The following is a 56,881-nucleotide window of genomic DNA, read 5'->3' on the forward strand; positions in this document are numbered from 1 at the left end:
TTCATGGCATCCGCATCGAAAGACAGGCTCTTGCCTGCTGCCGCCGCCCTGCTCGCCTCCAGCATACGGTGGACTTCGCGCACCACATCGGGGCGCGTATCGGACAATTGCTTGCTGACCACCACCATGTGGTTGATCGGTGCCACGCCATGCCTGGCCAGCCAGGCTTTCTCTGCAGCAGCCACGTCTGGGAACAACTGCGCCACCCGTGGATCGTCGCTCTTCTCGCCGAGCACGGCGTCCAGTTCACCGTCGAACAACATCTGCATGATCGCCTTGCCGGCAGGCGCCTTGGTGGTGCTGTCGACATATTCGGCGACATGCGGATCCTCGAAGGTGATCCATTCAATCGCGTCGAGATTGACGCCGTAGTCATTGGCGAGCATACCGCGCAGCCACGCGCCCGTCGTCGTCGTAAACGATCGAATGCCGACGCGCTTGCCTTCAAGATCCTTAGGTCCGGCAACACCAGCCCCGGGGCTGGTGACCGCAAAGCCAAATTGATGCCGCGCCATCATCACATCAGGCAGCAGCACCATCGGCTTGTCATAGCTCCTGGCCATCAGATAGGTGACGATAGCCATTTCAGCGACGTCGAAAGCGCCGTCGCGCACCATGGGCTTGAAGCCCTTGTTGGTGGGCTTGTAGTCCGCGAAGTCCAGTTCGACGAGATCAGAGATGATCGCGCCGGATTTCAGCGCGGCCGTATGCGGGTGATCGCCGAGCAGAATACGGAGCCGCATGCCAGCCTCCTCCTCGTTCAGGCCTGATCGGGATCGTCGACGTAAATCAGGCCCGCTTTGGCGAGCGGCTCCCGCATATTGTACATGTCGAGGCCAAGAATGCCGGAAGCCAGCTTCTGCCGCTTGGCGTCTTCTTCCGCGAAACGCTTCTCGCCTTTCACCGCAACCTCAGCAGCATCTTTGCGCGGGATCACCACAACGCCGTCTTCGTCGGCGACGATGACGTCACCCGGCATCACCTGCGCGCCGGCGCAGACCACCGGCACGTTCACCGCACCGAGCGTCGCCTTGACCGTCCCCTTCGCCGAGATCGCGCGTGACCAGACCGGAAAGCCCATCTCGCGCAGGGTTTTGATGTCGCGGCAGCCGGCATCGATGACAAGACCGACGCCGCCGCGCGCTTTCAGCGAGGTCGCGAGCAGATCGCCGAACATGCCGTCGGTATTGTCCGTTGTGCAGGCCACCACCAGCATGTCGCCGGGTTTGCACTGCTCTATTGCCACATGCAGCATCCAGTTGTCACCGGGCTGCGCCAGCACCGTCACCGCGGTGCCGACGGCCTCTGCGCCGGACCACACCGGCCGCATATAGGTCTTCATCAGGCCGAAGCGGCCATAGGCCTCGTGCACCGTGGAGACGCCGAGCGCGCCGAGCCGCTGCACGACGTCGGCATCCGCGCGTTGAATATTCCTGACGACGACGGGTTTCATGCCAGTGTCTCCACGGTCATCGGGAACAGGCGCTGATAGGCCTCGCCATAGGTCATGGCCGCGCCGGTGTTGCGGCCACCCTGCATACCGCGCTGCAAGGCGACGCGCTCGTAATAGGCCCAGAGGTGCTTTTGCGCAGCGAGAATTTCGAACGTCTTGCGCTTGATGTCCCAGACCTCATCGATGTTGAGGATCACCTGCGGCTTGAAATTGCACATCTCCGGCTGATGCGGCTCGAACAGGAACACCGGTGGCGCGGAGTAGCTGTATTCCGCCTCAGGCTTATGCCCCATCGCCTGCGCGATGATGCGGGCCTCCTGCGCTGCAGCGGTCGCTGCGGGATGATCGACATTGTAGGGATCTTCGAGCGAATGCGTCAGCACGAAGCTTGGATTGAGCTCCCGATAGATATCGATCAGCCGCTCCTTGTGTGCTTCGGTCAGATGCAACGGATAGTCGCCGGCATCGAAAAATTCGATCTCGGCGCCGAGCGACGCCGCCGCACGCTCCGCTTCGTCTTTCCGTCCCGCCTTGACCTTGTCGAGCGTCATGCCCGCCTGCTTCCAGGCGAATTGCGACTCACCGCGTTCGCCGTAAGCGAGGCAGACGATCTTGACGCGGTAGCCCTTCTTGGCATGCAGCGCGATGGCGCCGCCGGCGCGCCAGACGAAATCGCCGGGATGGGCGGAGACCACGAGGCCGGTCTTGGCTTTGGACATGGTATTTTTCCTGTCGCTTAGGTGTCGAATTCGAAGAGCCGCGCGGGATTGTCGACGAGGATCTTCTGCTGGATCACCGGATCGGGCGCGAAGAGCGGGATCAGATCAACGAGATCACCGTCATTGGGCATCGCCTTGACGTTGGGATGCGGCCAATCGGTGCCCCAGATCACGCGATCCGGCGCGGTCTCGCAGATTGTCTTCGCGAATGGCACCGCGTCGGTGAATGGCGGCCCCATCGAGGTGACGCGCTCGCAGCCGGAGACCTTTACCCAGCATTTCTCGTCGCGCTTCATCAGGTCGATCAGGGTGCGGAACGGCGGCTGCTCCAGGCCATCGGCGGCCTTGACGCGCCCCATATGATCGATGGTGTAGATCACCGGCAGCTTTGCCAGCAGGTCGGCATAATCAGGCAGATCGACCGCATCGAAATGCAGGTCGACATGCCAGTTCATCGGCGCGATCATATCGATGATGCGGTGAAACACCTTCATATCCGGCGTGCCGCCGAGATGCCGTACGAAGTTGAAGCGGCAACCGCGGAAGCCGCCTTCATGCAGTTCGCGCAAGCCCTTCTCCGTGATCGTGCCATCGATATTGGCCACCGCGCGGTAACGCCCGCCGCTCACCGCAATCGCATCGAGCGCCACGCGGTTGTCCGTGCCGTGCACGCTGGCATTGACGATGACGGCGCGGCCGATGCCGAGCTTCTTGTGCAGCGCCTGGAAGTCTTCTAGCGGCGCGTCCGGCGGAATGTAGGAACCGACATAGGGATATTTGGCGCCGGGCCCGAAAATATGCGTATGCGCATCACAGGCCAGCGGCGGCAGCTTGAACTTCGGCACCTTGGTGTGCGGATCGGGACCGGGAACGGTGGGTTTCGTCATTGTTTTGGAATTCCTGCCTTGTCGATCACGGCGGTCCACTTCGCGATATCGTCAACCAGGCGGGCCTTCAGTTCCTCGGGCGAACTGGCTTTTGCCTCAATGCCAAGATCGAGCAGCTTCTGCTTCACATCGGGCATCGCCAATACTTCGCGCAGGCCCGCATTCAACCGCGCAATCGCTTCGGGCGGCGTACCTGACGGTGCGAATAGCGCATTCCATGACACGACGTCATAACCCTTCACGCCACCCTCGATCATCGTCGGCACGTCCTTCAGGATCACCGAACGGGATTCGCCCGTGGTCCCGACGGGACGCATCTTGCCATCTTGCAGCGCGGATTTCATCCCGACATAATTGTCGATCATCACATCGATGTCTTCGCGCAGCAGCCCGACAATGACTTCCGGCGTTCCGCGATAGGGCACGATCTGGAAGTTGATCCCGGCCGTGGATTTGAGCAATTCGGCCGACAGGTTCTGGGTACTGCCGACACTGATGGTGCCGACATTCAATTTGCCCGGATTGTCGCGCGCGAACTTGATGACGTCGGCCAGCGTCTTGTGTTGCGAATTCGTATTCGTGCCGACGATGAAATCGAAGAAGCCGATGCTGGAGATCGGCGCAAAGTTCTTTACGGGATCGAATGGCAGGCTCTTGAACAGCGGTACGCTGACGGCGGTGCCGTTGCTGAGCAGCGCCAGCGTATAGCCATCCGGCTGCGACGACAGCACTGCGCGCGCCGCAACGACGCCGCCGGCGCCCGGCATGTTCTCGATCACGAGACGCTGGCCGAGATTGTCGCCGAGTTTTTCGGCCACGATCCGGATGGTGATGTCGGCAACACCGCCGGCCGCGAACGGCACGATCACGCGAATGGGCTTGGTCGGATAGCCGGACTGGGCCTGCGCCATAGGTACCGCGTTGGTGAGGAATATCGCACCGAGCGCCAAATGCGCGGCGCTCAGCAGATGCTTGAGCCTGGTCGGGAAGCGGAGCGTCATGATGGATTGAAGACGCCTGATGCGTCCACCCTTGCCGTTTTTATGTCGGTACCCGTGGCCGTCACGTCATCGCGACAGGGCTATGGACCGTTCTGCTCCCGCAGTAGCCAATTCCAATATATGAAACAAATGAGAAATCTGGGATAATCGTGCAGTCTCCTGCATATATCCTGCCGGGCGGATTATCCCGCAGCCTGGAAGTATTTCCGGGTCAGGTCGATCAGCGCCTGCGCCGGCTTGCTCACGGGCTGTCCGCGCTTGACGATGATGCCGACCGTGCGGCTGACGCTGGGATTACGCAGTGGCACAGCGACCAGTCCGGCAGTTCCCTGCGTCGCCACCGCGATGCTAGGCACCACGGCGATGCCGAGCTTCTCGAACACCATGCCCACCGCCGTCTGCAGATGCTGCACCTCGTAGCGCCAGTTCAGCTTATCGCGGCGATGGCCGAGCGCGTCGTCGATCAGGGCCCTATTGCCGGCCTGCGGACTGATGCGGATCAGCGGCATATCCTCGAGATGCGACCAGGCTACGAACTTGCGCTGCGCAAAGGCATGGTCCTTGGTGCACAACAGGACGAAGCGCTCCTTGATCAGCGGGGTCACAGCCAGATCCCATATATTGGTCGCCGTGATCGTGATGCCGAACTCCGCCTGGCCGGACTGCACCAAAGTGGCGATCTCGCTGGCTGAGTTATCGTGGATCTTGATCGAAATCCCCGGATGCACCGCATTGAACTGCTTCAGCACCCGCGGCAGATGATAGGCGGCGATGGTCGGCAGGCAGCCGAGCGCGATGCGCTCCTGCCGCTTGCGCCCCCGTGCCCGCAGCAAATCGATGGAGTCGGAGAGTTCCCCGATCATCCGCCGCGCGGTCGGCAGCAGTTCCAGCCCGGCCGGGGTCAGTGCCACCTGCCGCGTGGTGCGGGCCAGCAGCTGAAAGCCGAGATCCTCTTCCAGTTTCTTGATCCGGTGGCTCAGCGCCGTCTGCGACAGATTGAGGTGCGCGGCGGCGCGCGAAAAGCTGCCCCGCTCCGCGATGCTCAGAAACGCCTGCAGGCCGGGAAAATCGATGCGCATGAGAGGTCCGTGCACGGCCGAAGGCGACCGCGCTGAGATAACGCGGCGACGACGACCCATGCAAGGTCAGGACGCCAGCCCATGCCGACCTCGCGGGCTGGTTAAAACCGCGTAAAGCCAGATCGCCAGCCACGCGCGACAAGGTATCCAGTGCCGGAGTTTCCGCGTCCCAGTGCGGAGCTAATTCCGCAATGCAAGTTTGACGAGCAGAGCCCACCGATAGCCCGTGGACGCGCCTTAACAATTTGTCCAGTCCCTGACCTGCATAGTCGGCCCAACCGGGGCGTGAGACGCGAATTCATCAATGACCAGTTTAAACGCAGCGGCGTCGTTCGGGCGCATTATCTCAGTACGCGGCTCGCTGGCCCGGGTCGGCTTGCTCGCCGTGAACCCGATGACCCCCTCGGAGATGCGCGGCACCGTCGGCCGCTTCGTCAGCATCCGTTGCGCCTCCTCGACCATCATTGCCATGATCACGGAAGTGTCCGCTGAGAACATGCATGCATCGGACATGTATATCGCGAGCGCCTCGGTCGATCTGCTCGGCGAGATCATGGGGCACGGAGACAAGGCCAAATTCCAGCGCGGCGTCACCAACTATCCCACCATCGACGACATCGTCGATCTGATCAGCAATCACGATCTGCGCACGGTCTATGCGCCGTCCGGCTCCGAGCAGATCAACGTGGGCACGCTGCAGCAAGACAAGTCGGTCGCCGCTTATGTCGACGTCGAGGAAATGCTGAGCAAGCACTTCGCGGTGCTCGGCTCCACCGGTGTCGGTAAATCCACCGGCGTGTCGCTGCTGCTCAATGAAATCCTGAAGTCGCGCCCGCATCTGCGCATCTTCCTGCTCGACGTGCATAACGAATATGGCCGCTGCTTCGGCGACAAGTCGCTGGTACTGAACCCGCGCAATCTGAAACTGCCGTTCTGGCTGTTCAACTTCGAGGAAATCGTCGACGTGCTGTTCGCCGGCCGCCCCGGCGTACCCGAAGAGCTCGAAATCCTCTCGGAAGTCATCCCGATCGCCAAGGGCGTCTACACGCAATACCAGAACGCCGACCGCATTGGCCTCAAGCGCATCGACCCGAAGACCATCGGCTACACCGTCGATACGCCGGTGCCTTATCGCCTGGTCGATTTGATCTCGCTGATTGACGAGCGCATGGGCAAGCTCGAGAACCGCTCGTCGCGCATCCAGTATCACAAGCTGATCTCGCGCATCGAAGCGGTGAAGAACGATCCGCGCTACGCCTTCATGTTCGACAACGCCAATGTCGGCGGCGACACCATGGCGGAAGTGATCAGCCATCTGTTCCGCCTGCCCGCCAACGGCAAGCCGATGACCATCATGCAGCTCGCCGGCTTCCCCGCGGAAGTCGTCGATAGCGTGGTGTCGGTGCTGTGCCGGATGGCATTCGATTTCGGCCTGTGGAGCGACGGCGCCTCGCCGCTGCTGTTCGTCTGCGAGGAAGCGCATCGCTACGCCTCCGCCGACCGCAATATCGGCTTTGGCCCGACCCGCAAGGCAGTGTCGCGCATCGCCAAGGAAGGCCGCAAATATGGCGTCTATCTCGGCCTCGTGACGCAGCGTCCTGCAGAACTCGACGCCACCATCATTTCCCAGTGCAACACACTGTTCGCCATGCGCCTCGCCAACGAGCGCGACCAGGCGCTGCTGCGCTCCGCGGTGTCGGATGCTGCCGCCAACCTGCTCTCCTTCGTGCCGTCACTCGGCACGCGCGAAGTGCTCGCCTTCGGTGAAGGCGTCGCATTGCCGACCCGCCTGCGTTTCAAGGAAGTGCCGCCGCACCAGCTGCCGCGCTCGGAAGCCACCATCGCGACAGTGCCCTCGGTCGCCGCCGGTCACGACATGCAGTTCGTCAGCGCGGTGCTGGAACGCTGGCGCGGCGCCACATCGCATCGCGAGGTACCGAACGATCCCGGCTTCATCGAGCGGCCCCTGGCGACGCCGAGCCGCAGCGTCGAAGCCCCAATGCTGCAACCTTCGCTCGGCCTCGATCCGGATCGCTTCTCGCTGCTCAAGAAGCCGCTGCGCTAATAGCATCAGCATGCATTGCCGCAAGCGCTTTGCGGTGACGGCGTGATCGCCTATGGTCTCGTGAAACAGAAACGTTCACGGGAATGCCAGATGACCCAGCCGATTGCGCAACGCTTTCCGACACCCGCCCTCGACAAGCTGCCCGAGGACATCCGCACGCGCATTATGGGCGTGCAGGAAAAGTCCGGCTTCGTGCCAAACGTGTTCCTGTCGCTGGCCTATCGCCCCGACGAATTCCGCGCGTTCTTCGCCTATCACGACGCGCTGATGGAAAAGGACAGCGGGTTGACCAAGGCCGAGCGTGAGATGATCGTGGTCGCGACATCAGCCGCCAACCAGTGCCATTATTGCGTCATCGCGCATGGTGCGATCCTGCGCATTCGCGCCAAGAACCCGATCATCGCCGACCAGATCGCCGTCAACTACCGCAAGGCCGACATCACGCCGAAGCAGCGTGCGATGCTGGATTTCGCCATGAAAGTGAGCCGGTCCGCCGAGACCATCGGCGAGCAGGATTTTGCCGAGGTCTCCGGCCACGGCTTCAGCGACGACGATATCTGGGACATCACCGCGATCTCGGCCTTCTTCGCGCTGTCGAACCGGATGGCCAATGTCACCAACATGAAGCCGAATGACGAATTCTATATGATGGGCCGGCTGCCAAAGTAACGGCACGGGGTTTAGAAGGATCTCGCATTGCTCGACTGGTCGGACATCATCCTACGTCTCGGCATCGCCGCCCTGGTTGGCGGAGCCATCGGCCTCAACCGCGATCTGCACGGCAAGCCCGTCGGCGTACGCACGCTGGGGCTCGTCAGCCTGGCCACCGCGATGATCGTGGTGCTGGCCGATCCGCTCGGCAAAGGCGGCTTCACGGATGCCGGGAGCCGGGTCATTCAGGGCATACTCACCGGCGTCGGCTTTCTCGGTGCCGGCGTGATCTTTCATGCCGAGCGGCATTTCCGTGTCCGCGGCCTGACCAGCGCCGCCTGCGTCTGGCTGACCGCCTGTGTCGGCATCATGTGCGGCGCCGGCCATTGGCGCATCGTCACCGTCTCGGTGGTGATCGCCTTCCTCGTGCTGCTGCTCGGCGGAAGGATCGAACGCGCCCTGCATCGCGTGCTCGGCGGCAAAGGCGATCCCGCGTCGGTTCCGATGGATGCGCCTCAGTCGTCGGACGCCGGTCCGCACCAGCCCGGCAAATAGATCGCATCCTTGCTTTTGGCGATCGCCAGCGCTTTCTCCAATGCCTTGGCGAAATCTGCATCGATCTCCTTGGTGGAGAGCCGGCTGCGAAACAGGTCCGCCCAGAGGAATTCGCTGAACGGCGTGGTGTCTTTGGCATAGCCGCCGGCGCGGCGAATTTCGCCGGCCAGGCTGCGGAACGGATCGTCCTTCAGGCCCGTCACCGATTTCGGAATGTCCTTGAAGTGCCGTCGCTCGCCCTTGGCGTCATAGGGATAGGCCCAGCGGCGGTGATCGAGCACGCCCCAGAAGGCTTTCATATCGACCATCGTGAGATCCGCGATCACGGTGACGAGCACATCCTTCACGCCTTCGTCATGCAACGCACGTGCGAGATGATGGTGATCGACCACGTAGTGGCGCTGGTCGGGCCCGAGCACCACGGGGATCATGTGCTGGCCGAGCAGTTCGGCCTGTTTGCGCTTGGACTTATGCGCGCGCCAGCGTTTGCGCTTCTCCTTCACCTCGCGCATGCCCACCGTCATCTGCGTTGGCCGCAGCGACAGGATCGGGACCGGATGCAGCAACGGTTCGCGTGTGTTCGGCATGTGGCCTCCCATATCTAATGTCTGTCCGGAACGAACTATGGCATGGCCGCTACGCCGATGCGGATCAGTTCCACGTCATCTCTGACGATCGCCGCATCCGTGCCATGCGGACTTTATCTGCGCGAAGCGGCCGCCTCGTGTTAGACTGCGACATTGCATGCGCAGACCCACGACCATGAAGACCCAGCAGCCGATTATCAGAGAAGATGACGAGCACCGCGTGCTTCGCTTCGTGCCCCGCACCTCGGCTACGCTGCCACACCATCCCACCGCTCCTGCCGACCAACCCCGCCGCCGCCAAACGACCGGCGCCAGCGACCTGTCCCGCTATCAACAGGCACAGGACGACCCCGACGACTTCCGCCACCGGATGCTGGCCAATAGCGCAGCCTTCGGCTTTACGGTGATCCTGGTGGGTGTCGGGATCTGGCTCGCGGTCAGCATCGCGGATCTCCGCAAAACCCAGGATTGCGTGTTGATGGGCCGCCGCGACTGCGCCCATATTGTTGCGCCGCACGGCTGAGGCGCGCCAAACCCTCTTTCCACAGCCCACAGGGGCTGGTGAGCAGGCGCTCAACTGCATTGAACTGCCGCCCCCGCTCCGATATACGGGCAATCGACTCTATACGGCGGACCGGGACTGCCCCGGGGCGAAGCCCTGTCTTTGCGCGCGCCGATCGAAAATTATCTTCAATATATCAAAGGCTTAGTAATGTCCTCCACATTCGATCAGGTCGCCACAATCATCGCCGAGACTTGCGACATTCCCCGCGACACGATCACGCCGGAAAGCCACGCCATCGACGATCTGGGGATCGACAGCCTCGACTTCCTGGATATCGCTTTCGCGATCGACAAGGCGTTCGGGATCAAGCTGCCGCTCGAAAAGTGGACCCAGGAGGTCAACGACGGCAAGGCGACCACCGAGCAGTATTTCGTCCTGAAGAACCTCAGCGCGCGCATCGACGAATTGGTCGCGGCCAAGGGCGCGTAACGCCCCGCCATGAACCTCGAATATTTTCACCTGATCGACCGCATCACCGACCTCAATGTCGGCGAACGGACGATTACGGTCGAAGCCAACGTACCCGAGACCAGCACCATCTTCGAGGGCCACTTCCCGGGCTACCCGCTGATGCCCGGCGTGCTGCTGATCGAGTCGATGGCGCAGACTTCGGGCTGGCTGCTGATCGCGCTGATGAAGTTCAAGCGTATGCCCTTCCTCGCCGCGGTGAAGGAAGCCAAGATGCGCACCTTCATTACGCCCGGCACGAAGCTGGACATCAACGCCAGCGTGCTGCACGAAGGCGACGGCTTCTACATGACCACTGTCAAGATCAAGGTCGACGGCAAGCTGACCTGCAACGCGCAGCTCACCTTCAAGACCGTCCCGTTCCCCCATCCGGATCTGCGCGGTCACATGGACATCGTGGCCGAGCGCATCGGATTTCCCCTACAGGCGATCACCAATGGCTGAAACCCGACCGATGACATCCGAGCCGGTGGAAGCGTGGATCACCGGCATTGGCCTCGCCACGTCATTGGGCGAAGGCCCTGACGCACACTGGGATGCGCTCAACAACAAGCGCATCAATGTCGATGAAACCGGCTTCGCTCCGAACATCGTCCACCCCCTCGCGCCGGTCTCTTACGACGCGCAGATCCCCAAGAAGGGCGATCAGCGTCAGATGGAAGCCTGGCAGCGGATCGGCACCTACGCCGCCGGCCTCGCGCTGGATTCGGCTGGCGTCAAAGGCAACAAGGACATCCTGTCGAGGATGGACATGATCGTTGCCGCCGGTGGCGGTGAGCGCGACCTGGCTGTCGATTCGGGTATCCTGAATTCGGACGGCTACGGCGCTGCGACACCGGGCCTGCTCAACGAAAAACTGCTCAACGACCTCAGGCCGACTCTGTTTCTGGCGCAGCTCTCCAACCTGCTCGCCGGCAATATCGCCATCGTGCACGGCGTCACCGGTTCGTCCCGCACCTTCATGGGCGAGGAAGCGGCTGGCGTGGACGCCGCGCGCATCGCACTGGCCCGCATCGCTGACGGCCAGAGCGACATCGCACTGATCGGCGCCGCACATAATGGTGAGCGCAAGGACCTGCTGCTGCTGTACGAATTCGACGACTTCAACCTGAAGAACAAGTTCGAAACCGTCTGGGCGCGCGAGAAGAATTCCGGCTTTGCGCTCGGCTCGGCCGGCGCATTCCTCGTCATCGAATCCAGAGCGCATGCAGAAGCGCGCGGTGCCAAGCCTCTCGCACGTCTCAAGAGCGTGGTCGCCGATCATGCCCGTCGCAAGACTCCCGGCGAAGTCACCGCTTCGCTGCAGGGGTTGTGGTCGAAGCTCGGCGCGAAGAGCGACGCTGCGATCATCACCGGCGCGACCGGCGCGGAACCCGTGACATCGGAAGAGCGCGCCTTCCTGAAGGATCATGCGGATGTCGCCATCCGCGGCACCGGCACTCTCTTCGGTCATACGCTCGAAACCCAATTCCCGCTTGGCCTCGGCCTTGCGGCGTTGGCGATCTCGCGCGGCGCAATGTTTCCGCCGAACGATTCAACCGGCCTCGAGATTGAAAAGTCCGGCAAGCCCACCCAGATTGTGGTGATCGGCGCTGGCCACTGGCGCGGCGAAGGCATGGCGCTGGTTGAAGCCATCTAGAACCCATCTGGGCTCTAGATTTTTCTTATGTTTGAGCAAGATCTTATCCGAAAACCAGCATCCACTTTTCGGGATCATGCTCAAGTTAAGCGGTCGACGCGGCCGACGGAGAGAGCATGACTGCAACGCGCGATAAATTCGGCCGACCGATCGTTGTCGTCACGGGCATGGGTGTTGCGACATCGCTCGGCGCCGGCAAGGAAGACAACTGGGCCAAGCTCACCGCTGGCGAGTCCGGCATTCGCACCATCACGCGTTTTCCCACCGACGGCATGAAGACGACGATGGCAGGCACGATCGATTTCGTGCCGGTCGAGCCGTTTTCCTCCACCGACCTCTCCGAGAAGCTCGGCGAGCTCGTCACCGAGGAAGCCATCGCGCAGGCCAATATCGGCAGCAAGGGCGACTTCCCGGGCCCGCTGTTCCTCGCGGTTGCGCCTGTCGAAGTCGAGTGGCCGCAGCGCCAGGTGTTGGCCAAGGCCGCCGGCGCCAATAGCGATATCAATTACGACACACTGCTGCGCGTCGCCGGCGGCGGCAAGTTCGTCCAGTATCACCGCCGCTTCCTGTTCGGCTCGGTTGCCGACCATCTCGCGGACACGTTCGGCACCAAGGGCTCGCCGATCTCGCTGTCCACCGCGTGTGCCTCCGGCGCCACTGCGATCCAGCTCGGCGTCGAAGCGATCCGCCGCGGCGAAGCCGATGCGGCGCTGTGCGTGGCCACCGACGGCTCGGTGAACCCGGAAGCGCTGATCCGTTTCTCGCTGCTATCGGCACTCTCGACCCACAACGACCCGCCACAGAAAGCTGTCCGTCCCTTCGCCAAGAACCGCGATGGGTTCGTGATGGCCGAAGGCGCCGGTGCGCTGGTCCTGGAAAGCCTGGAAGCCGCCACCGCGCGCGGCGCCAAGATCCTCGGCATTGTCGCCGGTTGCGGCGAACTCGCGGACTCGTTCCACCGCACCCGTTCCAGCCCGGACGGCAAGCCGATCATCGGCTGCGTGAACAACGCACTGGTGGATGCCGGTCTGACGTCGGACCAGATCGACTACATCAACGCCCACGGCACCGGCACGCCGGAAAACGACAAGATGGAGTATCTCGGCATTTCCAGCGTATTCGGTGAGCGCGCCAAGGAAATTCCGGTCTCGTCGAACAAGTCCATGGTCGGCCACACGCTCTCCGCCGCCGGCGCAGTCGAGGCGGTGTTCTCGCTGCTCACCCTGGAACACCAGCGGATCCCGCCGACGATCAATTACGATGTTCCCGATCCAGCCATTCCGTTCGACGTGGTTCCCAATACCGCCCGCGATGCACGCGTGACGGCCGTGATGTCGAATTCCTTCGGCTTTGGCGGCCAGAATGCCTCGCTGATCCTCACCGGCGAGCCCGTTTAAGGCTCCCCGGCCCCGATGGCCGCCCCTCGCCGGTTGACGTCATGACGTGAACCGGCGATACGCAGGCCATCCGAAATCAACCTTTCTTGCCGGAGACGCGGTTCATGCGTGCGCTCAATCTTGTTGCCGATCGTGAGCTCGTCGTCGTTGACGTGCCGCCGCCCCCGCCGCCTGGTGCCGGCGAAGTGCAGATTCGCGTCAAGGCTGTCGCCCTGAACCATATCGACGTCTGGGGCTTCCGCGGCATGGCCTTCGCCAAGCGCAAGCTGCCGCTGTCGATCGGCGCCGAAGCCTCGGGCGAAATCGCTGCCGTCGGCGAAGGCGTCACCCATGTGAAGCCCGGCCAGAAGGTTGTGATGTATGGCGCACTCACCTGCGGGCACTGCAAGGCCTGCCAGGAAGGCCGTGACAATTTCTGCGAGAACGTCGGCGGGCTCTATGGCTTCCACATCGACGGCTTTTCGCGCGAACTGATGAACATGCCGGCACGTCTGGTGATCCCCGTCCCCGACGGCATCAGCTTCCGCGACGCGGCCTGCGCCCCGATCGCCTTCTCGACCGTGCAGCACATGCTGTTCGACAATGCCAAGCTGCAGCCCGGCGAGACCATTCTGGTCCATGCCGGCGGCTCCGGCATCGGTACCGTCGCCATCATGATGGCGAAGAAGATCGGCTGCACCGTGATCACCACCGTGGGCGACGATTCCAAGATCGAGGGCGTGAAGGCCCTCGGTGCGGATCACGTCATCAACTATCGCAAGGATCGCTTCGAGGGCGAGACGCGCAAGATCACCAAGAAGAAGGGCGTCGATGTCGTGTTCGAACACGTCGGCGCCGACACTTTCAACGGCTCGCTGCTGGTGATGAAGCGCGGTGGCCGTCTGGTCACCTGCGGTTCGACCTCGGGCCCGACCACGACAATCAACCTGATGCAGCTGTTCCAACAGCAATACCGCATCTTCGGATCGTTCGGCGCCACCATGAAGAACATTGCCGAGAGCCTCGACAAGATGGCCGACGGCATGCTGCCGGTGATCGATACCGAAGTGCCGATCAGCGACGTCGAGACCGCGCTGAAGCGGATGGAAACCCGCCAGGTGTTCGGCAAGATCATCGTTCACTTCTGATGCTCCGCCTGCTGCTTCGCACCAAGGCCCGCATTCGCGATGCCCTGAAGCCTGCAGGCGACGCCGCTGTCGGTGCGCTGACGATCGGCATCCTGCGCACCACGCGCTATTTCGATCCGGTCAAGACCGCCAATCGGTTCGGCAAGATCACCCAGCGCATCGGCCCGCTGTTTCGCGAAGACAAGATCGGCCGCGCCAATCTCACCGCCGCCTTCCCTGAGAAATCACCGGAAGAAATCGAGAAGATCCTCGCGGGTGTCTGGGACAATATGGGGCGCATCGGTGCGGAATTCGCCCATCTCGACAAGATCTGGGACTATGACCCCGCCAATCCGACCAAGCCGAGCAATGTCGAATTCTCCGCGCGCACCGGCGAGATTTTCGATCAGTTGCGCGACGACGGCAAACCGGCACTGATTTTCGCCAGCCATCTCGGCAATTGGGAAATTCCTGCGCTCGCCGCCGTGGCCCACGGCCTCGACGCCGCCGTGCTCTATCGCCGGCCGAACAGCGCCGCCGCAGACCGCGCCATTCATCAGACGCGCGCGATCAACATGGGCAATCTCATCCCGGCCAGCCATGACGCGCCGCTCAAGCTCGCGCACGCGCTGAACGAGGGCAAGCACGTCGCCATGCTGGTGGATCAATGGTTCACCAACGGCGTCCCGGTGGATTTCTTCGGCCGCAAGACCAATGCCAATCCGATGCTGGCGCGGCTGTTGCGTCAGGTCGATTGCCCGATCCACGGTGTTCGTATCATCCGTCTGCCCGATCATCGGTTCCGCATCGAAGTCTCCGAAGAGGTGAAGCCGGTGCGCGATCCCAATGGCAAGGTCGACGTTCAGGGCACTATGCAGGCGGTGACATCCGTGCTGGAAGGCTGGATCCGGGAATATCCCGAGCAGTGGCTGTGGCTGCATCGGCGCTGGCGATAACGCTCAGCGTCCCGTCTTCACCTTCGTCCATAAGCGGTTGATCACGCGCTGTGTGGCCGGATCGCGCGCCGTAATGACGAACAGCTTCTGCAACATCGCCTCATCCGGATAGATCGTCTTGTCGTTCAGGATCTTCGGATCGATCAGCTTCTGGCTGGCGAGATTGCCATTGGCATAACCGAGAAAATCCGAGTTCTTCGCTGCGACGTCCGGTCGGTAGAGGTAGTTGATCAGCTCATAGGCTTCATTGACGTTCTTGGCATCGGCCGGAATCGCCAGATTGTCGAAGAACATCTGCGCGCCCTCCTTCGGCACCGCATAGCCGATCTCGACGCCGTTCTTGGCTTCCTCGGCGCGCGCACGCGCCTGAATGATGTCACCGGACCAGCCGACCACGAGGCAGATCTCGCCGGTTGCCAGTGCGCTCAGATATTCGGAGGAGTGAAACTTGCGGACATTGCCTCTGATCTTGCCGACGAGATCGGCCGCCTTTTCGAGGTCTGGCTGTTTGGTCGAATTCGGATCGAGGCCCAGCGCATTCAGCGCCGCCGGCAGAATGTCGTCGGCGGAATCCAGCATATGGACGCCGCAATCCTTGAACTTCGCAAGATTCTCCGGCTTGAAGACGATATCCCAGCTATCGATTTTTGCGTCGGGCCCGAGGATTTTCGCGACCTGCTTGACGTTGTAGCCGATGCCCGTGGTGCCCCACATGTAGTTCGCGGCAAACTGATTGCCGGGATCGTAGATCGCGAGACGCTTGGTCACCTCCGGCCAGGCATTGGCGAGGTTCGGCAGCTTCGCCTTGTCGAGCTTCTGGAACACCTTTGCGGTGATCTGGCGCTGCAGGAAATACGCGGTTGGCACCACAACGTCGTAACCGGACTTGCCGGCCAGCAGCCGCGTCTCCAGCGTCTCGTTGGCATCGAAGGTGTCATAGACGACCTTGATGCCGGTCTCCCTGGTGAAGGCCTCCAGCACACCGGGCGCCATGTAGTTCGACCAGTTGTAGAAGTTGACGACGCGCTCTTGCTTCTGGTCTTGCGCCTGCAAGGGCATGGACCACAGCAGCGCCACTCCGACGACCCACGCAATCCCCTGCTTGCCCATGCGTATCAAACTCCTAGCGGCGATGAACCGCGTTGGACAGTCGTTCCAGCGCGGTATCGAGCGTCGCGTCATTCTTGGCGAAACAGAAACGCACCACCGACGTCACCTTGTCCTGCTCATAGAAGGCCGACACCGGAATCGCCGCGACCTTGTAGTCGTAGACAAGCCGTCGGCAGAATTCCTCGTCGGTCTCGTTCAGCCCCAGCGGCGACAGATCGACGGTGAGGAAGTACGTGCCCTGCGACTTGATGACGGGAAAGCCGATGCTCTCCAGACCGGCGGCCAAACGATCGCGGCTACGCGCGAGATCGGCACGCATGGTCTTGAAGTACTCGTCGGACTTGCCGAGGCCATAAGCGACAGCAACCTGCAGGTTGGGTGCGGTCGTGAAGGTCAGGAACTGATGCACCTTGGCGCAGACGCGGAGCAGATGCGGCGCGGCGCAAACGAAGCCGATCTTCCAGCCGGTCAGCGAGAAGATCTTGCCGGCGGAGCCGACCTTGATGGTACGATCGCGCATGCCGGGAATGGTGATCAGCGGGATATGCTCGTGACCATCGAAGGTCACATGTTCCCAGACTTCGTCGCAGATCGCGATCGTATCGAATTCCTGACAGAACTTCGCCAGCAGTTCGAGATCCTCGCGCGGCGACACCACCGCAGCCGGGTTGAGCGGGCTATTGAACAGCACGGCCTTGGTCTTGTGATTGAAGACCGCGCGGAGATCTTCTTCCGTGAGACGCCAATGCGGCGGCTTGAGGCTGACCAGACGCGGAATGCCGCCGGCCTGCCGGATGATCGGCAAATAAGAATCGTAGACCGGCTGGAAGCACACGACTTCGTCGCCGGGCTCGACCACCGCAAGGATCGACGAGGTCAATGCCTCGGTACCGCCAGAGGTCACCATCACCTCCGTCATCGGATCGAGCGAGAGCTTGTGCCAATGCTGGTAATGCGTGGCGATCGCCTGACGCAGCTCCGGGATGCCCATCATCGACGGATACTGGTTATAGCCGTTCAGCACCGCATCGGCGGCGGCCTGACGGATATCGTCGGGACCGGGATGATCGGGAAAGCCCTGCCCGAGATTGATGGCGTTATGGTCGCGCGCAAGCTGCGACATCGCCTCGAACACCGTGACGGGCAGCTCAGAGAAGATCTTGTTCATCGAGCGATCAGCCAACCTTTGTCGGCAGGCCTGCGGCCTTCCATCCAAGGATTCCACCGGCGAGGTGCTTGTCATAGGCAAGGCCATCGGCCTGTGCGGCCAGCGACGCCGTCACCGAGCGCTTGCCGGAGCGACATGCGAAGACGATCTGCTTGCCCGCAGGATCGGGCAGATCGGCGCTATCGAAGCCCGAGAGCGGCACCACGACGGCATCCGGATAGGCCTCGACCGCGACCTCGTTGGGTTCGCGCACGTCAACCAGCAAATACTTGCCTTCAGTGATCCCCTTGGACACTTCCTCGGGCGTCAAATCGTGAACGGTATGAGCTTCGCCTGCCACCACAACCTCCTGCCGCCCCGGTGTCCGGAGCGAATGCGAAGGGGCGGAAACGCCCCTGTTTTCGGGCGCCAACGTCGCCTCTCGCGAGGCGAAAATCAAGCGTTGGAAGAGCTTATTGTCGGGCCTGATCCTGCCCGAAAGCCGCAAGCCCGCTTTTCGGGATCAGGCCTAGATAGTCACCTGCGTGCCCACCTCGACCACCCTCCCCGTGGGGATCTGGAAATAGTCGGTCGCGTCATTGGCAGTGCGACTGAGCGCGATGAACAGATGGTCCTGCCAGCGCGGCATGCCGGAATGCACCGCAGGCTTCAGCGCCCTGCGCGAGAGAAAGAACGAGGTCGACATGATGTCGAATTGCCAGCCGATCTTGCGCGCAATCGCGAGGGATTTCGGCACATTCGGCGATTCCATGAAGCCGAAGCGCAGCGTCACTTTCGAAAAGGTCGCGCTGATCTCTTCCATGCGCACCCGCTCACTGGGATCGGTGCGCGGCGTTGGTGCGGTTTCGATGGTGAGAATAACGTTCTTCTCGTGAAGCACTTTGTAGTGTTTCAGACTATGCATCAGCGCCGTCGGCGCACTCTGCGGATCGCTGGTGAGAAATACCGCCGTGCCGGCCACGCGCTGCGGCGGACGTTTCTCCAGCATGGCCACAAGATCGGCCAGCGGAAACTCCAGCTTGCGCGACTTCTCGAACAGCAGGCGGCTGCCGCGCCGCCACGTATACATCATGAGAATGATCACGCCGCCCATCACCAGCGGCACCCAGCCGCCGTCGAAAACCTTCAAGAGGTTCGCGGTGAGGAACGTGATGTCGATCACCAGAAACGGCACGATCAGCGCCGCAGCCGCGATCGGCGACCACTTCCAGCCGCGCCAGATCACCACAAAGCCCATCATCGCAGTGACGACCATGGTGCCGGTGACCGAGATGCCATAGGCCGAGGCCAGCGAGCTCGATGACTTGAACAGCACGACAAGCACGATCACTGCGATGAACAGCAGCATATTGACGCGCGGAATGTAGATCTGGCCGGAATGCGACTCCGATGTGTGCCGGATTTCGAAGCGCGGCAGCAGGCCAAGCTGGATCGCCTGCTGCGTCAGCGAATAGGCGCCGGTGATCACGGCCTGACTCGCAATCACGGTGGCAGTCGCCGCGAGGATCACCATGGGGATCAGCGCCCAGTCGGGAAACATCAGATAGAACGGATTTTCGAGCGCGGTGGGATCATGCATCACCAGCGCAGCCTGGCCGAAATAGTTGATGGCCAGCGACGGCAGCACGAGAAACAGCCAGGCCAGCTGGATCGGCTTTTTGCCGAAATGGCCGAGATCGGCATAGAGCGCTTCGGCGCCGGTCACGGCGAGAAACACTGCGCCCAACGTCACGAAGGCGATGATGCCGTGATGGAACATGAAGTAGATCGCATGCACGGGATTGAGTGCCGCGAGCACTTCAGGATGCTTCACGATCTGCGGAATGGCCGCTACCGCGATCACGATGAACCATAGGCACATGATCGGTCCGAAGAACGTCGCGACCTTCGCAGTGCCACGCGATTGCACGGCGAAAAGCGCCACAAGGATCACGATGGTGAGCGGTACAACATAGGGATCGAAGGCGGTGGTGACTAGCTTGACGCCCTCGATGGCCGAGAGCACGGACAGCGCCGGCGTGATCACCGCGTCGCCATAGAACAACGCCGCGGCGATGATGCCGAGCATCACCACCACCGGCCCGCTCGATCCGATCGCGCGCTGGGCCAGCGCCATCAGGGCCAGCGGGCCACCCTCGCCGTTATTGTCGGCGCGCAGCAGCAGCACGACATATTTGAGCGTCACGACGATGATCAGGGCCCACAGGATCAGCGAGAGGACGCCCAGGATTGCTTCATTGTCGATGCCGGGCGCCTTGTGGCCCCCGGCCGCGACCAGCGCCTCACGGAGCGCGTAAAGCGGGCTAGTGCCGATGTCGCCATAGACGACACCGATACTGCCCATGACGAGCGAGCCGAAGCTGGCCGTCGAGTGCCCATGGGTAGGGTCCGCCGGGGATGCCGCGGCGGGAGATGCGCTATCGATGGTCATGGAAACGGCCTCGAAGACTTCTGAATCGCAGGTCTCTGAACAGCGGGGCAGCGAGGCCGTTCCCGGCCCCGATGATCACACTCGTTATAGCGCAAATCGGGGAACCGGACATGACAAAAGATGCTTAGATCGTCACCTGAGTACCGACCTCCACCACGCGTCCGGTGGGGATCTGGAAATAGTCGGTGGCGTCGTTCGCCGAACGGCTGAGCGCGATGAACAGATGGTCCTGCCACAACGGCATGCCGGATTGCGCCGACGGCTTCAGCGAGCGCCGCGACACGAAGAACGACGTCGCCATGATGTCGAATTGCCAGCCGAGCTTGCGCGCGACGACGAGCGCCTTGGGCACGTTCGGCGATTCCATGAAGCCGAAGCGCAGCTTTACCATCGAGAATTTGTCGCTGATATTCTCCATGCGAACGCGTTCGGCCAGATCGACCTTCGGCGTTTGCGCAGTCTCGATGGTCAGGATCACATTGTGTTCGTGCAGAACCTTGTTGTGCTTCAGATTATGCAACAGCGCCGTCGGCACGAATTCGGGATCGCTGGTGAGAAACACCGCGGTGCCCTTCACGATATGCGGGGGGCGCTTTTCCAGGCTCTTGATGAGATCACGCAGCGGCACTTCGATACGGCGCGTCTTGGTGATCAGGATCGCCGCGCCGCGGCGCCAGGTCCAGATCATGCCGGCCATCAGCACGCCGAACAGCAGCGGCACCCAGGCGCCTTCCAGCAGTTTCAGGAGATTGGCACTGAGGAAGGCCAGATCGACGAACACCAGTGGCGCGATGATCGCAGCGGCAGTCGCGGCCTTCCAGTTCCATAGCTTCCAGATCACCACGAAGCCCATGATGCCATCGGCGACCATGGTGGTGGAGACGGCGATGCCATAGGCCGAGGCCAGACCGCTCGACGATTTGAACAGCAGCACCAGCAGCAGTACGCCGATCAGCAGCAGACGATTGACCCGAGGCAAATAGATCTGGCCGGCATGGGTCTCGGAGGTGAAGCGCACTTCGAAGCGCGGCAGCAGCCCAAGCTGCACCGCCTGACGCACCAATGAATAGGCGCCGGTAATCACTGCCTGGCTCGCGATCACGGTGGCGGCCGTCGCCAGCGCGATCAACGGCAACAGCATCGATTCTGGTGCCATCCGATAGAACGGATTTTCGATCGCGGCCGGGTTCGACAGCACGAGCGCGCCCTGCCCGAAATAATTGATCATCAACGCCGGCAGCACGAAGAAGAACCAGCCGTATTGAATTGGTCTGCGACCGAAATGGCCAAGATCGGCATAGAGCGCCTCGCCGCCGGTCACGGCGAGGAAGACTGCGCCCAGGGTCACCAGACCGATGGTCCCGTGGGTCAGCATGAACTGCACGGCATAGTACGGATTGATCGCCTTCAGCACCGTCGGATCATCGAAGATATGCGAGGCGCCCATTAGCGCGAGCGCCGTGAACCAGATGATCATCACCGGACCGAAGGCGGAGGCCACCTTGGCGGTGCCAATCCGCTGCACCGAGAACAGCACGACGAGAATCGCGACCGTGACCGGCACGACATAAGGTTCGAGCGCAGGTGCCTTGAGCTTGAGGCCTTCCACCGCCGAGAGCACCGAGATCGCCGGGGTGATCATGGAATCGCCGATGAACATCGAGGCGCCGATCACGCCCAGTACCATCAGCGGCAAGCTCCGCCGACCCAGGGCACGCTGGCCGAGCGCCATCAGCGACAGTGTTCCACCCTCGCCATTGTTGTCGGCGCGCAGCAGGAACAGCACGTATTTCGCTGTCACGACGATGAACAGCGCCCACAGGATCAGCGAGAGCACGCCGAGCACGATGACGGGCGTGACCGGGGCGCCATGAGATGCGCCGTGTACCGCCTCGCGGAATGCGTAAAGCGGCGACGTTCCGATGTCGCCGAACACGACGCCGATACTGCCGACCGTGAGCGACCAGAAGCCGGTATGAACCGGAACTTCGATCGGTCCCTCGCCTGTTGTTTCCGTAACGGCCATTCTGCTCGTAACGCCTCTGGACAATCCGGACCCGGCTATGGCGCGCCGGGCAATGCCAGTCAACCGGGACACTAGCCTATCCTGCCGCAGATCGCTTATCGGGAGCGCAGCAAAAATCGGCATTGCCCAGCAAAAAAAGAGGCTGGAGCAGTAAAAAAGGAATTGACTGTTTTACGGCTTGAGGTTTGGCGGCAGCGGCGGGTCTTCCCGCATCAGCGTAATGGTCACCCGCCGGTTGGCGGCCATGGTCGGATCATCGGGGAATAGCGGCTGGCTGTCTGCCTTGCCTGACACCGAGAAGATATGGGACGACGGCAGGCCTTCCCGTTCGAGAATCTGCCGAACCACATTGGCGCGATCGGCCGACAGATCGAATGCGTCGTATTCGCTGCGCGCCGGCACGAAGCCCGCGGCGGTGTGACCGACGATCGCCACGCGCAGCGGCGTTGCCTTCAGCGGCCCGGCGAGTTTCTGCAGCAGCAGACGGGTGCGCTCATAAGGAACCTTGGATCCATCAGCAAACATCGAGCGGCCGTTCTGATCGATGATTTCCAGATTGAGGCCCTGCTTGGTCTCCTCGAACATGATGTTCTTGGAGATCTCGTTGATCTCCGGCATGTCCTGCAGCGCCTGCCGCAGTGACGCCGAAGCGAGCGCGAATTCGCGGTCCATCTTCAGCTTGGCGCCCGCGGGACGGCCGCCCTTCTCGCTCGGACTGGTGATGTTCGACGCATCGTCCGGCGACACATGGTCCTTGTTCTTCGTCTGACCGCGCGTCGGCAGACCATCGGATTCGATCACACCTGAATAACGCGCATCGGATTGCACGCCGAAGGCTTCGCGAACCGAGCCGGCAACGATCTTGAGTTTGGCGCCATCAGGGCTGGAGAATGCCACCAGCATGACGAAGTAGCTGAGCAGCAGCGCCATCAGGTCGGCGAAGGTCACGAACCAGCCATGGCCGCCGTGTGCTTCTCCGCGTTTTTTCTTCGCCATCGGACGTGCTCCGAGCCTGCCTCCAGTGTGTTACGCTGGGACCGGCTCACTTTCGTCATGGCGGTGCTTCTCGGGCAGATAGGCCAGCAGCATTTCGCGGACCAGCGCCGGGCTCTTCGAGTCGCGGATCATCAGGATGCCGTCGATGATGAGTGTGCGGTTGGTTTCCTCATCGAGCACCTTGACGTGCAGCTTGTCGGCAATGGGCAGACAGATCAAGTTGCCGACGATCGCACCGTACAATGTGGCGAGTAGCGCGACAGCCATGAAGGGGCCGAGCTTGGACGGATCGGACATGTTCGAGAACATCTGCACCATGCCGAGCAGCGTGCCGATCATGCCGAAGGCCGGCGCGCAATCGCCGATGGCGCGGTAGATCTTCGAGCCTTCGTCGAGATGCATGAGGAAATTGTCGCGGTCGCGCTCGAGATTGTCGCGGATGAATTCGAGATCGTAGCCGTCGGCAACGAAGCGGATTCCCTTGGCAAGGAATGCGTCATCAGTTTCGACTTTTTCCAGTCCAACCGGGCCCTGCTTTCTCGCGATTTCCGCGATGCGGGCGAGTTCGTCAACGAGATCACGAGCGTTCAGACGGCTCAGCGTGAATGCAAATTTGGCGCCGAGCGGAATGCCATGAAGGATGGACGAGAGCGGAAAGCGGATCAGAGTCGCAGCAAACGAACCGCCGAAAATGATGATGACGGCGTGGATGTCGTAGAACATCCCGAAGCTGCCGCCCATGAGGACCAGGGTACACAGCACAATGATGCCAGCGACAAAACCGACGAGTGTTGTGATATCCATGTCAACTCCGACGCTATACACGTATCGAACGACGCCCGTCCTGGACGGCGGCACGCCTCGAGATCAGGCCGCGCGAAGGTACCTTAGCGATACTGCGATTAAGGACGCGTTACCGCTTCACGGTTCATTAACGACAGATTAATGACGTGCGAGCACGCGTGGAACGATACGGAAAGTTCGTTTAGCAGACAGATTGAGGGCGACTGTGCTGCGTTAAACAGCGCGCTGGACGACCACGAAGGTACGTGACCCCGGCGCGTGGGTCGGGTCATCGAGAAACTCGATCGGCTTGAGGCCGGCGGCCACGCAGAAGTCGGCGATCGTATTCTTCGGCAACGGCTTTGCACCGCGCCACGACGTATCCGCCGTCAGCGGATCCTTGCCGAGCATCATTTTCAGGCGCTGGATGACAGACGTCGGGACGAACTTGGCGATATGCCAGAGGATCGTCGGATATTCGTGCGCCGTTCGGAAGTGAATGAGTCCAAGCGCGGATGGACGCAGGATGCGGGCAACCTCGACCAGATTGGCCTTCACGACGTCATGCGACGGCATGTGCTGAAAGACCTCATATGACCACACGAAATCCGCAGTTTCGGACGCTAAGGGAAACACGACGCCATTGCCGGCGACGAAGTCGAGATTGCTGAACGCCGCTGCCGCCGCCTTCGCTTTTTCCACCATGACGTCGGACACATCGATGCCAACAGCCCTGGTGAAACGCCGGCCAAGCGCCTGCGTGAAACGTCCGACACCGCAGCCGATATCGACCGCCGTCTTGCCGACGGGATCAACTGCATATTTTGCAAGAACAGGGTCGATCAGCAGCGTCGCGCGTTCGCGTCCGAGTGCGAAGAATTTTTCGGGATCGTGATCCCACAGCTCGGTCTCGACGTAAAAGAACGGGTCACGATTTGCACGCTCATTCCAGGCTTTCTTCATATCCTTGGTCTGAGGCAATACCGTCTCCAATGTCCGTTTTAACGGCGGAACCGGCAGTTAGCCCGAAGCCCTCCGGCCGCGCAAGCAACCGGAGCTGGTTCGGGTTGATCGGCATCTAACCTTTATCGTTAGTCTTAATAGCCCCGAATTTCAGTGTATTTCCGACGAGCGCGCCATCGCCTCTTTCAGCTTCTCAAGCGTGAATGACGGGCTGCGCGCGATATCGAGAATGGGTGTCTCCCGCCGCCCGCACAGCTCTGCCGCTTCCGGCAGTTTCGCGGCGACATCGAGCGGGATCACAACCGCGCCGTGCTGATCGGCATGGATCAGATCGTCCGAACGGACACTCATGCCGGCAACGCGTATTTCATTGCCGAACTCGCTCACATGCACATGCGCATGCGACGGACCGATCGTGCCGGCGAGCGCCTGGAAGTCCGGTGCCCATTGCGGGATATCGCGGATAGAGCCATCGGTGACCACACCGAGGCAACCGAGCGCCCTGTGGACGGCGCTGTTCACCTCGCCCCAGAACGCGCCATAGCCCGCGTCGGGCCCGTCGATATCCTGGATCACGCTGATGCGCGGACCGATGCCCGTACCGACATACTCGTAGTAAGCGAGCCGCCGCGCCTTCTGCTCCGCGGCAGGCAGGCCGGACGCCATGGTCGCACGAATGGTCGCGGTGCGCGCATAGCCAACGATGGGCGGCAGATTGGGAAACGGACAAACCAGCGGACGCGTGGTGTAGCCGATCAGCCGGCGATCGGGGGCGACGATCTCCATCGCATTGCAGATGGTCGGCGTGTCGTAGCGGCCCAGTGCTTCCAGAACGGATGCGGGCAGCGGACCGGTCGCGGAATTCGTCACGGCGTTTCTCCTGTGGGTGATTATCGCATCCCGTCTTCGCGGGACGTCGTCGTCGCTGAGTGACTCCGGATATAGCCGACTTCACTGCATGCCCAAAACGAAATGCAGCCGCTTTCGTCCTCGAAAACGGCTGCAGGAATTGTTCGCGAGATGGACAATCAGTTCAGGCGTGCGGGCCGATCATCCGGTGCGATCTCAGGTGCACCCGGCGTATAGGGCGTCGATGCATCGGGCGCTGCCGGATCGACAGGGACCACCGACTGCGCGGCCAGCGCGCGTTCCTGCTCACGATACGATTTCCAGCCCAGCGGCAGGCTCAGCAGATACATGATCGAGAGCGCCGACAGGATGTGCCAAGGGTAGCCGATCAGCAGCGCGATGAAGAGCACCACGCCGACGAACACCGGCAGCACCAGCTCACGCGGCACCCGCATGTTCACGGCCTTGCCGGAGAACACCGGCAACCGCGACACCATCAGGAAGCCAACAAGCAGCGTGTAGAGGGTCGTCAGGATGGCCGGCGGCATCGGCATGCCCAGGAAGCCCAGATAGATTGGCAGCATCACGGTGAGCGCGCCCAGCGGCGCCGGCATGCCCGTGAAAAAGTTCGCGGCAAAGGCCGGCTTGTCCGGATCGTCCATGGTGGCGTTGAAACGCGCCAGCCGCAGACTGCCGGCGATGGCGAACACCATCGCGGCGATCCAGCCGGCATTGCTGAGATCGTGGAGCTGCCAGAAATACAGGATCAGGCCAGGCGCCACACCGAAATTGACGAAGTCAGCCAGGCTGTCGAGTTCGGCGCCGAATTTGGACTGGCCCTTGATCATGCGGGCGACACGGCCGTCAACGCCATCCAGCACGGCGGCGAACACGATGGCCGCCACAGCAAGTTCCATCCGCCCCTCGGTGGACAGGCGGATCGCCGTCAGGCCGGCGCAGATCGCCAGCAGCGTGATCATGTTCGGCACCAGCATCCGGATCGGAATGGTCCGGAACCGGCGGCGGCGCGTCTCGGGAGACTGGTCAGGAGGCATTTGCATGGCGTGATCCTACCAAATCCCACCCTGCTCCGCCATTGTGGCGTCCTGCCGCCGAAAGCGGCAGGAAATCGGGGTTAATCACCCCCGCGGCTATCACCCCTGGGTTATCACCCGGGTTAATCAACGCGGTATGTGCGGCCGCCGTCACCGATCCGGAAATCGGCCAGCACGGTCTCACCAGCAATCGCGGTCTGCCCCACGGCCACCAACGCCTTGCTGCCTTCCGGCAGGTAGATATCCAGCCGGGAGCCGAAGCGAATGAGGCCAAAGCGCTCGCCAGCGCTCAGGGTCTGGCCCTCGCGCACGAAGGACACGATCCGGCGCGCCACAAGCCCGGCGATCTGCACCACGCCGATCCGGCCGCCGGGGGTCGAAATCACCAGCGAATTGCGCTCGTTGTCCTCGCTGGCCTTGTCCAGCTCGGCATTGATGAACTTGCCCGGCCGATAGGCAATGCGCTCGATCCGGCCAGCCACTGGGCTGCGGTTCACGTGGACGTTGAAGACGCTCATGAACACGGAAATGCGCAGCAGCGGCTGATCGCCGAGGCCGAGTTCAGCCGGTGGCAGCACCGGCTGCACCATCGATACTTTCCCGTCGGCGGGCGACACCACGACACCCTCGCGGGTCGGGGTCACGCGCACCGGATCGCGGAAGAACAGCGCACACCAGACTGTCAGGACCGTGCCGATCCAGCCCAGCGGCGTCCAAATCCAGAACAGCACCAGGCTCGCCAGCGCAAAGGCGCCAATGAACGGATAGCCTTCCTTGTGGATCGGCGGGATCTGGCCACGGATGGAATTTGCGATGGACATGGGTGCTTAAAACCTGGGTTCGGGCAGAATCTGGCCCTGCTTTAGCAGAGATTATTCCGCTGCGTCAGGCGTCATCAGCCGGTCGTCATCGACCGGCGGCGGGGTGCGATTGGGGGCGATGGCATCGTCGCCGATCTGGGCGAGCCGCTCACGGGCCTCCTGGGCCTCGCGCTGCCGGTTCCACATGCTGGCATAGAGACCGCCGGCGGCCAGCAACTGGCCATGGGTGCCGCGCTCGGCGATCCGGCCCTGGTCGAGCACGATGATCTCGTCGGCGCCGACAATGGTGGACAGCCGATGCGCAATCACCAGCGAGGTGCGGCCCTGCGAGACCTTCTCCAGCGCGTCCTGGATTTCCTGCTCGGTATGGCTATCGAGCGCCGACGTCGCTTCGTCGAGCAACAGGATCGGCGGCGCCTTCAGTACGGTCCGTGCAATGGCCACGCGCTGTTTCTCGCCGCCGGAGAGTTTCAGGCCGCGCTCGCCCACTTCGGTCTCATAGCCCTTCGGCGACATCCGGATGAACGGGTCGATCTGCGCCATCCTGGCGGCCTCCTCGACCTCTTCGTCCGTCGCGTCCCAGCGGCCATAGCGAATGTTGTAGCGGATGGTGTCGTTGAACAGCACGGTGTCCTGAGGGACCATGCCGATCGACTGGCGCAGCGAGGCCTGCGTGACATTGCGAATGTTCTGGCCGTCGATGGAGATCGTGCCACCGGACACGTCATACAGCCGGAACAGCAGCCGCGAGATCGTCGACTTGCCGGCGCCCGATGGGCCGACGATGGCGACGGTCTTGCCGGCCGGCACCTCGAAGGAGAGCCCCTTCAGGATCGGCCGCTCAGGGTCATAGGCGAAACGTACATCGTCGAAGCGCACGGCACCTGACGTCACCAGCAGCGGCTTTGCTCCTGGAATATCCTTCACTTCCGGATTGCGGTTCAGGACACCGAACATCTTCTCGATGTCGATGATCGCCTGCTTGATCTCGCGATACACCATGCCCATGAAATTCAGCGGCTGGTAGAGCTGGATCATCATGGCGTTGATCATGACGAAATCGCCCACCGTGTGGGTGCCGTTGCGCACGCCGACCGCACACATCAACATCGTCGATGTCAGACCGAGCGTGAAAATGATCGCCTGCCCGGTATTGAGCACCGCCAGCGACGTATAGGTCTTGACACTGGCGCGCTCGAAACGCTCGACGGTCTTGTCATAGCGTTCGGCCTCGCGCGTTTCGGCGCTGAAATATTTGACCGTCTCATAGTTGAGCAGCGAGTCGATCGCCTTGGTATTCGCCTCGGTATCGGACTCGTTCATGTTGCGGCGGATGGCGATGCGCCACTCGGTCGCCAGATACGTATAGTACATGTAGACGACCACGGTGATCGCCACGACCAGCACATAGCGCCAGTCGAACTGCCACAGCAGCACCCCCATCACCAGCAACAGCTCGACGATGGTCGGCACCAGTTGCAGGATCACCATGCGCACGATGACTTCGATGCCTGCGCGGCCGCGTTCGAGCACACGCGTCAGGCCACCGGTCTTGCGCTCCAGATGAAAGCGCAGCGACAGTTCGTGCATATGGACGAAAGTGAGATAGGCCAGCTTGCGCACCGCATGCATCGCCACCTTGGCAAAGATGCCGTCGCGCCATTGCGTGAAGATCGCCATCAGCACGCGGATCGCGCCGTAGCTGACGGTCATGGCGACCGGCGATGCGATCAGCCACAGGGTCCAGTTCGAGGACTGGACCGGAGCCGTATCGGCACCGGTCAGCGCATCGATCGCCCATTTGAAGGTGAACGGCACTGTCAGGGTGGCCGCCTTGGCGACCAGTAGCAGCAGCATCGACCAGACGACGCGCATCTTCAGGTCGTCGCGGTCGCCCGGCCAGATATAGGGCCACAAATGGGCGAGCGTTCCGAACAGCGTGCCGCGTTCGATATGGGCCGGGTTAGGAACTGTCTCGTCGTTCAGCGCGTGATCGGAATCAGACATGCACGGCGCCTGGAACGAACGGAGCTGCGGCCCGGGGCCGGCTCAAAATGGAGGTCGATTTCATTAGAATGCATATAGGCGCTTTGCCGGAACGTCGCACCCTCGCGGAGCATTCTTTTCCCTGCGGAGAGGTGTCCCGGGCAGGAATTTCCCGTATCGCGTTCATTCCGTGTCTTGACGCTGTTATCCCGCAGTGCCACATGGAATCTATGAGCACAATTAAAACGATCTGCGTCTATTGCGGCTCCGGCCCCGGTACCAATCCCAGTTTCGTCGAATCAGCGGTCGCGCTCGGCAAGATCATGGCCGAGCAAGGCATTGGCCTGGTCTATGGCGGCGGCTCCATCGGCCTGATGGGCGCGGTAGCCAAGTCCGTGCTGGACAATGGCGGACGGGTCACCGGCATCATCCCGGAATTCCTGACCAAGCGCGAAAACGCGCTGACTGCCGCCCAGGAACTGATCGTCACCCACGACATGCATGAGCGCAAACGGCTGATGTTCGAGCGGTCGGACGCCTTCGTCGCCCTGCCCGGCGGAATCGGCACGTTGGAAGAGCTGGTCGAACAACTCACCTGGCAGCAGCTCGGCCGCCACAGCAAGCCGATCCTGATGGCCAATATCGATAACTTCTGGGAGCCGCTGCTCGAGCTGCTCAAACACATGCGCTCGACCGCCTTCATCCGGCCGACACTGCCGCTGGACGTGCTGACGGCCGACCGTGCCGAAGACATCCTGCCTCGGCTCCGCACCGCTGCGGCGCTGGCTTCCGACGAAGCCAAGAAGCTGGCTCCGGACGTCGCGACGCGGCTCTGAGACCTGCTACGACGTGGTGGCGTCGTCCTTCGGGAACGTCACCACCTCGATGCGATTACCATCGGCATCGGCGATGAAAGTCGCATAGTAGCGCACGCGATCATGCGGCCGCAGCGAGGGCACGCTTTCCGAGACGCCGCCAGCGGCCATGGCTGCCGCATAAAACGCATCAACCTCATCCATCGTCCTCGCACGCAGACAAAGATGCACACCGCTATCAAGCGGTAGCGGCGCCATGCCTGCACGCAGATTGAGCCAGACTTCCGGATAGGTCTTGCCGAACCCGACCATTGCCGGACGTGTCACCAGTCGGGTCATGCCAAGCGGCGCGAAGCTGCGCTCGTAGAATGCTACGGCCCGTTCGAGATTGCTGACCGCGATGGAGATGTGATCGATCATCGGTCTTCCTCCCCCGCCTTCGTCATTCGATTTACGACGCCCCGGATTCACCCAGCGTCTTCTGCATCGTGGTGTTGGCAAGCCACTCGTCATTCAGCGGCACGCTGTTGCGCTGTGTCGGGATATATCCGCGTTTCTTGAAGAAGGGCTCGGCGGTGTCGCTGGCATCGACGGTCAGCAGCTTGGCGCCGCGTGCACCTGCCAGCTTCTCGATCGCATCGATCAGCAGCGATGCCACACCCTGGAGGGCCGCATTCGGATGCACGTAAAGCAGATCGATGTGATTGGCGCCTTTCAGCGATGCAAAGCCGACCGGAACGCCGTCCAGCGTCGCAATCAGTGTGAGTTGCGACGCCAGCCGCTTGCCGAAGGCCACTTCGTCATCGACCGTAGCGGCCCAGGCTTCCTGCTGCGCTTCGCTGTAGTCGTCGCCCGTCAATTCCTCGATGCTGGCCACGAAGATCGCAGCCGCAATTGCGGTGTCATCCGGCAGGAACGGTCGCAATGCCGGTTTCGCCTCGCCCATCGCGCTCACCAGAAATCCACCAGCTTCAGCGCCAGCGCGATGGCGCCGATGATCAATGCCCACTTGAGGGCGATGTAATATTTCCAGTGCTTTGGAAACGGTGTGTCGGGTCGGCTCATCGCGCGATCTCCCAGGTGGTGCCTTCCTTCGAGTCCTTGATGACGACGCCCATGGCGGCAAGTTCGTCGCGAATACGATCCGACTCCTTGAAGTCCTTGCGGGCCCGCGCGGCTGTGCGATCCGCAATCAAACCATCGACCTTTGCTGCATCGATCCCGCTGGCCTGTTGTTTGCGTCCATTCCATGCAGCAGCCGTTTCCGACAGGAAACCGAGCGCACGCAACGACGCTGCAAACTGGCTGCGATCGCCGTCATTGCCTGCGGCCGCACTGTTGCGAAGACCGTGCAGCGCTGCAACAGCCAGCGACGTGTTCAGATCGTCGAACATCGGCTCCATCACCTTGTCGGAGACGTCGCCACCTGTTGCATCCGCCGCGACCCAATACCAGTCATCGAGCGTCTTGGCGCTCTCTTCCAAACCCTTCACGGTCCAGTCGATCGGCGAGCGATAATGAGTCTTCAGCATGTTCAGGCGCAACACTTCGCCTGGCCAGTCATTCAGCAATTCCCGGATAGTGAAGAAATTGCCGAGGCTCTTCGACATCTTCTCGCCTTCAACCTGCAGGAAGCCGTTATGCATCCAGTAATTCGCCATCGCATGCGTACCGTGCGCGCAGCGCGACTGGGCGATTTCGTTTTCATGATGCGGGAAGATCAGGTCGAGGCCGCCGCCATGAATGTCGAAGATCGTGCCGAGATAGGCCTCCGCCATCGCCGAGCACTCGATGTGCCAGCCCGGACGGCCCCTGCCCCACGGGCTATCCCAGCCGGGCTCTTCCGCGGATGACTGCTTCCACAGCACGAAGTCGGTCGGATGCTTCTTGTGCGCATCGACGGCGACGCGCGCGCCGGCCTGCTGGTCTTCCAGTTTGCGGCCGGAGAGTGCGCCATAGTCGGCCATCGACTGGGTGTCGAACAGCACTTCGCCCGCAGCCTCATAGGCGTGGCCGCGCGCGATCAATTCCTTGATCAGCGTAACCATATCGGTCTTGCCGTCGGGCCGCGGTAGCACAAAGTCCGTCGCCCGCGGCTGCACCGTCGGCGACAAGCATCCCAGCGCCACGACATCGGCCTGAAACTGGTTGGCAGTGGTCTCGGTGACCCGGCGGATCGCCTCGTTCAAGGGCAGCCCGGGGAAATCGCGCAACGCGCGATCGTTGATCTTGTCGTCGACGTCGGTGATGTTGCGGACATAGGTGACTTTGTCGACTCCGTAGACGTGTCGCAGCAGCCGGTACAGCACGTCGAACACGATGACCGGGCGCGCATTGCCGATATGGGCGAAGTCGTAGACCGTCGGCCCGCAGACATACATCCGGACATTGTCGGCATCGATCGGCGTGAAGACGCGCTTCTCGCGGGTCAGAGTGTCGTAAAGGCGCAGTTCCATGGATGTCCGTCCCTAGCGGCCGGGCGTCCTCTCATCCCTCTTGAGATTGATCTCGTGTGAGAAAAGACGGCCTCAGCCAGCGAATCGCTAGCTCTTAATCTCGCGGCAAATGCCACAAATGGCGAGAGAACCGTTCATCGGGGCACCATGGGGCAACCCCAGGTGGCCCGTCAAGGGTGTGGAACTATGCCGCAAAGGGCTGATTTCGGCCTCAATCCATCGCTACCCCGCCCATGGTTAATGATTGTTAATCTTTGGGGCGTATCGAATGAGGGCGAATTTCCTCATTCATTCGGTGAGTTATGAAATCCATTTCAGTCGTTCTGACGGCGGCATTTGTTCTGGCCGCTTCCTCGGCCTTTGCCGATTCCCGCGTCTTCATCATCGCCAACCAGTCTGACGGTTACGGTATCGACCAGTGCCTCGCCCGCGGCGAGAAGTGCGGCGCGCATGCCGCCCTGTCCTATTGCAAATCACGCGCCTTCGACCAGGCGGTGGCCTATCGCCGCGTCGATCCCGATGAAGTGACCGGCTCGGTCCCGACGTCAGGCAGCGCCTGCCATCACGGCAAATGCGACGAATTCGTTGCGATTACCTGCCAGCGCTGACATCCCGCGGCCTGCGACTTTCTCGCGTCGCGCTTGCGGCCACAGTGAGGCCCCGGAAACGACGTGACCCTGCCGCGAGAAGCAGCTATGGAAAGCCGCGTTCGCCGCCGCATTTTCATCGCGCGCGTCTGGCAACGTCGGCGAGAGGTTGGCGGCGGTATCGACGCGCGATGCCGCACCACTCCGCTTGTTTCTGTCTCGCTCGCTTCTGACTCGCGCATTGGCCGGATATGTCTGACACTGTGACTGCTTCCCTTTCTCGCTGGGTTTTTGTTGGTGCCGCACTGGTTGGTGCGCTGTCGCTGGGCACTCCTGCATCGGCGCAGAACGGACCGCCACCGGCCTATCCTGCGCAGCAGGTCTATCCGCCAAGCCAGGCGCAGCAGCAGGGTTCTGCCAATCCGATGTGCGGGCGCCTCGAGGCGCAGCTTGCGACCATCGATCGCGGCAACGGCCTCGATCCCGCGCGCGCCGAACAACTTCGCCGCTATGAGGACGCCGCGGCCAAACAGCAAAGCGAGCTCGACCGCGTCTCGGCGCAGGCCAAGCGGATGGGCTGCGACAGTTCCGGCTTCTTCTCGCTGTTCAATGGCCAGTCGCAGCAGTGCGGCCCGGTCAATAACCAGATCCAGCAGATGCGCGGCAATCTGGATCAGATCACCAGCAATCTCGAACGTCTGCGCGTCGGCACGCCTGGCAGCTCGGACCGTGATACCCAGCGCCGCTCGGTGCTGCTGGCCCTCGCGCAGAACAATTGCGGCCCGCAATACGCCGCCGCTGCACAGCGCGCGGCGCCGCAGAACTCAGGCCCCGGCGGTTTCCTGAGCAACCTGTTCGGCAACAACGAGCCAAGCCCCGGCGCGCCGCCGCTGGATGGCAATATGTCGCCCGTTCCGTCCGGCACCTATCGCACCGTCTGCGTGCGCACCTGCGATGGCTTCTATTTCCCGATCTCGTTCGCGACGATCCCGGCGCGTTTCGGCGATGACGAGCGAACCTGCAAGAATCTCTGCCCGGCCTCCGACGCCAACCTGTTCACCTATCGTAACCCCGGCGAGGACATGAACTCAGCCGTCTCGGTGTCGGGTCAGCCCTATTCGTCGTCGCCGAACGCTTTCAAGTATCGCACCGAGTTCAATCCGTCGTGCTCCTGCAAGGCGCAGGGCCAGACCTGGTCCGAGGCGTTGAAGAATGTCGACGACAAATCGGCAGCGGAGAACGGCGACATCATCGTCACCGAGGAGCGTGCCAAGCGGATGTCACAGCCGCAGGCCAAGGGCACACCCGCCGCATTGAAGAAGGGCGCGGCGACCGATGCGCCGGCAGCGGCAGCTCCTGCGCAACCGGCGGCGCCGTCCACACCGGGCCAGATCCGGACCGTCGGCCCGCAATTCCTGCCGAACAACGCGCCGCGTTAAGCCTCGTCTCCTCGCCCGGCCAGGCAGAGCGACGACGGCCCAGCCCTAGCATCCAGCTTCGGACAACCTCCGAACGGTAGGCTCACGCCAAACCGCGAGGGTGTTCGGATGGTCTCGACTTATCTCAACTATAATATCGTCTCCCGTAATCTCACCCAATCGCTGACGCGGGTCTCGCAACAGGCCACCGTCTCGCGGGATACGGCCTATTACAAGGAGAACATCGGCAAGGTGAAAACCGTCGATGATCTCCTGAATGACTATCGGCTCTATACCTATGCAACGACGGCCTATGGTCTGGAGGACATGGCCTATGCCAAGGCCTTCCTGCGCAAGGTGCTGGAAAGCGATCTCTCCGACGCCAACAGTTTTGCCAACAAGCTGAGCGACAAACGCTACCGGGATTTCGCCGCGGCCTTCCCCTTCGGGACCACCAGCAGCGGCACCAACGCTGCCCAGTCCGAGAACCAGACCGACGACATGATCGGTCTGTACACGGCCGTAGCGAAGCGCGGGGTCGATGCTATCGACGCGAACAAGAACTACTACAATCTCGCGATCGGAAAAATCACCAACGTCAATGACCTGCTCGCCGACGACAAGCTGCGCGATTATGTTTTCTCGGCCTTCGGCATCGACAAGAATCGCTGGTCCCACGACACGATCAGCAAGGTGCTGAGCAGCGACCCGTCCGATCCGAACAGCTATGTCAATTCCGTTTGGGTGTCGCAGAAGGACGACATCAATGCGAATATCACCAAGGCCCAGGCAGCGATGCTCGATGCCGCCGGCAAGATCGACACATACATGGCGGCATTGAAACAGCCGGGCGCCGATATGGCCGATCTGCGCCGGAAGATCGATCTGGAGCGCACGCGCGGATCGATGAATGAGGTCAGTATCCTCAGCTATAAGGATGCACTCAAGACGATCGACAGCTATGTGGCGCTTGCCGGCGCTTTCGAGTTCTCGCCCGACGGCACATTGCCCACCGGAACGTCTGCCCAGACAGCCGCGCAGCTGAGCGACACCCATACCAAATATGTCAACAGCCAGGGCGCGGCCTATCTCGCAGCGGATGAAAATTACGCGGCATCGCTGATCAAGCAGTATCGCGCGGGCATCGCCAATGTGACTACGGTCGATGCCTTTCTCAAGACGCCAAACGTCTATAATTTTGCTCTGAAAGCATTTGGCCTTGATCCCGAAGAGGTGTCGCCGACAATCATCAAAAACGTGCTCAAAAGCGATCCGGACGATCCGAAGAGCTACGTGAACAAGCTGCACGACGAGCGATACGTTCAGCTCGCTCGGGCATTCAATTTCGACAGCAGCGGAAATATCACGACGCCTGTGGTGGCGCAGGACGCGGCGGAAGTCACCCTGGTGATGAAGGACTACATCATCGCCAAGACCCGTTTCACGAGCGACAAGGAACAGACCGAGCTGCGCAAGGCGGCCGACAAGGACGCGGTCTATTATCAGAACAACATCGCCAATATCGAGAGCATCAAGGACCTGCTTGCCGACCGCAAGCTGATCGATATCGTGCTCGTCGCGAAGGGTCTCGAGCCCGACAAGGTGAGCACCGCCGACCTGCGCCAGATGTTCGACTCTGACCTCGATAACCCCAAGAGCTTCGTCAACACGCAAACCGATCCGCGCTTTGCCGAGATCGTGGCGTCGTTCAATTTCGACGACGACGGGGCGATTGCGCGGCTACCGAAATTCGGGCCGCAGACCCGTGACCAGTTCATGGAAACCCAACGCAAATATCTGCAGCAGACGCTGGAGACGCAGCAGGGCGAAAGCAATCCCGGCGTGCGGCTCGCGCTCTACTTCGAGCGCAAGGCGCCGAGCATCACGTCGGCCTACGACCTGCTTGCAGACAAGGCGCTGGCGGAGGTATTCCGCACCATCTTCAGCCTGCCGGACGAGGTCGGCGCCATGGATATCGATCAGCAGGCCAAGGTGGTGGAGAAACACCTCGATCTGAAGGACCTCGCCGATCCCGCCAAGCTGGCCAAACTGCTGAACCGTTTCTCGGCGCTGTATGACATCAAGAACGACACCAGCACCGCATCCTCATCCGTCGTTACCCTGTTTCAGCGCGGTGGCCTTTGAGCCAATCGACCTTTTGCGGCGGTGGCCAAAACGGCGCGGTGACATGATCACGCGCTGATACGCGACGAGTTTGTAAGGCGTCATTCGCCCTACAGTTTCACTCAAACGCTTCGCTAGTACCCTTGCCGGGCCGAGTCACCAAGTCCTCATCGGGCTTCGGCAACGGATTGGCCAAATCGCGAAACTTGTTGGTGATCGGATAGCGGCGATCCCTGCCAAAGTTCTTCCGCGTCACTTTCACGCCCGGTGCCGCCTGCCGGCGCTTGTATTCGGCGATATTGAGCAGCCGATCGATGCGCGTCACAACGTCTTTCTCGTAACCGGCCGCGACAATCTCCGACAGCGGCTCTTCGCGTTCGACGAGGCGTTCGAGAATACCATCGAGAATATCGTAGGGGGGTAGCGAGTCTTGGTCGGTCTGGTTTTCGCGCAATTCGGCCGTGGGCGGACGGATAATGATGTTGTTGGGGATCACTTCGCCATCGGGACCGAGCGCGCCTTCGGGCTTCCATGAATTGCGCAAGGTCGAGATACGGAACACCTGGGTCTTGTAGAGATCCTTGATCGGATTGAATCCGCCATTCATGTCGCCATAGAGCGTGGCATAGCCGACCGACATTTCCGACTTGTTACCTGTCGTGACGACCATCGCGCCGGTCTTGTTGGAGACGGCCATCAACAGCGTACCACGGGTGCGCGCCTGCAGGTTCTCTTCGGTGATGTCGCGCGCGAGACCCTTGAAGGTATCGGCAAGGATCTTCTCGAAGCCGTTGACCGCATCGGCGATGGGCAGGATCTCGTAACGGAAAGCCAGCGCCTTCGCGAGCTTGTCGGCATCGTCGAGCGACACCTGCGCGGTGTAGCGGAATGGCAGCATGATGCCGCGCACGCGGTCGGCGCCGAGCGCATCCACGGCGATCGCGGCGCAAAGCGCAGAGTCGATACCGCCGGAGATGCCCATCAGCACGCCGGGGAAGCCGTTCTTGTTGACGTAATCGCGCAAGCCAAGCACACAGGCGGCGTAGTCGCCCTCGTCGCCTTCCGGTACCGGTGCGATTGGTCCGTCGCAGCGCCAGTGGCCGTCGATCTTCTCGAATGTCAGCGTTGTGATGCTCTCGGTGAAGGACGGCAAGTGTGCCCCCAGCGAGCGGTCGGCATTGAGCACAAAGCTCGCGCCGTCGAACACCAGTTCGTCCTGACCGCCGACCTGATTAAGGTAGATCATCGGCAGATGGCTCTCGGTAACGCGGGCGACCTGCACCGACAAGCGCAGATCCGTCTTGCCGCGGGCATATGGCGAACCGTTCGGCACGATCAGGATTTCGGCGCCGGTCTCGGTCAGCGTCTCGACCACGTCTTCGTAGTCGGCGGACTCTTCCATCCAGGTGTCTTCGCAGATCGGCACGCCGACGCGCAGGCCGCGGATGGTGACGGGTCCCGAGACCGAGCCGCGCGCGAAGACGCGCTTCTCGTCGAACACGCCGTAATTCGGCAGATTGACCTTGAAACGGATCGCGCTGATGCGGCCGTCGTCGAGCAGCGCGCAGGCATTGTAGAGCTTGCCGCCATCGACCCAGGGCGAGCCGATCAACACAGCCGGACCCCCGTCCGCGGTCTCGCGCGCCAGCTCCTCGATGGCCGCACGGCAGGCCGCCTGAAATGCCGGTTTCAGCACCAGATCCTCCGGTGGGTAGCCGGCGATGAACAATTCAGGAAACACGATCAGCGTCGCGCCGTCGGCTTTGGCCTGCGCCCGCGCAGCGCGCGCCTTGGCGGCATTGCCGGTGATGTCACCGACGATGGGATTGAGCTGGGCGAGTGTGACGGTGAAGCGCGTCAATTCTGTCATGGAAACATCCAAGCCTACCGGCTCACCCTTCGCAACTGCAGGATTAGAAGATGCCTATGCGCTCACCGAGCGCATACAGCCAGGTCATGCCGGCGATCACAAGTGCAACGCCGACGGCCGCCGATCCCATGTCCTTCACACGCCCGATCTGCGGATCGTGTTCGGTGGTGAGCCGGTCGGCCAGTTTCTCGATGGCAGTGTTGAGCAGTTCGACGGTGAGCAGCAGCAAAACCACCGCCACCAACTCGAGCCGACGCGCTGCGGTGGTGCCGATGAGAAACGACAAAGGCACCGCGAGGAGCAGTGCAAACAGCTCCTCGCGAATGGCCTGCTCCGATCGCGTCGCGAAGGTCAGGCCATTCCAGGTGTTGATGCAGGCCCGCCAGAGGCGCGACAAGTTTAGAGACCCGATGCCACCGGCAGCGGCTCCGCCCTGTCGACGCGGGACGTCTTCAGCAGTTCGGCGATCAGGAACGCCATGTCGATGGACTGCTCGGCATTCAGACGGGGATCGCAGACCGTGTGGTAGCGGTCGTTGAGGTCCTCATCCGAAATGGCGCGCGCGCCACCGGTGCATTCCGTCACGTTCTGGCCGGTCATCTCCAGATGCACGCCGCCCGGATGAGTGCCTTCGGCGGCATGGATCTGGAAGAACGACTTCACCTCGGACAGGATGCGATCGAATGGACGGGTCTTGTAACCCGAGTTCGACGTGATGGTGTTGCCGTGCATCGGATCGCACGACCATACCACCGAGCGCCCTTCCTTCTGCACCGCGCGGATGAAGCCCGGCAGATGCTCCCCAACCTTCTCGTGGCCGAAGCGGTTGATCAGCGTCAAACGGCCGGGCTCATTGTCCGGATTGAGGACGTCGATCAGCTTCAGCAGTTCATCCGGCTTCAGCGACGGGCCGCACTTCAGGCCGATCGGATTCTTGATGCCACGGAAGTATTCGACATGGGCATGATCGAGCTGACGAGTGCGGTCGCCGATCCAGATCATGTGGCCGGAGGTCGCGTACCAGTCGCCCGTCGTGGAATCGACGCGCGTGAAGGCCTGCTCATAGCCGAGCAACAGTGCTTCGTGGCTGGTGTAGAAATCCGTCGACCGCAGTTCCGGGTGGCTTTCCAGATTGAGGCCGCAGGCGCGCATGAAGTTCAGCGCGTCCGAGATGCGGTCAGCCAGTTCCTTGTAACGGCGCGACTGCTGCGAATCCTTCAGGAAGCCGAGCATCCACTGGTGCACGCTGCCGAGGTTGGCGAAGCCGCCGGTCGCGAAAGCGCGCAGCAGATTCAGCGTCGCCGCCGACTGGCGATAGGCCATCAGCTGGCGCTGCGGATCGGGCACGCGGGATTCTGGCGTGAAGGCGATGTCATTGATGATATCACCGCGATAGCTCGGCAGTTCGACGCCGTTGAGCTTCTCCATCGGCGAGGACCGCGGCTTGGCGAACTGGCCGGCGATACGGCCGATCTTCACCACGGGCAGCGCGCCGGCATAGGTCAGCACCACCGACATCTGCAGGAAGGCGCGGAAGAAATCGCGGATATTGTTGGCGCCGTGCTCGGCAAAGCTCTCGGCGCAATCGCCGCCCTGCAGCAGGAAGGCCTCGCCGGCAGCCACGCGGGCGAGCGACTTCTTCAGATTGCGGGCTTCGCCTGCAAAAACCAGCGGCGGAAACGTGGCAAGCTGCGCCTCGACATCGCCAAGGGCCTTGAGATCCGGGTATTCCGGCATTTGCAGCACGGGCTTGCCGCGCCAGCTATCGGGCGTCCACCGCTCGGACATCACTTCTCTCCTGAAAACCGCGCTTTATGGCTGCGGAGGCCGCGTTATACACAGCGTAGATGGGGATCGCCAGTTCGAAATCCACATTGCGCCCCAAGCCCTTGCAGCCAAAGCCGAATTCGCATTTGCTAGGCCCGGGTAAGGAACATATGGGACACCATGGGAGAAACTGCGGTGTCGGAGGCTGCACTGGACGACGCTTTTGCCGATGACATCACCTTCCAGGCGACCGACGGCTATTCGTTGGGCGCGACGCTGTACCTGCCCCGCGGTGCCCGCACCCACGCGGTTCTGATCAATTCCGCAACCGCCGTTCCCCGCAAGATCTACAGAGGCTTCGCCAGCTACCTCGCGAGCCGCGGCTGCGCCGTGCTGACCTATGACTACCGCGGCACCGGGGATTCGCGGCCCAAGGCCGATCCCCTGTCCGGCCGGTCGAACGCGCTGGTGGGCTTCAAGGCGTCCATGACCGACTGGGCTGCGCTCGATGTTACCGCCGCGGTGACCTGGATGCGCGAGCGCTACAAGGCAATGCCACTTGCCTTTGTCGGGCATTCCTTCGGCGGTCAGGCGCTCGGCCTGATCCCCAACAATTCCGAGGTGTCGCGCGCCCTGCTCGTCGCGGCACAGGCCGGCACCTGGCGACTGATGACGCCGCCTGAGGGCTACCGCATCTATGCGCTGATGAAATTCGTCGGCGCGCCGCTGGCGCGCATCATCGGCTATGCGCCCGGCAGGATAGGCCTCGGCTACGATCTGCCACGCGACGTGTTTCTGGAATGGGCGGGCTGGGTCACCAGCGATCGCTACTTCTTCGACGACAGCAAGCTCAGGGCGCTAGTGAACTTTCCGCGCTACCGCGGCGAGATGCGGGCCCTGAGCTTCTCGGACGATCCGTGGGCGACACGCGCCGCCGTCGAAATGCTCTGTGCCGGCTTCACGTCGATCAAGCCGGAAATCGACAGTATCCGCCCCATCGAGGCCGGCTCGAAAAAGGTCGGCCATTTCGGCTTCTTCCGGCCGGAGCACCGTGACACGCTGTGGCGCGGCGCCGCCGAATGGATCCAGATGGAAGATTAGGGGCACATCATTGAAGCCGCAGATCATCGATCCGCCCTCATCCTGAGGAGCGGTCGTCTTCGACCGCGTCTCGAAGGATGGCCACAAACACCGATACGTTGCATCTCATGGTTCGAGACGCGCGCAAGGGCGCGCTCCTCGCCATGAGGGCTGGTGTTACTCCGCGGCTTCGCGCACGTAGCGTGCGGTGGGCGTGCGCATCGTCACCAGCTCCTCGGCCGCACTCGGATGCACGGCCACGGTGGCGTCGAAATCGGCCTTGGTCACCTTCAGCTTCACGCAGATGCCCAGCACCTGGATGAGTTCGGCCGCCTCCGGTCCGACGATATGGGCGCCGACCACAATATCCGTCGCGCCGTCGACCACCAGCTTCATCAGCACGCGGCTTTCGCTGCCCGAAATCGTCGATTTGATCGACCGGAAATTGGTCTTGTAGATATCGACGTGGCTGAAGGTGGCGCGCGCCTCTTCTTCGCTCATGCCGACGGTGCCGACCTCCGGCTGGGTGAACACGGCGGTCGGGATATTGCTGTGATCGACCTTCACGGTCTTCTTGCCGAACACCGTATCGGCAAAGGCGTGGCCTTCGCGAATCGCCACCGGCGTCAGGTTGATGCGGTTGGTGACGTCACCGATCGCGTAGATATGCGGCACATTGGTCTGCGAGAACTCGTTGACGATGATGCCGCCATGGGCGGGCTTGAGTGCAACGCCAGCCTTCTCGAGACCGAGATTGGCGGTGTTCGGATTGCGCCCGATCGCGAACAACACCTGATCGGATGCGATGCTTGCGCCACTGGACAGATGCGTCGTGAATTCGTGCCGGTGTTTCTCGACCTTGGTCACCGTGCAGCCGGTCAGGATGGTGATGCCATCCTTTTCCATCTCGCTGCGGACATGGGCGCGCACGTCTTCATCGAAGCCGCGCAGGATGTTGTCGCCGCGATAGATCACCGTCACGTCGGAGCCCAATCCTGCAAAGATGCAGGCAAATTCCAGCGCGATATAGCCGCCGCCCTGGATCACGATGCGCCTCGGCAGTTCGGGCAGATGAAACACCTCGTTGGAGGAGATCACATGCTCGATGCCGGGAATCGCCGGCCCATGATTGGGCGCGCCGCCGGTCGCAATCAAGATATGCTTGGCGTTCACCGTCTCGCCGGTGCCGAGGCGCAGCGTGTGCGGATCCTCGAACACTGCGCGGGTCTTGACGGTCGTCGCGCCGGTCTTCTCCACATTGGACTGATAGATGCCCTCGAGCCGGGCGATCTCCTTGTCCTTGTTGGCGATGAAGGTCGACCAGTCGAACGTCGCCGTCGGGATGGTCCAACCGAAACCGGCGGCATCGTCGATCTCGCGCTGGACATGCGAGGCATAGACCATCAGCTTCTTCGGCACGCAGCCGCGGATCACGCAGGTGCCGCCGAAGCGATATTCCTCGGCCACCATGACCTTCGCGCCGTAGCCGGCCGCGATACGGGCGGCGCGCACGCCGCCAGAACCACCACCAATGACAAACAGATCGACGTCGACGTCAGCCATGATCGCTCCGAACTGGGGGCTGAGACCCGGGATGACGGGCCTCAGCTTACGCCCTTAGATTTCCTTGCCGCGCTTGCGCATTTCAGCGCGGAACAGGCCGTTGACCTGCTCCGAAAACTGCTGCGCCCACTGCTGCATATAGGTCATGCTGGCGGAAATCGACTGGGGCTCCTGCACCAGAAGTTTCTGGCCGAGCGGCGACTTGTAGAAAGTCGCAAGGTCCTTCAACTCCGCCTCGGTGAAGTCGCTGGCATAGATCTTCGCCATCTGCTCGGTGATCTCCTTGTCGCGCCCGGCCATCGTCTGCGCGATGGTGATGGCGACCTCATTGAGATCCTTCTGATAGTTCAGATTGCTCTGCAGCAGCGAATCCTTGACGCGCTGAACCATGTTCGGCACGGCATTGGCATACATCGCGCTGGCGTTCTTCATCGCCAGAATTTCCTTGGCGTAACCGATCGCAGCTGGCGATGCCGGCTTGATCGGACGAGCCTGTCCTTCCGGAGACGCCTGCTGCGCGGAGACCGGCAGCGCGATCACTGCAACGCTGAGCGCCAGACCGGCGGACAGCAGCATGTGCGAGAGCTTCTTCATTCCAATTCTCCTTGATTGCGCCGTTACGGACGCTCGAAAACGCGAATTCCCTGCGATCCTGCCAGCATGGCGGTGCTTGCCAGACCGATAAACAGACCGTGCTCGACCACGCCCGGAATGGCGCCGAGCAGCCCGGCCAAGCGGGGCGCATCGGTGATGGTCCCGAGCCGGGCGTCGATGATCCAGTGGCCGCCATCGGTGACGAAAGCATGGCCGTCCTTGCCGCTGCGAATGGTCATTTCGCCGTGCAACCCGCACTTGGCGAACACATCGGCAATCGCGCGGCGCGTGGCCGACAGGCCGAACGGGATCACTTCCACAGGCAGCGGGAAGCGGCCGAGGGTCGGCACCCATTTGGAATCGTCGGCGATGACAATCATGCGGTCGGACGCCGCCGCCACGATCTTCTCGCGCAGCAATGCGCCGCCGCCGCCCTTGATGAGATTCAGCGCCGGATCGACTTCGTCGGCACCGTCGACCGTGAGATCGAGCCGATCGACCTCGTCGAGTGTGGTCAGCGGCACGCCGCAACACTGCGCATCGGCCCGCGTGGCCTCAGACGTCGGAACGCCAATAACCTTGAGACCGCCCGCCACGCGTTCACCGAGCAGTTCGACGAAGTGCTTCGCTGTCGATCCCGTGCCGAGTCCGAGCTTCATGCCATCACGCACATGTTCGAGCGCCTTGGCGGCAGCCTGTCGTTTCAGCTCGTCCATATTCATCGGCGCAGCGGTCCTTGCGGTTCACAATCGGTCCCGCGGACGGGATGCGCCGCATATCTAGCGACGTTTGGGGGCAAGGAACAGGGCGAAGGGCGTGCTTTCCCTGGGAATGCAGGCCTGCATTCCCAGGGGGATGCTGGGCTACGTCCGCCCCCCTTGCGGGATCGGCCGCGGACCGGTAGCGATCCGCTCATGACCCAAGCTCCCCTCGTCGTTTTCGACCTCGACGGTACCCTCGTCGATACCGCCCCTGATCTCATCAGCGCGCTGAATCATGTGCTTCATCAGGAGGGGTTGGCCCCCGTCCCGCTGGAATCCGCACGGAAAATGATCGGCCAGGGCGCCCGGCGCCTGATCGAACGCGGGCTCGAGCTTGAGGGGCGGGAAATGACCCCGGACGAGGTCACACGCCTGACCGAGGATTTCATCGCTTATTACGCGGAGCATATCGCGGACGAGTCGCGCCCCTTCGAGGGCCTGATTGCGGCGCTCGACGAAATGGCGGGGCGTGGCTACCGCTTCGCGGTTTGCACCAACAAGCTGGAATGGCTGTCGAAGCTGCTGCTCGACAAGCTGGAGCTGACCAACCGATTTGCGGCGATCTGCGGCGCCGACACCTTCGGCGTCGCGAAGCCCGATCCCGTCATCCTGCAGCAGACGGTAGCGCGTGCCGGCGGCGTGATGTCGTCCGTTGTCATGGTCGGCGATGCCGGCCCCGATGTCGGTGTAGCGCGGCGGGCCAATGTCCCGGTAATCGGCGTTACATTCGGCTATACCGATGTCCCGATTATCGAGCTCAAGCCCGACATCGTGATCGACCATTTCCGCGATCTACCGGCGACTGTCGACCGCCTGTTGCCCCGCCGCCCCGCCTAGCCTGTTCAGATAATTGAGTTTCTCAGGTTGTTCGGCGACTTCGTTAACCATCAATTAACTATAAGCGGCCTGCGTGTTGCGTCATATGTGCGACGCTCCTATGGTTGCCGGGGGATGGCGGCTAGCCGCAAAACGTGACGGATATACCCATGCGTAGAGTAATAGTTTTGGCAGCGGCAGGCCTGAGCCTGGCCGGTTGCACGTCGTTCTCCATGGACGCATTCAAGTCGGCACCGGAACCGGTTACCGTGCAGTTCGACTCGGTTCCGCCCGGCGCAGAGGTGGTCACGTCCATTGGCCCGAGCTGCAAGACCCCGTGCTCGCTGCCTCTGGCGACGGAAACCGGGTTCAGCGCAACCTTTACCCTCGCAAAATTCCAGCCGATGACAGTTCCGGTGACCATCACCCGCGTTCCCGGGGATTTCACTTCGCCGGCACGGACCACAGTCGATCCGAGCCCGGTCGTCGCCGAGTTGCAGCCTGCGACGCCGCCGCGCCGCGCCCGCAAGGCTGCCAAGCGTGCAGCAGCGCCTGCCGCGGCCCCGGCGGCCGCCGCATCTGCGGCGGGCTCGCCGTTCCCCGCCCCCCGCTGATCCACCAAACATATACGTTGGCGTGATTGTGCCAGCTGCAACCCGTGACTAGATTGAACGTGCGGCGTTTTTCGCCGCGCGAGCAATTCATGTTTTGCAGTCAGGCATCTGAATGACCGTCTCCGAGTTGAGCCCCGCCCTGGCCTCCTCTGCCATGACCGACCCGTTCGGCCGGCGGATCAACTATTTGCGTGTCTCGGTGACCGACCGCTGCGATCTGCGCTGCTTCTACTGCATGTCGGAAGACATGACGTTCCTGCCCAAGGCCGACCTGCTGACACTGGAAGAACTCGATCGGCTCTGCTCCGCATTCATCGCCAAGGGCGTGACCAAGCTGCGGCTCACTGGCGGCGAACCGCTGGTCCGGCGCAACGTCATGGGCCTCGTGCGTTCACTGTCGCGCCACCTCAAGACCGGCGCGCTGAAAGAGCTGACGCTGACCACCAACGGCTCGCTGCTGTCCAAATATGCCGCTGAACTGGCCGATTGCGGCGTGAAGCGCATCAACGTCTCGATGGACACGCTCGATCCCGTAAAATTCCGCACCATCACACGCTGGGGCGATCTATCCAAGGTGCTGGCCGGCATCGACGCCGCGCAGGCAGCGGGCTTGGCCGTGAAGATCAATACCGTTGCCTTGAAGAACATGAATGAAGACGAGATCCCCTCATTGATCGAATGGGCCCACGGCCGCGATATGGCGCTGACGCTGATCGAAGTGATGCCGATGGGCGATATCGGCGAAGGCCGCATCGACCAGTATGTGCCGCTGTCTATGCTGCGCGCACGCCTGGCCAGTCAGTTCACGATGACCGATCTGACCGACGATACCGGCGGTCCTGCCCGCTATGTTCGCGTTGCTGAAACTGGCGGCAAGATCGGCTTCATCACGCCGATGACCCATAATTTCTGCGAGTCGTGCAATCGCGTGCGCATCACCTGCACCGGAACGATCCATACCTGCTTGGGCCACGAGGATGCCTCCGACCTCCGCAAGCCGCTGCGCGCTTCCGCCGACAACGACCTCCTGAACGCCACGATCGACCGCGCCATCGGCCTGAAGCCAAAGGGGCACGATTTCATCATCGATCGCCGCCACAACCGGCCGAGCGTCAGCCGGCATATGAGCGTGACCGGGGGGTAACCCACCGGCGGTGCTCCGTCCTTCCCCCTCGACCAATGGCCTGCGACAAACCGTCAATTTCCGATTGACGATTGCATGACGCGCTGAAATGGTGCCGCCGAATTCTTTCGCCCAGCGGAAAAAGCTGCGCTTTCTCAGTGAGAAAGACGTGATGAGCGGACAGCGGGGCGACTTTCGGGGGGAACTGTGGACGTACTCAAATTCACACGTGCGATCGATGCACTGAGCGATGTGTTCGGCTTCATCGCCAAGTGGCTCGTGCTGCTCGCCTGCCTCGTCAGCGCGGGCAATGCCACGATCCGTTATCTCTTCAACTATTCGTCGAACGGCTGGCTCGAAATCCAGTGGTACATGTTCGCGGGCATCGTGTTCTTCGGCGCGGCGCAGACACTGCGCCTCAATGAGCATGTGCGCGTCGATCTGCTCTATTCGGCCGTCTCCGATCGCGCGCGGCTGTGGATCGACATCATCGGCCTCTGCATCTTCCTGCTGCCGGCGATGACATACCTCACTTACATGACGTTCCCGTTTTTCCTGAATTCCTGGAATTCGCAGGAAGTCTCCAGCAATGCGGGCGGCCTGATCCTGTGGCCGGTGAAGCTTGTGCTGCCGCTCGGCTTTGGTCTGCTGCTACTGCAGGGTGTGGCCGAACTCGCCAAGCGCATCGCCGCGCTCGCCGGCGTCGTCAAGATCGACACCCATTACGAAGCGCCGCTGCAATAGCGGCGTTCGCTTTTTCAGCCTCTCGCATTTCGACCAATCCGTTCGATAGAACCAGTTCGATAGTCAGGACCATCGATGTTTTCCTACGGCGTGTTCCCCCCGCTGATGTTCGGCACCATGATCTGCTTCATGGTGTTCGGCTTCCCGGTCGCCTTTTCGCTGGCCGCCGTCGGCCTGTTCTTCGGCATTCTCGGCATCTTCACCGGTCATTTCGATCCGTCCTTCCTGCAGGCGCTGCCGTTCCGCTTCTACGGCACGATCTCGAACGACCTGCTGCTGTCGATCCCGTTCTTCACTTTCATGGGCGCGATCCTCGAGCGCTGCGGCCTTGCTGAAGATCTGCTCGAAGGCACCGGCCAGCTGTTCGGCAAGATCCCCGGCGGCCTCGCTTATGCGGTGATCCTCGTCGGCGCCGTGCTCGGCGCCATCACCGGCACCGTTGCTGCTTCGGTCATCGCCATGGGCGTGATCTCGCTGCCGATCATGATGCGCTACGGCTACGACATGAAGCTCGCCACCGGCGTCATCGCCGCATCGGGCACCATCACGCAGCTCATCCCTCCGTCGCTGGTGCTGATCGTACTCGCCGACCAGCTCGGCCGTTCGGTCGGCGACATGTATCTCGGCGCCATCGGCCCTTCGATCATCCAGGTCGTGATCTTCATTCTCTACATCGTCGTATTGTCGATCCTGAAGCCGAGCGCGATGCCGCCGATCCCGGAACATGCGCGCGAGCCCATGAACTGGAAGCTCATCAGCCGTGTGCTGTGGGGCATGATCCCCTCGATCGTGCTGATCTTCCTCGTGCTCGGCACCATTGGCCTCGGCCTCGCGACGCCCACCGAAGCCGGCGCCATGGGCGCGGTCGGCGCGATGGTGCTCGCCGCACTGCATCGCCGCCTGACCTGGCCGCTGATCGACCAGGCGATGACATCGACCATGCGCCTGACCTCGATGGTGGTGTTCATCCTGATCGGCTCGACCTGCTTCAGCCTCGTCTTCCAGGGCATGGATGGCGCGCGCTGGATCGAGCATCTGCTCACCGGCCTGCCCGGCGGCGCGATCGGCTTCCTGATCTTCGTGAACATCTTCGTGTTCTTTCTGGCGTTCTTCCTCGACTTCTTCGAGATCGCCTTCATCATCATCCCGTTGCTGGCGCCGGTCGCGGCCAAGCTCGGCATCGATCTCGTCTGGTTCGGCGTGCTGCTCTGCGTGAACATGCAGACGTCATTCATGCATCCGCCGTTCGGCTTCGCACTGTTCTATCTGCGCGGCATTGCACCGCCCGAAGTGAAGAGCCGCGATATCTATCTCGGCGCACTGCCATGGGTCGGGATGCAGATCATCCTGGTGATCATCGTGATCTACTGGCCCGGTCTCGTGACCTACTGGATCGACAACACGGCTGTGGATACGTCCAACGTGAAGATCGAGATTCCGCAGATCGAGATGCCGGCGATGCCGGACTTCGGACCAGCAAAATAGCGGATAACGTTACTATCGCGCTTTACGATCAGGGGATAACCGATGCTGCATGAAGGAAGTTGCCATTGCGGCAACATCGCCTTTGAAGTCGAGGGCGACTTCAATTCGGCCATCGACTGCAACTGTTCGATGTGCCGGCGGCGCGGCGGCCTGCTCGCTTTCGTTCCACGCGACAAACTGGTGCTGAAGACCGCGAAAGAGAGCCTGTCGACCTATACGTTCAATCACCACGCCATTCAGCATCACTTCTGCAGCACCTGCGGCATTGCCCCGTTCGGCGAAGGAAAAGCCCCCAACGGAATGATGATGGCATCGGTCAATGTGCGCTGTCTGCCTGCGGTCGATCTGAGCGCTCTGGATATCCAGCAATTCGACGGCAAGGATCGCTAACGCGATCAGCCGACAAACATGATCTCGGCTTCACCAAGCTTTTCAAATCGCACCACACAGCGATCACCGGGCTTCAGGAACGGCATGCCGGTCCAGCTGCCTGTCGTGACGATATGCCCCGCTTTCAAGCCTCCGGCATCCCGCCACATATTGGCCAGCGCGATTGCAGCGGCAAGCGGATCGTCGGTCGGATGGCCGCCTTTGCGCTCCAGCACCGTCTCGCCGTTCACAACAAACGTGATGTGCAGGTTCGGCAAATCGAGATGTGACCAGTCGGCCATCTCAGGCCCGAGCACCAGCCCACCATTGATCCCGCAATCGGCGAGCTGCTCCAACCGCGGCCGGCTCGTCGGCTCCCGAAACCGGCTGGAGACCACCTCGATGGCCGGCAGCACCGCCACGGATTGCGCAATCTCTTCGCGCGTATAAGGCGCGGCGCGCGCCGGCAGATCGCGGGTAAAGCGGAAGGCGACCTCGCCCTCGACGCCGAGATGCGGGACTTCGGCCACCGACATATGCGCCGGGCTCGAACGAATCATCCGGGCTTCGATCAGACCGCGTGTCGGTTCGCCCTCGGGCGGCGCACCGGCCTTGAAGGCACCGATGGGCTCTCCGACCAGCGCAGCAACCCGATCCTGAATCTCGTGCGCCTCCGCAACCGAAGATGGCGTGACGGGCAGCGCTTCGATCTGCGTTCCGCTGCGGCGCGCCTCGGCAAGAATGTCGGCGGCCGTTTCGATTTCAGATTCGGTCATGGCAAATTCGGCTCCCTCCAGGAACAGAACACTTAGCGGATTCGCGGTCCGCGCACCGGCTAAGGAGACCGCTTCAACAAGAAGCCTGGCCTTCTCACGAAGGCCGGGCTCCTTTTCCGAAACAGTCTTCGATCAGCTGCGAGTGCGCGAGCGGATCATGAAACTGTCGAAGCTATACTCGGCGACCTGCCACCAAGTGTACTGATCGCCGCGGAAGGCCACCATGCTGTCATAGACTTTCTTGAACGCCGCATTGCTGGCCGAGGTCTCGGCATAAACCTCGTTGGCAGCCTTCAGCGACGCATCCATGATGGATGCGGGGAACGGCCGCAGCTGCGTGCCGCCGGCCACCAGGCGCTTCAGCGCCGGCGGATTGTAGGCATCGTAGCGTGCCTGCATGGTTTCGTTGGCGAGCGACGAGGCGGTCCTGATGATCGACTTGTAGCTGGCAGGAAGCTGCTCCCACTTAGCGAGGTTGACCATGTTGTGCAGTGTCGGACCGCCCTCCCAGAAGCCGGGATAGTAGTAATATTTGGCGACCTTCTGGAAACCGAGCTTTTCATCATCGTAAGGTCCGACCCATTCGGCAGCGTCGATGGTGCCCTTTTCAAGCGACGGGTAGATATCGCCGGCGGCCACCTGTTGCGGAACGAGCCCGAGCCTGGTGAGCACACGGCCGGCGAAGCCGCCGATGCGCATTTTGAGACCACTGAGGTCGGATGGCTCCTTCAGCTCCTTGCGAAACCAGCCGCCCATCTGGCAGCCGGTGTTGCCGGCCGCGAATCCGATGACGTTGTAGCCTTTGAGAAATTCATTGAAGAGTTCGGCGCCACCGCCCACCTGCAACCACGAGGTCTGCATCCGGCTGTTGAGTCCGAACGGAACCGCAGTACCGAACGCGAAGGTTGGATCCTTGCCTACATAATAGTAGGCCGCCGTGTGGCACATCTCCACGGTGCCGTTGGAGGCCGCATCCAGCGCCTGCAGACCGGGGACGATCTCACCGGCGGCAAACACCTGGATCTGGAATTTGTTGTCGGTGGCCTCGGCAACGGCCTTGGCGAATACCTCGCTGGCGCCATAGATCGTATCGAGCGATTTCGGAAAGCTCGACGTTAACCGCCATTTGATCTCCGGCGAAGATTGCGCGATGGCCGGCGCGGCAATGGCCGCACCGGCAGCCCCCAGACCGGCAGCCTTGATGAACTCACGACGCTTCATGATGTGCTCCCTGGATGTGAATGTGTCAGCGCCCTTCTTGGCGAGGGCGTTGGGGAGCAGCATGGGCCAGGTTCCAGCGAGAAGCCACGGTGATTTGAGTGACGCAATGCAAAAAGCCCGACCTTCTCGCGAAGGCCGGGCTCCATGTTTGATCGAGGCTTAAGATCAGCCGCGGGTACGCGAGCGGATCATGAAGCTGTCGAAGGTGTATTCGGCGACCTGCCACCACAGATATTCGTCCGAACGATAGGCCTGCATCGCGTCGATCGACTTCTTGAAGTCGGCGTTCTTCGCGGAGATTTCAGCCCAGAGTTCGTTGGTGGCCTTGAGGCAGGCGTCCAGAACTTCATTGGTGAACGGACGCAACTGCGTGCCACCCGCGACGAGCTGCTTCAACGCCGCCGGGTTCTGCATGTCGTAACGAGCGGCCATCCAGCTGTTGGCATTGGCGCAGGCATTGGTGAGGATCGCCTGATAGCTCTTCGGCAGCGCGTTGTACTTCTCGAGGTTGGTGAAGGCGTGGACGGTCGGGCCACCTTCCCAGAAACCTGGATAGTAGTAGTACTTCGCGACCTTCTGGAAGCCGAGCTTCTGGTCGTCATAGGGACCGACCCACTCGGCAGCATCGATGGTGCCTTTTTCAAGCGACGGATAGATGTCGCCACCCGCAAGCTGCTGCGGCACAACGCCAACCTTCTGCAGCACCTGACCGGCGATGCCGCCGATGCGCATCTTGAGGCCGGAGAGATCAGCAACGGTCTTGATCTCCTTGCGGAACCAACCGCCCATCTGCGTGCCCGTATTGCCGCAAGGGTGACCGATGACGCCAAATTTCTTGAAGAACTCGTTGCCGAGCTGTTCGCCGCCGCCCTGGTACCACCAGGAATTCTGCTGACGCGCGTTCAGACCAAACGGGACCGACGCATAGATGGCGAAGGTCGGATCCTTGCCGACATAGTAGTAGGACACGGTGTGGCACATTTCGACGGTGCCGTTCGAGGTCGCATCGAGCGCCTGCAGACCGGGGACCAGTTCGCCGGCCGCGAAGACCTGGATCTGGAATTTGTTGTCGGTCATTTCGGCAACCTGCTTCGCCATCATCTCGGCGCCGCCATAGATGGTGTCGAGCGACTTCGGGAAGCTCGATGCGAGGCGCCATTTGACCTCGGGCGCGGACTGCGCGATCGCCGGCGAGGCAACGGCGGCCACCGCGGCGCCGGCCGTCGAAACCTTCAAAAACTCACGACGCTTCATTCAAGCTCTCCTTTTGCGGGCGTTTTCCCTAGAATTCGTTTGAGCATATTCAGCGGCAAATCGTTGCGCGATTCAACCGAAGACGCTCTGGTGCAGAGGCTGTCTAACACGGTTATTCGGCCGCGGAAAACACGACGAACGTCGTTGCCAGCCCAATTGAACGAAAGTTCTATGCGACATCTCGGCCCCGGCCACCGGCCGGCTTACGCTGCCGCAATAACGCCCTGCAACCGGTCGCGGATCTGCGTGCCGATGGCCCGATAGATCGCGGCGTGCGGGCCGTTGGGCTCGCTGACGACCACCGGCGTGCCGGCATCCGACATGGCGCGGATGGACATATGCAGCGGCACCTCGCCGAGGAACGGCACCTTGAGCCGCTCTGCCTCATGACGGGCGCCGCCATGGCCGAAAATGTCGGAGCGCGTGCCGCATTCCGGGCACTGGAAATAACTCATATTCTCGATGATGCCGAGCACGGGCACATTGACCTTGGTAAACATCGCAAGGCCGCGCCTCGCATCGATCAGCGCCAGATCCTGCGGCGTCGAGACAATCACAGCACCCTTCAGGGGCACGTTCTGCGCCAGCGTGAGTTGTGCATCGCCGGTGCCGGGGGGCATGTCGACGATAAGGACGTCGAGCGTACCCCAGGCGACATCGCGCAACATCTGGGTGATCGCCGACATCACCATCGGCCCGCGCCAGATCATCGCGGTCTCCTCCTCGACCAGGAAGCCGATCGACATGATCGACAGACCGAAGCGCTCGATCGGAATCATCTTCCTGTTGTCGTCGAGAACAGGCTTTTCATTGATGCCGGTCAGCCGCGGCACCGAAGGACCATAGATATCTGCGTCGAGCAGACCGACCTTCAGGCCGAGATCGCGCAGGCCCAGCGCCAGATTGAGCGCCGTCGTGGACTTGCCGACACCGCCCTTCCCCGAGGCCACCGCGATGATCGCGGCAACGCCAGGAATTTCAGCCTGTTTTGACATTGGCGAGTTGGCCGGGTTGGCGTGCGGGCGATGCGCCGAGACCGGCTGTACGCCGCCGGACTGCGGACCATGCGAATGCCCACCGGGACCATGGGAATGTCCTGCGTGGTCGTGGCGCTGCGGCGCAGGCGGTGCGCTGCCCGGCTTGCGCTCGGCGGTCAGCGCGACCATTGCACCGGTGACACCAGGGATCGCCCGCACCGCGGCTTCCGCCTGCGCGCGCACGCTTTCCCAGGCCCGCGCTTCAGCGGCGTCCACATTGATCGAAAACAGCACCTTGCCGTCGGTCACGACGATCTCGGACAAAACATCCGCATGGATCAGCGGCACGCCGCGCGGCGATGTCACCTTGGCCAGACCATCCAGAACCTGCTGCTGCGAAACGCTCAATGCGTGTCTCCCGATCGACGGACAAACTAGACCGCACAGATAGAGAACTTCCGCCCTAAGTCCATGCCGTTTCTAGGCTATGTTGAGAATTCCGAGATTGCTCTGGCACAAGACCGGCACCAGATTTTCTTTTGCAGCGCACCATAAGCGGCTGCAGCCATGAGCGGTAACGGGGGCTTTGCCGCGTCCTGTGCAGCGACTATGCTGGCGCTCCTCATCACCAGCGACCTCGCCGCCACCAACCAGGGCGGCGCCTCACTTCCCAACAGTCGACGTTCGGCAGCAAAGCCGACAGCATCCAAAGGGTACGGACATGGCCAAAGTTGCATTTATCGGTCTCGGCGTCATGGGTTTCCCCATGGCCGGTCACCTTGCCACCAAGGGCGGCCACGAGGTCACCGTCTACAACCGCAACGCAGCCAAGGCCAAAGCATGGGTGGAGAAGTTCGGCGGCAAGTCCGCAGCAACCCCGAAAGCGGCTGCCGAAGGCCAGGACTTCGTGATGTGCTGCGTCGGCAATGACGACGACCTGCGTTCGGTCACCATCGGCGCTGACGGCGCATTCAGCGGCATGACCAAGGGCGCGATCTTCGTCGATCACACCACCGCCTCCGCCGAAGTGGCCCGCGAGCTCGATGCCGCGGCGACCAAAGCCGGCTTCCAGTTCATCGACGCGCCAGTGTCGGGCGGCCAAGCTGGCGCAGAGAACGGCGCCCTGACCGTAATGTGTGGCGGCACCCAAGCGGCCTATGCCAAGGTCGAGCCGATCATCACGTCCTACGCCAAGATGCAGAAACTGCTCGGTCCCGCAGGCTCCGGCCAGCTCACCAAGATGGTCAACCAGATCTGCATCGCCGGCCTTGTCGAGGCACTGTCCGAAGGCATTCACTTCGCCAAGAAGGCCGGTCTCGACGTCAATGCGGTGGTCGAGGTGATCTCCAAGGGCGCTGCGCAGTCGTGGCAGATGGAGAACCGTCACAAGACCATGAATGACGGAAAATTCGACTTCGGCTTCGCCGTCGAATGGATGCGCAAGGACCTCTCGATTTGTCTCGCCGAGGCCCGCCGCAACGGCGCCAGCCTGCCGGTCACGGCCACTGTCGATCAGTTCTACGGCGAGGTCGAAGCACTCGGTGGCAAGCGGTGGGACACTTCAAGCCTCTTGGCAAGATTGCCCCGGTAACCATCTAGGTTTACTGAACAAATCACGGCGGAGCGGCGCCCGACAGGCGCCCTCCGTCGATACCATTTTTATTGAATATTAACCGGATTACTTCGTTCTTTAAGGCACCTCTTAATGATTGTGCGGCACAGATAGGGTCTGTGAAAAACCGCGCGCGTTTGCGTGCAGGATTTGTGTACGAGTGATGAGTGAGCCCGCCGCCAGGCCCGAGGTCGTCCAGCTTCCGGCTGAAACGCCCGTCGCTGTTCCGCCGCGCAATCGCCGGGCGGCACAACAGCGGGTGCGCGAAGCGCGCGACCGGCTGACCTCGACTTCAGGAACACGCCCCGCATTCGATCGCGAACTGCTCCGCCAATACGCCCAGACCCGCCTCTCCGCCTCGCTCGTCATCACGCTGCTGGTGGTCGGCACAGGCATCCTGTTCGGGTTCTGGATGCAGCCGCTGCCGGCCGCCGCATGGTCATGCGGCATGCTGTGCATTCACGCGGTGATCCTGCGCGCCTGCAATCGCTATCTGGCGGAAACACCGACACCCAACAGCACGCATAAATGGCGGCTGCGCTTTATCTTTCTGGACCTGCTCTACGGCCTGTCGTGGACGGTGATTCTCGTGCATCCGACCGGCGTCGACGTCGTCTCCAATTCGCTGATGATGTTCCTGATGCTGCTGGTGGTCGCGGTCTCCAGCATGCTCGCCGCGAGCCTGCCGATTGCCGCCTTTGCCGCCACCGCGCCCGTAACCCTCGGCGTGGCGCTGAGCTTCATCCTGCGCGGCACCTTCGACAACTACGTGCTGGCCGTTCTGGCTGTCGCAGCCGAAGGCTATTTCGCGCTTCTGGCGCAGCGGCTGCATTCGACCACGCTCGCGACACTGGAAGCCCGCGCCGAGAAGGACGCCCTGATCGGCGAACTCGAACAGGCCAAGGCCATCTCCGACGAAGCGCGCCACCGCGCCGAAGCCGCCAATGTCGCAAAGTCGCGCTTCCTCGCGCAGATGAGCCATGAACTGCGCACGCCGCTGAACGCCATCCTCGGCTTTTCCGAAGTGATGAAGAGCGAGATCTTCGGTGGCCATGCCGTGCCGGTCTACAAGGACTATTCCGCCGACATCCATAATTCCGGCGTGCACCTTCTGAATCTCATCAACGAGATCCTCGATCTGTCACGCATCGAAGCCGGCCGCTACGAGCTGAACGAAGAAGCCGTGTCGCTCGTGCATGTCGTCGCGGACTGCCATCACCTCCTGAAGCTGCGCGCATCGAGCCGCGGCATTACCATCCACGAAGTATTCGAACACGGCATGCCGCGGGTCTGGGGCGACGAGCGCGCCTGCCGCCAGATCGTGCTGAACCTGCTGTCGAATTCGATCAAGTTCACGCCGCAGGGCGGCGAGATCTGGCTCAAGGTCGGCTGGACCGCCTCCGGCGGCCAGTATCTGAGCTGCAGGGACACCGGCTCGGGCATCGCCGAAGACGAGATCCCGATCGTGCTGGCCTCCTTCGGCCAGGGATCGAACTCGATCAAATCGGCCGAACAGGGTGCCGGTCTCGGTCTGCCGAT

55 protein-coding genes (2 of these 55 only partly in view) are annotated in these 56,881 nt (G+C 61.9%); 23 read left to right on the top strand and 32 right to left on the bottom strand.

The annotated features are described in order from the left end of the window. From AB7951_RS16320 to AB7951_RS16345, 6 genes are all read right to left on the bottom strand, one after another. Positions 1 to 743, bottom strand: partial view of an ABC transporter substrate-binding protein gene (locus tag AB7951_RS16320; protein WP_439066424.1) — the 5' portion only. The gene continues 106 nt to the left of window position 1, outside the view; 743 of the gene's 849 nt are visible here — the first part of the coding sequence; its start codon is at positions 741 to 743; its stop codon lies beyond the left edge, outside the window. Between the two features lie 17 nt (positions 744 to 760). After that, positions 761 to 1,453, bottom strand: coding sequence for a 4-carboxy-4-hydroxy-2-oxoadipate aldolase/oxaloacetate decarboxylase (locus AB7951_RS16325; RefSeq protein WP_439058109.1), 693 nt, complete (start codon positions 1,451 to 1,453; stop codon positions 761 to 763). Beyond that, entirely contained in the window at positions 1,450 to 2,172 is a 723-nt protein-coding gene (locus AB7951_RS16330) for a PIG-L deacetylase family protein (RefSeq protein ID WP_089267177.1), read from the bottom strand. Before AB7951_RS16330 ends, AB7951_RS16325 begins: the two co-directional genes overlap by 4 nt. Positions 2,173 to 2,189: 17 nt before the next feature. Continuing rightward, on the bottom strand, positions 2,190 to 3,059 hold the full coding sequence (locus AB7951_RS16335; protein WP_439061402.1) for an amidohydrolase family protein: 870 nt from the start codon (positions 3,057 to 3,059) through the stop codon (positions 2,190 to 2,192). Further along, a complete protein-coding gene (locus AB7951_RS16340; RefSeq protein WP_439061401.1) occupies positions 3,056 to 4,060 on the bottom strand; it encodes a Bug family tripartite tricarboxylate transporter substrate binding protein in 1,005 nt (334 codons plus the stop codon). The genes AB7951_RS16335 and AB7951_RS16340 overlap by 4 nt, the downstream gene beginning before the upstream one ends. A gap of 182 nt (positions 4,061 to 4,242) precedes the next feature. Then, positions 4,243 to 5,139, bottom strand: a complete 897-nt coding sequence (locus tag AB7951_RS16345) for a LysR family transcriptional regulator (RefSeq protein WP_439061400.1) — start codon at positions 5,137 to 5,139, stop codon at positions 4,243 to 4,245. Between the two features lie 304 nt (positions 5,140 to 5,443). Here AB7951_RS16345 and AB7951_RS16350 point away from each other — a divergent pair, with 304 nt between their 5' ends. The 3 genes from AB7951_RS16350 to AB7951_RS16360 all read left to right on the top strand — a co-directional run bounded on the left by AB7951_RS16350 (position 5,444) and on the right by AB7951_RS16360 (position 8,410). After that, positions 5,444 to 7,204, top strand: coding sequence for an ATP-binding protein (locus AB7951_RS16350; protein WP_089267173.1), 1,761 nt, complete (start codon positions 5,444 to 5,446; stop codon positions 7,202 to 7,204). A gap of 90 nt (positions 7,205 to 7,294) precedes the next feature. Then, complete coding sequence (locus tag AB7951_RS16355) at positions 7,295 to 7,873, top strand: peroxidase-related enzyme (RefSeq protein ID WP_309944461.1); 579 nt, start codon at positions 7,295 to 7,297, stop codon at positions 7,871 to 7,873. Between the two features lie 27 nt (positions 7,874 to 7,900). Continuing rightward, positions 7,901 to 8,410: an MgtC/SapB family protein gene (locus tag AB7951_RS16360; protein WP_120291040.1), complete on the top strand. Its 510-nt coding sequence runs from the start codon at positions 7,901 to 7,903 to the stop codon at positions 8,408 to 8,410. Here AB7951_RS16360 and AB7951_RS16365 read toward each other — a convergent pair. Next, positions 8,371 to 8,997, bottom strand: a complete 627-nt coding sequence (locus AB7951_RS16365) for a ParB-like protein (RefSeq protein ID WP_093758901.1) — start codon at positions 8,995 to 8,997, stop codon at positions 8,371 to 8,373. The genes AB7951_RS16360 and AB7951_RS16365 overlap by 40 nt on opposite strands. A gap of 175 nt (positions 8,998 to 9,172) precedes the next feature. On the opposite strand from AB7951_RS16365, the gene AB7951_RS16370 reads away from it, so the two are divergent. The 7 genes from AB7951_RS16370 (at position 9,173) to AB7951_RS16400 (ending at position 15,128) form a co-directional block, all read left to right on the top strand. After that, entirely contained in the window at positions 9,173 to 9,520 is a 348-nt protein-coding gene (locus AB7951_RS16370; RefSeq protein WP_089267170.1) for a hypothetical protein, read from the top strand. A 189-nt stretch (positions 9,521 to 9,709) separates the two neighbouring features. After that, the gene (locus tag AB7951_RS16375) at positions 9,710 to 9,991 is read left to right on the top strand and encodes an acyl carrier protein (RefSeq protein ID WP_002711294.1); all 282 of its coding nucleotides are present in this window, start codon (positions 9,710 to 9,712) and stop codon (positions 9,989 to 9,991) included. A 9-nt stretch (positions 9,992 to 10,000) separates the two neighbouring features. Further along, positions 10,001 to 10,474 (top strand): 3-hydroxyacyl-ACP dehydratase FabZ family protein, encoded by a 474-nt coding sequence (locus tag AB7951_RS16380; RefSeq protein ID WP_068730591.1) that lies wholly within the window; start codon positions 10,001 to 10,003, stop codon positions 10,472 to 10,474. Then, positions 10,467 to 11,669: a beta-ketoacyl-ACP synthase gene (locus tag AB7951_RS16385; protein WP_120291038.1), complete on the top strand. Its 1,203-nt coding sequence runs from the start codon at positions 10,467 to 10,469 to the stop codon at positions 11,667 to 11,669. Before AB7951_RS16380 ends, AB7951_RS16385 begins: the two co-directional genes overlap by 8 nt. 116 nt (positions 11,670 to 11,785) lie before the next feature. Then, positions 11,786 to 13,066: a beta-ketoacyl-ACP synthase gene (locus AB7951_RS16390; protein WP_089267167.1), complete on the top strand. Its 1,281-nt coding sequence runs from the start codon at positions 11,786 to 11,788 to the stop codon at positions 13,064 to 13,066. A 104-nt stretch (positions 13,067 to 13,170) separates the two neighbouring features. Beyond that, positions 13,171 to 14,193 carry a zinc-binding dehydrogenase gene (locus tag AB7951_RS16395; RefSeq protein WP_120291036.1) on the top strand — a complete coding sequence of 341 codons (1,023 nt, stop codon included), beginning with the start codon at positions 13,171 to 13,173 and terminating at the stop codon, positions 14,191 to 14,193. Next, the gene (locus AB7951_RS16400) at positions 14,193 to 15,128 is read left to right on the top strand and encodes a lipid A biosynthesis lauroyl acyltransferase (protein WP_120291034.1); all 936 of its coding nucleotides are present in this window, start codon (positions 14,193 to 14,195) and stop codon (positions 15,126 to 15,128) included. Before AB7951_RS16395 ends, AB7951_RS16400 begins: the two co-directional genes overlap by 1 nt. A gap of 3 nt (positions 15,129 to 15,131) precedes the next feature. Here AB7951_RS16400 and AB7951_RS16405 read toward each other — a convergent pair whose 3' ends face one another. The 12 genes from AB7951_RS16405 to AB7951_RS16460 all read right to left on the bottom strand — a co-directional run bounded on the left by AB7951_RS16405 (position 15,132) and on the right by AB7951_RS16460 (position 29,337). Then, a complete protein-coding gene (locus AB7951_RS16405) occupies positions 15,132 to 16,187 on the bottom strand; it encodes a polyamine ABC transporter substrate-binding protein (protein ID WP_439062641.1) in 1,056 nt (351 codons plus the stop codon). Positions 16,188 to 16,251: 64 nt separating this feature from the next. After that, entirely contained in the window at positions 16,252 to 17,406 is a 1,155-nt protein-coding gene (locus AB7951_RS16410; RefSeq protein WP_120291213.1) for an aminotransferase, read from the bottom strand. 7 nt (positions 17,407 to 17,413) lie between these two features. After that, a complete protein-coding gene (locus tag AB7951_RS16415) occupies positions 17,414 to 17,746 on the bottom strand; it encodes a rhodanese-like domain-containing protein (protein ID WP_093758906.1) in 333 nt (110 codons plus the stop codon). Positions 17,747 to 17,914: 168 nt separating this feature from the next. Next, complete coding sequence (locus AB7951_RS16420; protein WP_439061399.1) at positions 17,915 to 19,837, bottom strand: potassium transporter Kup; 1,923 nt, start codon at positions 19,835 to 19,837, stop codon at positions 17,915 to 17,917. 124 nt (positions 19,838 to 19,961) lie between these two features. After that, on the bottom strand, positions 19,962 to 21,863 hold the full coding sequence (locus AB7951_RS16425; RefSeq protein ID WP_120291028.1) for a potassium transporter Kup: 1,902 nt from the start codon (positions 21,861 to 21,863) through the stop codon (positions 19,962 to 19,964). A gap of 171 nt (positions 21,864 to 22,034) precedes the next feature. Continuing rightward, on the bottom strand, positions 22,035 to 22,859 hold the full coding sequence (locus AB7951_RS16430) for an OmpA/MotB family protein (RefSeq protein ID WP_068730582.1): 825 nt from the start codon (positions 22,857 to 22,859) through the stop codon (positions 22,035 to 22,037). A 30-nt stretch (positions 22,860 to 22,889) separates the two neighbouring features. After that, positions 22,890 to 23,663: a motility protein A gene (locus AB7951_RS16435; protein WP_068730581.1), complete on the bottom strand. Its 774-nt coding sequence runs from the start codon at positions 23,661 to 23,663 to the stop codon at positions 22,890 to 22,892. Positions 23,664 to 23,876: 213 nt separating this feature from the next. Continuing rightward, complete coding sequence (locus AB7951_RS16440; protein ID WP_147421698.1) at positions 23,877 to 24,623, bottom strand: class I SAM-dependent methyltransferase; 747 nt, start codon at positions 24,621 to 24,623, stop codon at positions 23,877 to 23,879. Positions 24,624 to 24,755: 132 nt separating this feature from the next. Then, positions 24,756 to 25,475 carry an RraA family protein gene (locus tag AB7951_RS16445; protein ID WP_120291024.1) on the bottom strand — a complete coding sequence of 240 codons (720 nt, stop codon included), beginning with the start codon at positions 25,473 to 25,475 and terminating at the stop codon, positions 24,756 to 24,758. A gap of 158 nt (positions 25,476 to 25,633) precedes the next feature. Beyond that, positions 25,634 to 26,509: a CDP-diacylglycerol--serine O-phosphatidyltransferase gene (gene pssA, locus AB7951_RS16450; RefSeq protein WP_120291022.1), complete on the bottom strand. Its 876-nt coding sequence runs from the start codon at positions 26,507 to 26,509 to the stop codon at positions 25,634 to 25,636. Between the two features lie 122 nt (positions 26,510 to 26,631). Next, entirely contained in the window at positions 26,632 to 27,330 is a 699-nt protein-coding gene (locus AB7951_RS16455; protein WP_068730577.1) for a phosphatidylserine decarboxylase, read from the bottom strand. A gap of 51 nt (positions 27,331 to 27,381) precedes the next feature. Continuing rightward, a complete protein-coding gene (locus tag AB7951_RS16460; protein WP_120291020.1) occupies positions 27,382 to 29,337 on the bottom strand; it encodes an ABCB family ABC transporter ATP-binding protein/permease in 1,956 nt (651 codons plus the stop codon). Positions 29,338 to 29,546: 209 nt separating this feature from the next. Here AB7951_RS16460 and AB7951_RS16465 point away from each other — a divergent pair, with 209 nt between their 5' ends. Next, positions 29,547 to 30,152, top strand: coding sequence for a TIGR00730 family Rossman fold protein (locus AB7951_RS16465; RefSeq protein WP_089267321.1), 606 nt, complete (start codon positions 29,547 to 29,549; stop codon positions 30,150 to 30,152). A gap of 6 nt (positions 30,153 to 30,158) precedes the next feature. On the opposite strand, the gene AB7951_RS16470 is transcribed toward AB7951_RS16465, so the two are convergent. From AB7951_RS16470 to cysS, 3 genes are all read right to left on the bottom strand, one after another. After that, complete coding sequence (locus AB7951_RS16470) at positions 30,159 to 30,551, bottom strand: VOC family protein (RefSeq protein ID WP_120291018.1); 393 nt, start codon at positions 30,549 to 30,551, stop codon at positions 30,159 to 30,161. A gap of 31 nt (positions 30,552 to 30,582) precedes the next feature. Beyond that, a complete protein-coding gene (locus AB7951_RS16475; RefSeq protein WP_093758913.1) occupies positions 30,583 to 31,077 on the bottom strand; it encodes a GNAT family N-acetyltransferase in 495 nt (164 codons plus the stop codon). Positions 31,078 to 31,192: 115 nt separating this feature from the next. Continuing rightward, a complete protein-coding gene (cysS, locus tag AB7951_RS16480; protein WP_120291016.1) occupies positions 31,193 to 32,587 on the bottom strand; it encodes a cysteine--tRNA ligase in 1,395 nt (464 codons plus the stop codon). A 302-nt stretch (positions 32,588 to 32,889) separates the two neighbouring features. Here cysS and AB7951_RS16485 point away from each other — a divergent pair, with 302 nt between their 5' ends. The 3 genes from AB7951_RS16485 to AB7951_RS16495 all read left to right on the top strand — a co-directional run bounded on the left by AB7951_RS16485 (position 32,890) and on the right by AB7951_RS16495 (position 36,737). Next, positions 32,890 to 33,195, top strand: coding sequence for a hypothetical protein (locus AB7951_RS16485; protein ID WP_089267154.1), 306 nt, complete (start codon positions 32,890 to 32,892; stop codon positions 33,193 to 33,195). A gap of 230 nt (positions 33,196 to 33,425) precedes the next feature. Then, positions 33,426 to 34,613 carry a DUF2865 domain-containing protein gene (locus tag AB7951_RS16490; RefSeq protein WP_120291012.1) on the top strand — a complete coding sequence of 396 codons (1,188 nt, stop codon included), beginning with the start codon at positions 33,426 to 33,428 and terminating at the stop codon, positions 34,611 to 34,613. 108 nt (positions 34,614 to 34,721) lie between these two features. Further along, on the top strand, positions 34,722 to 36,737 hold the full coding sequence (locus AB7951_RS16495) for a DUF1217 domain-containing protein (RefSeq protein WP_120291010.1): 2,016 nt from the start codon (positions 34,722 to 34,724) through the stop codon (positions 36,735 to 36,737). Positions 36,738 to 36,834: 97 nt separating this feature from the next. Here AB7951_RS16495 and AB7951_RS16500 read toward each other — a convergent pair whose 3' ends face one another. The 3 genes from AB7951_RS16500 to AB7951_RS16510 are packed head-to-tail and all read right to left on the bottom strand — an operon-like array spanning position 36,835 to position 40,374. Beyond that, positions 36,835 to 38,586, bottom strand: a complete 1,752-nt coding sequence (locus AB7951_RS16500; protein WP_441255920.1) for an NAD+ synthase — start codon at positions 38,584 to 38,586, stop codon at positions 36,835 to 36,837. A 43-nt stretch (positions 38,587 to 38,629) separates the two neighbouring features. Then, positions 38,630 to 38,983, bottom strand: coding sequence for a diacylglycerol kinase (locus tag AB7951_RS16505; RefSeq protein ID WP_120291006.1), 354 nt, complete (start codon positions 38,981 to 38,983; stop codon positions 38,630 to 38,632). A gap of 2 nt (positions 38,984 to 38,985) precedes the next feature. After that, entirely contained in the window at positions 38,986 to 40,374 is a 1,389-nt protein-coding gene (locus AB7951_RS16510; protein WP_120291004.1) for a class II 3-deoxy-7-phosphoheptulonate synthase, read from the bottom strand. Positions 40,375 to 40,533: 159 nt separating this feature from the next. On the opposite strand from AB7951_RS16510, the gene AB7951_RS16515 reads away from it, so the two are divergent. After that, entirely contained in the window at positions 40,534 to 41,454 is a 921-nt protein-coding gene (locus AB7951_RS16515) for an alpha/beta fold hydrolase (RefSeq protein WP_120291002.1), read from the top strand. A gap of 156 nt (positions 41,455 to 41,610) precedes the next feature. On the opposite strand, the gene gor is transcribed toward AB7951_RS16515, so the two are convergent. Genes gor through rpiA form a run of 3 tightly spaced genes read right to left on the bottom strand, consistent with a single transcriptional unit; the run spans position 41,611 to position 44,312 of the window. Beyond that, positions 41,611 to 42,996 (bottom strand): glutathione-disulfide reductase, encoded by a 1,386-nt coding sequence (gor, locus tag AB7951_RS16520; RefSeq protein WP_120291000.1) that lies wholly within the window; start codon positions 42,994 to 42,996, stop codon positions 41,611 to 41,613. 54 nt (positions 42,997 to 43,050) lie between these two features. Beyond that, complete coding sequence (locus AB7951_RS16525; protein WP_089267146.1) at positions 43,051 to 43,590, bottom strand: DUF2059 domain-containing protein; 540 nt, start codon at positions 43,588 to 43,590, stop codon at positions 43,051 to 43,053. Positions 43,591 to 43,613: 23 nt separating this feature from the next. Further along, positions 43,614 to 44,312, bottom strand: a complete 699-nt coding sequence (gene rpiA, locus AB7951_RS16530) for a ribose-5-phosphate isomerase RpiA (RefSeq protein WP_441255921.1) — start codon at positions 44,310 to 44,312, stop codon at positions 43,614 to 43,616. A 192-nt stretch (positions 44,313 to 44,504) separates the two neighbouring features. Here rpiA and AB7951_RS16535 point away from each other — a divergent pair, with 192 nt between their 5' ends. The 6 genes from AB7951_RS16535 to AB7951_RS16560 all read left to right on the top strand — a co-directional run bounded on the left by AB7951_RS16535 (position 44,505) and on the right by AB7951_RS16560 (position 49,523). Continuing rightward, complete coding sequence (locus AB7951_RS16535; RefSeq protein WP_120290998.1) at positions 44,505 to 45,188, top strand: HAD family hydrolase; 684 nt, start codon at positions 44,505 to 44,507, stop codon at positions 45,186 to 45,188. A gap of 149 nt (positions 45,189 to 45,337) precedes the next feature. Beyond that, positions 45,338 to 45,781: a hypothetical protein gene (locus tag AB7951_RS16540; RefSeq protein WP_068730561.1), complete on the top strand. Its 444-nt coding sequence runs from the start codon at positions 45,338 to 45,340 to the stop codon at positions 45,779 to 45,781. Between the two features lie 112 nt (positions 45,782 to 45,893). Continuing rightward, positions 45,894 to 46,925: a GTP 3',8-cyclase MoaA gene (moaA, locus tag AB7951_RS16545; RefSeq protein ID WP_120290996.1), complete on the top strand. Its 1,032-nt coding sequence runs from the start codon at positions 45,894 to 45,896 to the stop codon at positions 46,923 to 46,925. A gap of 186 nt (positions 46,926 to 47,111) precedes the next feature. Next, positions 47,112 to 47,648, top strand: a complete 537-nt coding sequence (locus tag AB7951_RS16550) for a TRAP transporter small permease subunit (protein ID WP_089267141.1) — start codon at positions 47,112 to 47,114, stop codon at positions 47,646 to 47,648. Positions 47,649 to 47,723: 75 nt separating this feature from the next. Then, entirely contained in the window at positions 47,724 to 49,133 is a 1,410-nt protein-coding gene (locus AB7951_RS16555; protein WP_120290994.1) for a TRAP transporter large permease, read from the top strand. Positions 49,134 to 49,175: 42 nt separating this feature from the next. Then, positions 49,176 to 49,523: a GFA family protein gene (locus AB7951_RS16560; RefSeq protein WP_120290992.1), complete on the top strand. Its 348-nt coding sequence runs from the start codon at positions 49,176 to 49,178 to the stop codon at positions 49,521 to 49,523. Between the two features lie 5 nt (positions 49,524 to 49,528). Here AB7951_RS16560 and AB7951_RS16565 read toward each other — a convergent pair whose 3' ends face one another. The 4 genes from AB7951_RS16565 to AB7951_RS16580 all read right to left on the bottom strand — a co-directional run bounded on the left by AB7951_RS16565 (position 49,529) and on the right by AB7951_RS16580 (position 54,138). Then, on the bottom strand, positions 49,529 to 50,278 hold the full coding sequence (locus tag AB7951_RS16565) for a fumarylacetoacetate hydrolase family protein (protein WP_120290988.1): 750 nt from the start codon (positions 50,276 to 50,278) through the stop codon (positions 49,529 to 49,531). A 132-nt stretch (positions 50,279 to 50,410) separates the two neighbouring features. Beyond that, complete coding sequence (locus AB7951_RS16570; protein ID WP_068730728.1) at positions 50,411 to 51,499, bottom strand: TRAP transporter substrate-binding protein; 1,089 nt, start codon at positions 51,497 to 51,499, stop codon at positions 50,411 to 50,413. 165 nt (positions 51,500 to 51,664) lie between these two features. Further along, positions 51,665 to 52,753 (bottom strand): TRAP transporter substrate-binding protein, encoded by a 1,089-nt coding sequence (locus AB7951_RS16575; protein WP_089267138.1) that lies wholly within the window; start codon positions 52,751 to 52,753, stop codon positions 51,665 to 51,667. Positions 52,754 to 52,956: 203 nt separating this feature from the next. Then, positions 52,957 to 54,138: an Mrp/NBP35 family ATP-binding protein gene (locus tag AB7951_RS16580; protein WP_089267137.1), complete on the bottom strand. Its 1,182-nt coding sequence runs from the start codon at positions 54,136 to 54,138 to the stop codon at positions 52,957 to 52,959. A 313-nt stretch (positions 54,139 to 54,451) separates the two neighbouring features. Here AB7951_RS16580 and AB7951_RS16585 point away from each other — a divergent pair, with 313 nt between their 5' ends. Both AB7951_RS16585 and AB7951_RS16590 read left to right on the top strand, forming a co-directional pair. Beyond that, positions 54,452 to 55,321, top strand: coding sequence for an NAD(P)-dependent oxidoreductase (locus AB7951_RS16585; protein ID WP_120290986.1), 870 nt, complete (start codon positions 54,452 to 54,454; stop codon positions 55,319 to 55,321). A gap of 184 nt (positions 55,322 to 55,505) precedes the next feature. Then, positions 55,506 to 56,881: the 5' portion of an ATP-binding protein gene (locus AB7951_RS16590; RefSeq protein ID WP_120290984.1), read on the top strand. It continues 226 nt past the right edge of the window; only the first 1,376 of its 1,602 coding nucleotides appear in the window; the start codon lies at positions 55,506 to 55,508; its stop codon lies off the right edge, out of view.

The sequence above is a fragment of the Tardiphaga sp. 285_C5_N1_2 genome (assembly GCF_052076065.1).
Classification (GTDB): domain Bacteria; phylum Pseudomonadota; class Alphaproteobacteria; order Rhizobiales; family Xanthobacteraceae; genus Tardiphaga; species Tardiphaga robiniae.

Excerpts from the sequence above, each read along its gene's own strand:
- AB7951_RS16330 (WP_089267177.1), bottom strand. The coding sequence starts at position 2,172 with ATGTCCAAAGCCAAGACCGGCCTCGTGGTCTCCGCCCATCCCGGCGAT.
- AB7951_RS16465 (WP_089267321.1), top strand. The coding sequence starts at position 29,547 with ATGAGCACAATTAAAACGATCTGCGTCTATTGCGGCTCCGGCCCCGGT.
- AB7951_RS16325 (WP_439058109.1), bottom strand. The coding sequence starts at position 1,453 with ATGAAACCCGTCGTCGTCAGGAATATTCAACGCGCGGATGCCGACGTC.
- gor (WP_120291000.1), bottom strand. The coding sequence starts at position 42,996 with ATGGCTGACGTCGACGTCGATCTGTTTGTCATTGGTGGTGGTTCTGGC.
- AB7951_RS16410 (WP_120291213.1), bottom strand. The coding sequence starts at position 17,406 with ATGAACAAGATCTTCTCTGAGCTGCCCGTCACGGTGTTCGAGGCGATG.
- AB7951_RS16365 (WP_093758901.1), bottom strand. The coding sequence starts at position 8,997 with ATGCCGAACACACGCGAACCGTTGCTGCATCCGGTCCCGATCCTGTCG.
- AB7951_RS16540 (WP_068730561.1), top strand. The coding sequence starts at position 45,338 with ATGCGTAGAGTAATAGTTTTGGCAGCGGCAGGCCTGAGCCTGGCCGGT.
- AB7951_RS16420 (WP_439061399.1), bottom strand. The coding sequence starts at position 19,837 with ATGACCATCGATAGCGCATCTCCCGCCGCGGCATCCCCGGCGGACCCT.
- AB7951_RS16395 (WP_120291036.1), top strand. The coding sequence starts at position 13,171 with ATGCGTGCGCTCAATCTTGTTGCCGATCGTGAGCTCGTCGTCGTTGAC.
- AB7951_RS16390 (WP_089267167.1), top strand. The coding sequence starts at position 11,786 with ATGACTGCAACGCGCGATAAATTCGGCCGACCGATCGTTGTCGTCACG.
- AB7951_RS16535 (WP_120290998.1), top strand. The coding sequence starts at position 44,505 with ATGACCCAAGCTCCCCTCGTCGTTTTCGACCTCGACGGTACCCTCGTC.
- AB7951_RS16515 (WP_120291002.1), top strand. The coding sequence starts at position 40,534 with ATGGGAGAAACTGCGGTGTCGGAGGCTGCACTGGACGACGCTTTTGCC.
- AB7951_RS16385 (WP_120291038.1), top strand. The coding sequence starts at position 10,467 with ATGGCTGAAACCCGACCGATGACATCCGAGCCGGTGGAAGCGTGGATC.
- AB7951_RS16355 (WP_309944461.1), top strand. The coding sequence starts at position 7,295 with ATGACCCAGCCGATTGCGCAACGCTTTCCGACACCCGCCCTCGACAAG.
- AB7951_RS16375 (WP_002711294.1), top strand. The coding sequence starts at position 9,710 with ATGTCCTCCACATTCGATCAGGTCGCCACAATCATCGCCGAGACTTGC.
- AB7951_RS16560 (WP_120290992.1), top strand. The coding sequence starts at position 49,176 with ATGCTGCATGAAGGAAGTTGCCATTGCGGCAACATCGCCTTTGAAGTC.
- AB7951_RS16470 (WP_120291018.1), bottom strand. The coding sequence starts at position 30,551 with ATGATCGATCACATCTCCATCGCGGTCAGCAATCTCGAACGGGCCGTA.
- moaA (WP_120290996.1), top strand. The coding sequence starts at position 45,894 with ATGACCGTCTCCGAGTTGAGCCCCGCCCTGGCCTCCTCTGCCATGACC.
- cysS (WP_120291016.1), bottom strand. The coding sequence starts at position 32,587 with ATGGAACTGCGCCTTTACGACACTCTGACCCGCGAGAAGCGCGTCTTC.
- AB7951_RS16575 (WP_089267138.1), bottom strand. The coding sequence starts at position 52,753 with ATGAAGCGTCGTGAGTTTTTGAAGGTTTCGACGGCCGGCGCCGCGGTG.
- AB7951_RS16425 (WP_120291028.1), bottom strand. The coding sequence starts at position 21,863 with ATGGCCGTTACGGAAACAACAGGCGAGGGACCGATCGAAGTTCCGGTT.
- AB7951_RS16490 (WP_120291012.1), top strand. The coding sequence starts at position 33,426 with ATGTCTGACACTGTGACTGCTTCCCTTTCTCGCTGGGTTTTTGTTGGT.
- AB7951_RS16570 (WP_068730728.1), bottom strand. The coding sequence starts at position 51,499 with ATGAAGCGTCGTGAGTTCATCAAGGCTGCCGGTCTGGGGGCTGCCGGT.
- AB7951_RS16565 (WP_120290988.1), bottom strand. The coding sequence starts at position 50,278 with ATGACCGAATCTGAAATCGAAACGGCCGCCGACATTCTTGCCGAGGCG.
- AB7951_RS16370 (WP_089267170.1), top strand. The coding sequence starts at position 9,173 with ATGAAGACCCAGCAGCCGATTATCAGAGAAGATGACGAGCACCGCGTG.
- rpiA (WP_441255921.1), bottom strand. The coding sequence starts at position 44,312 with ATGAATATGGACGAGCTGAAACGACAGGCTGCCGCCAAGGCGCTCGAA.
- AB7951_RS16475 (WP_093758913.1), bottom strand. The coding sequence starts at position 31,077 with ATGGGCGAGGCGAAACCGGCATTGCGACCGTTCCTGCCGGATGACACC.
- AB7951_RS16455 (WP_068730577.1), bottom strand. The coding sequence starts at position 27,330 with ATGTCCATCGCAAATTCCATCCGTGGCCAGATCCCGCCGATCCACAAG.
- AB7951_RS16405 (WP_439062641.1), bottom strand. The coding sequence starts at position 16,187 with ATGCCCTTGCAGGCGCAAGACCAGAAGCAAGAGCGCGTCGTCAACTTC.
- AB7951_RS16555 (WP_120290994.1), top strand. The coding sequence starts at position 47,724 with ATGTTTTCCTACGGCGTGTTCCCCCCGCTGATGTTCGGCACCATGATC.
- AB7951_RS16585 (WP_120290986.1), top strand. The coding sequence starts at position 54,452 with ATGGCCAAAGTTGCATTTATCGGTCTCGGCGTCATGGGTTTCCCCATG.
- AB7951_RS16495 (WP_120291010.1), top strand. The coding sequence starts at position 34,722 with ATGGTCTCGACTTATCTCAACTATAATATCGTCTCCCGTAATCTCACC.
- AB7951_RS16500 (WP_441255920.1), bottom strand. The coding sequence starts at position 38,586 with ATGACAGAATTGACGCGCTTCACCGTCACACTCGCCCAGCTCAATCCC.
- AB7951_RS16430 (WP_068730582.1), bottom strand. The coding sequence starts at position 22,859 with ATGGCGAAGAAAAAACGCGGAGAAGCACACGGCGGCCATGGCTGGTTC.
- AB7951_RS16345 (WP_439061400.1), bottom strand. The coding sequence starts at position 5,139 with ATGCGCATCGATTTTCCCGGCCTGCAGGCGTTTCTGAGCATCGCGGAG.
- AB7951_RS16460 (WP_120291020.1), bottom strand. The coding sequence starts at position 29,337 with ATGTCTGATTCCGATCACGCGCTGAACGACGAGACAGTTCCTAACCCG.
- AB7951_RS16350 (WP_089267173.1), top strand. The coding sequence starts at position 5,444 with ATGACCAGTTTAAACGCAGCGGCGTCGTTCGGGCGCATTATCTCAGTA.
- AB7951_RS16510 (WP_120291004.1), bottom strand. The coding sequence starts at position 40,374 with ATGTCCGAGCGGTGGACGCCCGATAGCTGGCGCGGCAAGCCCGTGCTG.
- AB7951_RS16380 (WP_068730591.1), top strand. The coding sequence starts at position 10,001 with ATGAACCTCGAATATTTTCACCTGATCGACCGCATCACCGACCTCAAT.
- AB7951_RS16340 (WP_439061401.1), bottom strand. The coding sequence starts at position 4,060 with ATGACGCTCCGCTTCCCGACCAGGCTCAAGCATCTGCTGAGCGCCGCG.
- AB7951_RS16435 (WP_068730581.1), bottom strand. The coding sequence starts at position 23,663 with ATGGATATCACAACACTCGTCGGTTTTGTCGCTGGCATCATTGTGCTG.
- AB7951_RS16485 (WP_089267154.1), top strand. The coding sequence starts at position 32,890 with ATGAAATCCATTTCAGTCGTTCTGACGGCGGCATTTGTTCTGGCCGCT.
- AB7951_RS16400 (WP_120291034.1), top strand. The coding sequence starts at position 14,193 with ATGCTCCGCCTGCTGCTTCGCACCAAGGCCCGCATTCGCGATGCCCTG.
- pssA (WP_120291022.1), bottom strand. The coding sequence starts at position 26,509 with ATGCCTCCTGACCAGTCTCCCGAGACGCGCCGCCGCCGGTTCCGGACC.
- AB7951_RS16335 (WP_439061402.1), bottom strand. The coding sequence starts at position 3,059 with ATGACGAAACCCACCGTTCCCGGTCCCGATCCGCACACCAAGGTGCCG.
- AB7951_RS16525 (WP_089267146.1), bottom strand. The coding sequence starts at position 43,590 with ATGAAGAAGCTCTCGCACATGCTGCTGTCCGCCGGTCTGGCGCTCAGC.